Source organism: Parasphingorhabdus sp., from assembly GCF_036963805.1.
GTDB lineage: Bacteria > Pseudomonadota > Alphaproteobacteria > Sphingomonadales > Sphingomonadaceae > Parasphingorhabdus.
Window position 1 is genome coordinate 457,134 of the sequence record NZ_JBALUN010000001.1, and the last position, 55,655, is coordinate 512,788.

The 55,655-nt window shown below is 51.6% G+C and carries 61 protein-coding genes and 1 tRNA gene (1 of these 62 only partly in view); 43 read left to right on the forward strand and 19 right to left on the reverse strand.

The annotated features are described in order from the left end of the window. The 4 genes in view from V7676_RS02230 to V7676_RS02245 are tightly spaced (at most 33 nt apart) and all read right to left on the reverse strand, a layout consistent with a single transcriptional unit that may run on beyond the window. On the reverse strand, positions 1–184 hold the 5' portion of the coding sequence (locus tag V7676_RS02230) for a 5-oxoprolinase subunit B family protein (RefSeq protein WP_335658029.1). 473 nt of this gene lie to the left of the window's left edge; 184 of the gene's 657 nt are visible here — the first part of the coding sequence; the start codon lies at positions 182–184; its stop codon lies off the left edge, out of view. Continuing rightward, the gene (gene pxpA / locus V7676_RS02235) at positions 181–939 is read right to left on the reverse strand and encodes a 5-oxoprolinase subunit PxpA (RefSeq protein ID WP_335658030.1); all 759 of its coding nucleotides are present in this window, start codon (positions 937–939) and stop codon (positions 181–183) included. Before pxpA ends, V7676_RS02230 begins: the two co-directional genes overlap by 4 nt. Next, positions 936–2,156 carry an Nramp family divalent metal transporter gene (locus V7676_RS02240; protein ID WP_335658031.1) on the reverse strand — a complete coding sequence of 407 codons (1,221 nt, stop codon included), beginning with the start codon at positions 2,154–2,156 and terminating at the stop codon, positions 936–938. Before V7676_RS02240 ends, pxpA begins: the two co-directional genes overlap by 4 nt. A 33-nt stretch (positions 2,157–2,189) precedes the next feature. Beyond that, positions 2,190–2,831, reverse strand: a complete 642-nt coding sequence (locus V7676_RS02245; RefSeq protein ID WP_335658032.1) for a prolyl hydroxylase family protein — start codon at positions 2,829–2,831, stop codon at positions 2,190–2,192. Positions 2,832–2,939: 108 nt separating this feature from the next. Between V7676_RS02245 and gspJ the strand changes: the two genes are divergently transcribed. The 4 genes from gspJ to V7676_RS02265 all read left to right on the forward strand — a co-directional run bounded on the left by gspJ (position 2,940) and on the right by V7676_RS02265 (position 5,918). Then, on the forward strand, positions 2,940–3,566 hold the full coding sequence (gene gspJ / locus V7676_RS02250; RefSeq protein ID WP_335658033.1) for a type II secretion system minor pseudopilin GspJ: 627 nt from the start codon (positions 2,940–2,942) through the stop codon (positions 3,564–3,566). After that, a complete protein-coding gene (gene gspK, locus V7676_RS02255; RefSeq protein WP_335658034.1) occupies positions 3,563–4,552 on the forward strand; it encodes a type II secretion system minor pseudopilin GspK in 990 nt (329 codons plus the stop codon). Before gspJ ends, gspK begins: the two co-directional genes overlap by 4 nt. A gap of 107 nt (positions 4,553–4,659) precedes the next feature. Next, positions 4,660–4,736 (forward strand) — tRNA-His (locus V7676_RS02260). A gap of 132 nt (positions 4,737–4,868) precedes the next feature. Beyond that, positions 4,869–5,918: a Glu/Leu/Phe/Val family dehydrogenase gene (locus V7676_RS02265; protein ID WP_335658035.1), complete on the forward strand. Its 1,050-nt coding sequence runs from the start codon at positions 4,869–4,871 to the stop codon at positions 5,916–5,918. Positions 5,919–5,953: 35 nt separating this feature from the next. Here V7676_RS02265 and V7676_RS02270 read toward each other — a convergent pair whose 3' ends face one another. Continuing rightward, complete coding sequence (locus tag V7676_RS02270) at positions 5,954–8,155, reverse strand: putative bifunctional diguanylate cyclase/phosphodiesterase (protein ID WP_335658036.1); 2,202 nt, start codon at positions 8,153–8,155, stop codon at positions 5,954–5,956. Positions 8,156–8,259: 104 nt separating this feature from the next. On the opposite strand from V7676_RS02270, the gene V7676_RS02275 reads away from it, so the two are divergent. From V7676_RS02275 to V7676_RS02335, 13 genes are all read left to right on the forward strand, one after another. Then, the gene (locus tag V7676_RS02275; protein WP_335658037.1) at positions 8,260–8,469 is read left to right on the forward strand and encodes a hypothetical protein; all 210 of its coding nucleotides are present in this window, start codon (positions 8,260–8,262) and stop codon (positions 8,467–8,469) included. Between the two features lie 11 nt (positions 8,470–8,480). Further along, positions 8,481–9,197 carry a heme ABC transporter permease CcmC gene (gene ccmC, locus V7676_RS02280; protein WP_335658038.1) on the forward strand — a complete coding sequence of 239 codons (717 nt, stop codon included), beginning with the start codon at positions 8,481–8,483 and terminating at the stop codon, positions 9,195–9,197. Then, positions 9,194–9,328: a hypothetical protein gene (locus tag V7676_RS02285; protein WP_335658039.1), complete on the forward strand. Its 135-nt coding sequence runs from the start codon at positions 9,194–9,196 to the stop codon at positions 9,326–9,328. Before ccmC ends, V7676_RS02285 begins: the two co-directional genes overlap by 4 nt. A 25-nt stretch (positions 9,329–9,353) precedes the next feature. Next, on the forward strand, positions 9,354–9,803 hold the full coding sequence (gene ccmE, locus V7676_RS02290) for a cytochrome c maturation protein CcmE (RefSeq protein WP_335658040.1): 450 nt from the start codon (positions 9,354–9,356) through the stop codon (positions 9,801–9,803). Further along, positions 9,800–11,737 carry a heme lyase CcmF/NrfE family subunit gene (locus tag V7676_RS02295; protein ID WP_335658041.1) on the forward strand — a complete coding sequence of 646 codons (1,938 nt, stop codon included), beginning with the start codon at positions 9,800–9,802 and terminating at the stop codon, positions 11,735–11,737. The genes ccmE and V7676_RS02295 overlap by 4 nt, the downstream gene beginning before the upstream one ends. Beyond that, on the forward strand, positions 11,734–12,261 hold the full coding sequence (locus tag V7676_RS02300; RefSeq protein WP_335658042.1) for a DsbE family thiol:disulfide interchange protein: 528 nt from the start codon (positions 11,734–11,736) through the stop codon (positions 12,259–12,261). Before V7676_RS02295 ends, V7676_RS02300 begins: the two co-directional genes overlap by 4 nt. Next, positions 12,258–12,671, forward strand: coding sequence for a cytochrome c-type biogenesis protein (locus tag V7676_RS02305; RefSeq protein ID WP_335658043.1), 414 nt, complete (start codon positions 12,258–12,260; stop codon positions 12,669–12,671). The genes V7676_RS02300 and V7676_RS02305 overlap by 4 nt, the downstream gene beginning before the upstream one ends. Next, positions 12,671–13,324 carry a tetratricopeptide repeat protein gene (locus V7676_RS02310; protein WP_335658044.1) on the forward strand — a complete coding sequence of 218 codons (654 nt, stop codon included), beginning with the start codon at positions 12,671–12,673 and terminating at the stop codon, positions 13,322–13,324. Before V7676_RS02305 ends, V7676_RS02310 begins: the two co-directional genes overlap by 1 nt. 151 nt (positions 13,325–13,475) lie before the next feature. Next, positions 13,476–15,416 (forward strand): potassium transporter Kup, encoded by a 1,941-nt coding sequence (locus V7676_RS02315; protein ID WP_335658045.1) that lies wholly within the window; start codon positions 13,476–13,478, stop codon positions 15,414–15,416. Between the two features lie 178 nt (positions 15,417–15,594). Beyond that, on the forward strand, positions 15,595–16,032 hold the full coding sequence (rpiB, locus tag V7676_RS02320) for a ribose 5-phosphate isomerase B (protein WP_335658046.1): 438 nt from the start codon (positions 15,595–15,597) through the stop codon (positions 16,030–16,032). 8 nt (positions 16,033–16,040) lie between these two features. Further along, positions 16,041–17,351 (forward strand): serine hydroxymethyltransferase, encoded by a 1,311-nt coding sequence (gene glyA, locus V7676_RS02325; RefSeq protein WP_335658047.1) that lies wholly within the window; start codon positions 16,041–16,043, stop codon positions 17,349–17,351. Positions 17,352–17,366: 15 nt separating this feature from the next. Continuing rightward, on the forward strand, positions 17,367–17,843 hold the full coding sequence (gene nrdR / locus V7676_RS02330) for a transcriptional regulator NrdR (RefSeq protein WP_335658048.1): 477 nt from the start codon (positions 17,367–17,369) through the stop codon (positions 17,841–17,843). Next, positions 17,840–18,571, forward strand: coding sequence for an RNA methyltransferase (locus tag V7676_RS02335; protein ID WP_335658049.1), 732 nt, complete (start codon positions 17,840–17,842; stop codon positions 18,569–18,571). Before nrdR ends, V7676_RS02335 begins: the two co-directional genes overlap by 4 nt. Before the next feature lie 27 nt (positions 18,572–18,598). On the opposite strand, the gene V7676_RS02340 is transcribed toward V7676_RS02335, so the two are convergent. Further along, complete coding sequence (locus V7676_RS02340) at positions 18,599–18,874, reverse strand: chorismate mutase (protein WP_335658050.1); 276 nt, start codon at positions 18,872–18,874, stop codon at positions 18,599–18,601. A 148-nt stretch (positions 18,875–19,022) separates the two neighbouring features. Between V7676_RS02340 and V7676_RS02345 the strand changes: the two genes are divergently transcribed. From V7676_RS02345 to aguB, 7 genes are all read left to right on the forward strand, one after another. After that, complete coding sequence (locus V7676_RS02345; protein WP_335658051.1) at positions 19,023–19,262, forward strand: hypothetical protein; 240 nt, start codon at positions 19,023–19,025, stop codon at positions 19,260–19,262. A gap of 207 nt (positions 19,263–19,469) precedes the next feature. Further along, the gene (gene rpsD, locus V7676_RS02350) at positions 19,470–20,084 is read left to right on the forward strand and encodes a 30S ribosomal protein S4 (protein WP_335658052.1); all 615 of its coding nucleotides are present in this window, start codon (positions 19,470–19,472) and stop codon (positions 20,082–20,084) included. A 152-nt stretch (positions 20,085–20,236) separates the two neighbouring features. Next, complete coding sequence (locus tag V7676_RS02355) at positions 20,237–21,913, forward strand: M28 family metallopeptidase (RefSeq protein WP_335658053.1); 1,677 nt, start codon at positions 20,237–20,239, stop codon at positions 21,911–21,913. Between the two features lie 17 nt (positions 21,914–21,930). After that, positions 21,931–22,911, forward strand: a complete 981-nt coding sequence (locus tag V7676_RS02360) for an agmatine deiminase family protein (protein WP_335658054.1) — start codon at positions 21,931–21,933, stop codon at positions 22,909–22,911. Positions 22,912–22,972: 61 nt separating this feature from the next. Further along, a complete protein-coding gene (locus V7676_RS02365; protein ID WP_335658055.1) occupies positions 22,973–23,833 on the forward strand; it encodes a class I SAM-dependent methyltransferase in 861 nt (286 codons plus the stop codon). Between the two features lie 14 nt (positions 23,834–23,847). Continuing rightward, on the forward strand, positions 23,848–24,198 hold the full coding sequence (locus V7676_RS02370; RefSeq protein WP_335658056.1) for a DUF3147 family protein: 351 nt from the start codon (positions 23,848–23,850) through the stop codon (positions 24,196–24,198). Positions 24,199–24,205: 7 nt separating this feature from the next. Beyond that, positions 24,206–25,057, forward strand: a complete 852-nt coding sequence (aguB, locus tag V7676_RS02375; RefSeq protein WP_335658057.1) for an N-carbamoylputrescine amidase — start codon at positions 24,206–24,208, stop codon at positions 25,055–25,057. On the opposite strand, the gene V7676_RS02380 is transcribed toward aguB, so the two are convergent. The 3 genes from V7676_RS02380 to V7676_RS02390 are packed head-to-tail and all read right to left on the reverse strand — an operon-like array spanning position 25,054 to position 26,698. Then, positions 25,054–25,632 (reverse strand): hypothetical protein, encoded by a 579-nt coding sequence (locus tag V7676_RS02380; protein WP_335658058.1) that lies wholly within the window; start codon positions 25,630–25,632, stop codon positions 25,054–25,056. The genes aguB and V7676_RS02380 overlap by 4 nt on opposite strands. After that, complete coding sequence (locus V7676_RS02385; RefSeq protein ID WP_335658059.1) at positions 25,625–26,275, reverse strand: uracil-DNA glycosylase; 651 nt, start codon at positions 26,273–26,275, stop codon at positions 25,625–25,627. The genes V7676_RS02380 and V7676_RS02385 overlap by 8 nt, the downstream gene beginning before the upstream one ends. Before the next feature lie 51 nt (positions 26,276–26,326). Next, a complete protein-coding gene (locus V7676_RS02390; protein ID WP_335658060.1) occupies positions 26,327–26,698 on the reverse strand; it encodes a DUF3597 domain-containing protein in 372 nt (123 codons plus the stop codon). A 236-nt stretch (positions 26,699–26,934) separates the two neighbouring features. Here V7676_RS02390 and V7676_RS02395 point away from each other — a divergent pair, with 236 nt between their 5' ends. Then, positions 26,935–27,513, forward strand: coding sequence for a DUF937 domain-containing protein (locus tag V7676_RS02395; protein WP_335658061.1), 579 nt, complete (start codon positions 26,935–26,937; stop codon positions 27,511–27,513). A gap of 27 nt (positions 27,514–27,540) precedes the next feature. Then, positions 27,541–27,921 (forward strand): hypothetical protein, encoded by a 381-nt coding sequence (locus V7676_RS02400; RefSeq protein WP_335658062.1) that lies wholly within the window; start codon positions 27,541–27,543, stop codon positions 27,919–27,921. A 42-nt stretch (positions 27,922–27,963) separates the two neighbouring features. Here V7676_RS02400 and V7676_RS02405 read toward each other — a convergent pair whose 3' ends face one another. Together V7676_RS02405 and V7676_RS02410 are read right to left on the reverse strand one after the other, a co-directional pair. Further along, entirely contained in the window at positions 27,964–28,422 is a 459-nt protein-coding gene (locus V7676_RS02405; protein WP_335658063.1) for an NfeD family protein, read from the reverse strand. A gap of 2 nt (positions 28,423–28,424) precedes the next feature. After that, positions 28,425–29,396, reverse strand: coding sequence for an SPFH domain-containing protein (locus V7676_RS02410; RefSeq protein WP_335658064.1), 972 nt, complete (start codon positions 29,394–29,396; stop codon positions 28,425–28,427). A 102-nt stretch (positions 29,397–29,498) separates the two neighbouring features. Here V7676_RS02410 and V7676_RS02415 point away from each other — a divergent pair, with 102 nt between their 5' ends. The 5 genes from V7676_RS02415 to V7676_RS02435 all read left to right on the forward strand — a co-directional run bounded on the left by V7676_RS02415 (position 29,499) and on the right by V7676_RS02435 (position 34,603). Beyond that, a complete protein-coding gene (locus V7676_RS02415; protein ID WP_335658065.1) occupies positions 29,499–30,986 on the forward strand; it encodes a M28 family peptidase in 1,488 nt (495 codons plus the stop codon). Positions 30,987–31,049: 63 nt separating this feature from the next. Then, positions 31,050–32,516, forward strand: coding sequence for an IMP dehydrogenase (gene guaB, locus V7676_RS02420; protein ID WP_335658066.1), 1,467 nt, complete (start codon positions 31,050–31,052; stop codon positions 32,514–32,516). Between the two features lie 30 nt (positions 32,517–32,546). After that, positions 32,547–32,819: a hypothetical protein gene (locus V7676_RS02425; RefSeq protein WP_335658067.1), complete on the forward strand. Its 273-nt coding sequence runs from the start codon at positions 32,547–32,549 to the stop codon at positions 32,817–32,819. Further along, positions 32,816–33,994, forward strand: coding sequence for an RsmB/NOP family class I SAM-dependent RNA methyltransferase (locus tag V7676_RS02430; protein WP_335658068.1), 1,179 nt, complete (start codon positions 32,816–32,818; stop codon positions 33,992–33,994). The genes V7676_RS02425 and V7676_RS02430 overlap by 4 nt, the downstream gene beginning before the upstream one ends. A gap of 84 nt (positions 33,995–34,078) precedes the next feature. Then, the gene (locus V7676_RS02435) at positions 34,079–34,603 is read left to right on the forward strand and encodes a tetratricopeptide repeat protein (RefSeq protein WP_335658069.1); all 525 of its coding nucleotides are present in this window, start codon (positions 34,079–34,081) and stop codon (positions 34,601–34,603) included. A 23-nt stretch (positions 34,604–34,626) separates the two neighbouring features. Here the strand turns inward: V7676_RS02435 and V7676_RS02440 are convergent, their stop codons facing one another. From V7676_RS02440 to V7676_RS02450, 3 genes are read right to left on the reverse strand one after another with little or no spacing between them, the layout of a single operon-like run. After that, on the reverse strand, positions 34,627–35,607 hold the full coding sequence (locus V7676_RS02440; RefSeq protein ID WP_335658070.1) for a DUF481 domain-containing protein: 981 nt from the start codon (positions 35,605–35,607) through the stop codon (positions 34,627–34,629). Positions 35,608–35,626: 19 nt separating this feature from the next. Next, entirely contained in the window at positions 35,627–36,115 is a 489-nt protein-coding gene (locus tag V7676_RS02445) for an RNA pyrophosphohydrolase (RefSeq protein ID WP_335658071.1), read from the reverse strand. Next, entirely contained in the window at positions 36,112–37,056 is a 945-nt protein-coding gene (locus V7676_RS02450) for an alpha/beta hydrolase (protein WP_335658072.1), read from the reverse strand. Before V7676_RS02450 ends, V7676_RS02445 begins: the two co-directional genes overlap by 4 nt. A 215-nt stretch (positions 37,057–37,271) precedes the next feature. Between V7676_RS02450 and V7676_RS02455 the strand changes: the two genes are divergently transcribed. From V7676_RS02455 to V7676_RS02485, 7 genes are all read left to right on the forward strand, one after another. Then, a complete protein-coding gene (locus V7676_RS02455) occupies positions 37,272–39,161 on the forward strand; it encodes a 2-oxoacid:acceptor oxidoreductase subunit alpha (protein WP_335658073.1) in 1,890 nt (629 codons plus the stop codon). Positions 39,162–39,235: 74 nt separating this feature from the next. Next, a complete protein-coding gene (locus V7676_RS02460; protein WP_335658074.1) occupies positions 39,236–40,264 on the forward strand; it encodes a 2-oxoacid:ferredoxin oxidoreductase subunit beta in 1,029 nt (342 codons plus the stop codon). 199 nt (positions 40,265–40,463) lie between these two features. After that, positions 40,464–41,444 (forward strand): metal-dependent hydrolase, encoded by a 981-nt coding sequence (locus tag V7676_RS02465; RefSeq protein ID WP_335658075.1) that lies wholly within the window; start codon positions 40,464–40,466, stop codon positions 41,442–41,444. Beyond that, positions 41,441–42,844: a cryptochrome/photolyase family protein gene (locus V7676_RS02470; protein WP_335658076.1), complete on the forward strand. Its 1,404-nt coding sequence runs from the start codon at positions 41,441–41,443 to the stop codon at positions 42,842–42,844. Before V7676_RS02465 ends, V7676_RS02470 begins: the two co-directional genes overlap by 4 nt. Before the next feature lie 148 nt (positions 42,845–42,992). Continuing rightward, entirely contained in the window at positions 42,993–43,775 is a 783-nt protein-coding gene (locus tag V7676_RS02475) for an SDR family oxidoreductase (protein WP_335658077.1), read from the forward strand. Between the two features lie 78 nt (positions 43,776–43,853). Next, positions 43,854–45,125, forward strand: coding sequence for a cyclopropane-fatty-acyl-phospholipid synthase family protein (locus V7676_RS02480; RefSeq protein WP_335658078.1), 1,272 nt, complete (start codon positions 43,854–43,856; stop codon positions 45,123–45,125). A 19-nt stretch (positions 45,126–45,144) separates the two neighbouring features. Continuing rightward, positions 45,145–46,362 (forward strand): serine hydrolase domain-containing protein, encoded by a 1,218-nt coding sequence (locus V7676_RS02485; protein ID WP_335658079.1) that lies wholly within the window; start codon positions 45,145–45,147, stop codon positions 46,360–46,362. 21 nt (positions 46,363–46,383) lie between these two features. Here V7676_RS02485 and V7676_RS02490 read toward each other — a convergent pair whose 3' ends face one another. Both V7676_RS02490 and purF read right to left on the reverse strand, forming a co-directional pair. Continuing rightward, positions 46,384–47,085 carry an SDR family NAD(P)-dependent oxidoreductase gene (locus tag V7676_RS02490; RefSeq protein ID WP_335658080.1) on the reverse strand — a complete coding sequence of 234 codons (702 nt, stop codon included), beginning with the start codon at positions 47,083–47,085 and terminating at the stop codon, positions 46,384–46,386. Between the two features lie 40 nt (positions 47,086–47,125). Beyond that, positions 47,126–48,607, reverse strand: coding sequence for an amidophosphoribosyltransferase (purF, locus tag V7676_RS02495; RefSeq protein ID WP_335658081.1), 1,482 nt, complete (start codon positions 48,605–48,607; stop codon positions 47,126–47,128). Between the two features lie 208 nt (positions 48,608–48,815). Here purF and hisI point away from each other — a divergent pair, with 208 nt between their 5' ends. From hisI to V7676_RS02520, 5 genes are all read left to right on the forward strand, one after another. Then, positions 48,816–49,190, forward strand: a complete 375-nt coding sequence (gene hisI, locus V7676_RS02500) for a phosphoribosyl-AMP cyclohydrolase (RefSeq protein ID WP_335658082.1) — start codon at positions 48,816–48,818, stop codon at positions 49,188–49,190. Further along, on the forward strand, positions 49,187–49,723 hold the full coding sequence (locus V7676_RS02505; RefSeq protein WP_335658083.1) for a hypothetical protein: 537 nt from the start codon (positions 49,187–49,189) through the stop codon (positions 49,721–49,723). The genes hisI and V7676_RS02505 overlap by 4 nt, the downstream gene beginning before the upstream one ends. A gap of 37 nt (positions 49,724–49,760) precedes the next feature. Next, entirely contained in the window at positions 49,761–50,192 is a 432-nt protein-coding gene (locus tag V7676_RS02510) for a MerR family transcriptional regulator (RefSeq protein ID WP_335658084.1), read from the forward strand. A gap of 60 nt (positions 50,193–50,252) precedes the next feature. After that, positions 50,253–52,055 carry an acyl-CoA dehydrogenase C-terminal domain-containing protein gene (locus V7676_RS02515; protein WP_335658085.1) on the forward strand — a complete coding sequence of 601 codons (1,803 nt, stop codon included), beginning with the start codon at positions 50,253–50,255 and terminating at the stop codon, positions 52,053–52,055. A gap of 166 nt (positions 52,056–52,221) precedes the next feature. Next, positions 52,222–52,401: a hypothetical protein gene (locus V7676_RS02520; protein WP_335658086.1), complete on the forward strand. Its 180-nt coding sequence runs from the start codon at positions 52,222–52,224 to the stop codon at positions 52,399–52,401. A 21-nt stretch (positions 52,402–52,422) separates the two neighbouring features. Here V7676_RS02520 and V7676_RS02525 read toward each other — a convergent pair whose 3' ends face one another. From V7676_RS02525 to V7676_RS02535, 3 genes are read right to left on the reverse strand one after another with little or no spacing between them, the layout of a single operon-like run. Further along, positions 52,423–53,136 carry a dienelactone hydrolase family protein gene (locus tag V7676_RS02525; RefSeq protein ID WP_335658087.1) on the reverse strand — a complete coding sequence of 238 codons (714 nt, stop codon included), beginning with the start codon at positions 53,134–53,136 and terminating at the stop codon, positions 52,423–52,425. Further along, a complete protein-coding gene (gene cysK, locus V7676_RS02530; RefSeq protein WP_335658088.1) occupies positions 53,133–54,053 on the reverse strand; it encodes a cysteine synthase A in 921 nt (306 codons plus the stop codon). The genes V7676_RS02525 and cysK overlap by 4 nt, the downstream gene beginning before the upstream one ends. A gap of 22 nt (positions 54,054–54,075) precedes the next feature. Further along, positions 54,076–55,359, reverse strand: a complete 1,284-nt coding sequence (locus V7676_RS02535; RefSeq protein ID WP_335658089.1) for an MFS transporter — start codon at positions 55,357–55,359, stop codon at positions 54,076–54,078. Positions 55,360–55,655 lie beyond the last annotated feature (296 nt).

Consider the following 55,655-nt stretch of genomic DNA (forward strand, 5'->3'; position numbering starts at 1 on the left):
GGAATAATATTATAGCTTCAAAGGGCGTAATTCGGGCCGGATCAAATTGGACAGCGATACTATCGAGTCCCGACACGACTTCTTGCCAAATCGATTGGCTTCTAATCGCGGCGCTCGCTACAGTGGAATTTTCCAACGGGCATGAGAGCCAGTCATCACAGGCATGTATATCTGGAATTTTCATGCGGTCGGTGCTGCAATGGATATATTCTCACGCTCTAACGCACGTCGTATGACCTTTGCCGTTGCCAGTGCTCCATCGCTATCCGAATGAAGGCACAGCGTTTCTGCATGGATGATGACCGATTGCTCGCCTGCCGTAGCAATGGCTTTTCCTTGTGCCAGAGAGAGACCCTGCTCTATTCTGTCTGCATCATCGGCGATGACGGCTCCATTCTCCGTACGCGATTGGAGGCGGGAGCGATCGGTATATCGGCGATCGATAAAAGCTTCGGCGATAAAGCGCACACCGCTTTTATTCGCTTTCTGGTGAATGACTGATCCAGCCATTCCGACCAACGCGAGCTTTTCTGTTCGCGCAATTTCTACCAGAATATCCGCCAGAGCTTCCTTGTCCTGCGCGTCATTATAGAGCGCGCCATGCGGTTTTAGGTGGGTGAGGTTTATGGCCGTTTCTGCCGCTATTGCTTTGATCGTTGCCAATTGCTCCCATAAGCTCGCCGTCAGGGCGGTGGGATGGATATCCATGCTCCTACGTCCGAAATTGGCGCGATCAGGATAAGAAGGATGGGCTCCGGCTGAAATATTTTTTTCTTTCGCCGCTGTAAGCATCGCCCGCATGGTCTTTATAGACCCTGCATGTCCGCCACATGCAATGTTACAGCTCGAGACAATATCCATAATGGCGATGTCACGCGCCATGCCGGCGACGCTCTCGTCCTCGCCTAGATCGGCGTTAAGGTCGACCATGTGGTTCATGGCCACCACCCCAAAGCACGGGTAATAAGCCGGATGCCTAGCATGAGGGTAATAGCCAATATAATCGCTCCAGCCATATTGCCTTTCCAGCCATTTACATGGCGGCCAAGCAGCGTGCTGTCATTGGCGAGCTTGATGAGGAAAAAGGCAATGATTGGCAGGAGCAATCCATTGGCAATCTGAGCCACAAAGATAATCTCCACCGGTTTATAATCCAGCAATGCGCCAAAAGTCCCTGACAATATGACGAATAGTGCGCCTAACTTAAATGGCGTGCGCGATAAGTTGCCGCCTTCGCTGCCGAAAATTTCTTGCACAATATATCCTGTCGCCAGTGGCGCGGTAATAGCAGAAGTCAGGCCTGCGGCAAACAGGCCGGCGCCCAGTGTCGCGCTAGCAAAGCTGCCAAAAAGCGGGCTGAGCTGCTCGGCCATATCCACCGCATTGGTAATTTCTTTTCCGCTGCCGAACAGGCTCGCTGCGGCAGTGGCCAATATAGTAATTGAAACGAGCCCGCCGAGCCCGATTGAAAAAGCGCTGTCTGTCTGTGCCTCGGACAAGTCGCTCTCGTCTTTCCAACGCTCTCTGACGCTCGCGGCGTGAAGGAACAGATTATAGGGAACGATAGTCGTCCCGATCAGCGCAATGGCGGTCAAAAGGCCGCCATCGGGAATAGTCGGCACGAACCCAGCCAAAATTGCACCAATATCCGGCTTGGTGAGCAGGAAGGTCAGCAGGAACGACAGGCACATGAATAGCACCATTACAATCAATATCCGTTCGACCCAGCGCGGTTTTGAAAACAGGATCGCCGCACCGGCCAGCACAGCTATCGCTCCAATGGCCCAGTTCCGATTATCTGACAGATCACCATTAAGCGCCTCCAAACCCAATAAGGCACCAGAAATATTACCGGCTTCATAGGCCGCATTGCCAAGCGCCAATGCAGTTATCAGTAGTAAGGCGGCGAGCCAGCGCAGCGGCGGATAGGCAACCGAATGCATCATCGCTTGTGCAAGGCCCATGCGCGAAACCAGAGACACCCGGACTGCAATGGACTGCAAGATGATGGTCGTTATTGTCGCAAATGCCAGTGCCCATATTAGCGCGAAGCCAAAATTCGCGCCAGCTAACGTGCACGCTGTCACGGTGCCCGGGCCAATGAAGGCCGCTGAAACCATCATGCCCGGGCCAGGGCGATAGCTGGTTATTTTCATAAAATTTGGCGCAATATTGTCATGCTTTCATGCTTATTCTGTCCATGGCCAAGGACGTTCTCTAAACCATTTTGTGATTACATATTTGGTTCCGCTGCGGACCTTCATTCCATGATGGAGCGTGAGGTCATTGGTCGTTCCGTCCGGGAGAATATTATTCCAGCATAATATGTTACCGGTTTTCGGAACAAATTTCTTGTTTAGCTTAACGAAGCGGGTTGCACCGCCAGCGCTAGGCTCATTTAAATAGATCATGAATGTCCAAGTGCGCTGACCGGATACGGAACAGAATTTTTTATAATCCTCACCTTTGGGGTCAAAAAAATCCGTATGGGCTTTAAACTCTTGCCCCTCGGCATAGCGCTGTCCTTGAAGGGGTTCTCCATATTTGGGATCAATATTGGCGAAATTGCATATTTTTGCATCTATTTCTGCAACAAAAGCATCGGTATGGTCCAGATCGCAGGTTTCGCTGGTACGAAAATAATCATCGCCGTTGGCATCTGCTATGGTTGATGGTCGCCGTTTGTCATCAATACGCTGGACCAGACGCTGGCATTCGTCTTTCTTTAAAAAGCTTTTTAACATGCACAGTTCCACGCTCCGGCTCGGGAACCGTTGGACTTGTCCCAGAGCGACAAGATAGTCAGCGGATGTGGTGTTTTGATATGTCATCAAATAGTCCGAAAAGGCTCCTATTGCCGGTTGCTCAGACTAATTGATATTTTGCCCACTGCAACCGCTCTTTGCTGTCCGGCACAATGTAGATATAGAAAACTAATCATGGCAGGTGCAAATTTCGATCGCGGCGATAGCAGCAATTCGCAATGCGGTTTTACGCTGGTCGAGATGATGGTTGCTCTATTCATTTTTTCGCTGTTGTCCGTGGCTGGCGTGGCGCTTTTGCGCGGCGCGGTGAATAGCAATGAGGTTACGGACGCTAAATTGAGCGATATGGCAAAGATGCAACGTTTGGTATCTTTGATGGAATCAGATCTCAGTCAAGCGCTCCCACGGTCTTACCGTGACGAAAATGGTGACCGAGTCGCAGCCTTCATCAGTGAAACGGGCAGCAGTGGGCAAGGGGTTCTATCCTTCACTCGAGGGGGGCAAAGCAATCTCAACAATAAACCGCGCTCCAATATGCAGCGGGTATCCTATCAGTTGAATGACGGGCGGCTGGAGCGGTTGCAATATGAAACAACCGATGGCGGCGAGATTAGCGAACCGGCTTTATTGATTGAGGGTATTAGCGACGTTGCACTGCGCTTTCGCGACAAAAGAGGGCAGTGGGTCCGTATGTGGCAGACGGAACGACTCAGTGATTTACCGCGTGCGGTGGAAATCCGCTTTGACCAGAACGGACGAAATTATCGCCAAGTATTTCTGGTCGGGACGGGTTATTTATGAAGCCTTTTGCATTGCCGAAAAAAGGCGAGCGCGGGGCCGCCTTGCTGACTGTTTTATTATTGGTGGCTGTGATCGCAGTGCTGGCTGCTCACGGGATCGACCGGTTAGCCGGCGCAACCAAGCTGGCGTCCAACGCCCGCGAACTCAGTCAGGCCAAGGCTTATCTGATCGCAGCCGAATCAATTGGCATGCAATCGGCCGAACAAATTGTCAGCCTGTCCCCCGGACGTACAACCAATCTGGGGGGGTGGAACGGCAAAGAACGCCGCTTTCCGGTCCCCGGAGGCATGATTACCGCAGCGCTTACCGATGGCGGGAACTGCTTTAATATTAATAGTCTGGTGAGCCAGAAGGATGATATTTTATTGGCGCGACCAGATGGTCAAAATCAATTTGTCCGCTTGATGACGTTGCTAGAGGTGCCGCCCGGAGATGCCACAGATATTACGGAATCGATCACGGATTGGATGGATAGTGATACCGTTCCATCGCGCCGTGGAGCCGAGGATGATTATTATACGCGGCTGGAGACGCCCTATCGAACCGCCAATGCGGTGATGGTGGATATTAGCGAACTGCGCACTGTAAAAGGCGTCACCAGCGATATTTACGCACGGATTGCCCCGTGGCTCTGTGCGTTGCCGACCACCGATTTGTCGCCGATCAATATCAACACGTTGCGCCCGGAGCAGGCGGTCTTGCTTGCCATGCTTTCTGAAAGTCCTGATATTGCCCAGTCCCGTCAATTTTTGGGGCGCCGGGTGGAATCGGGATATGGCAGTCTCAACGATTTTTGGGCGGAACCTTTTCTAGCCAGTTTTGCCGCGCCAACCGAAGTGCAAGGGCAGGTCAAATTAAAGACAAGCTGGTTCCGACTGGATTTGGCAGTGGAAATGCAAAGTGCTTTGGTTGAGGAACGTGCTTTGGTCGATGCCGCGCGGCAACCGGCGCGATTGGTCCAGCGTCAGCGCGGCGATGCCTTGTGATTATTGCCTCATGCAATTTTGCTGTGCTAAATGCTTGACGTCTGCCCCCATGCGTCCCTATGCAGCGCGGCGCAGTAGGCATTTTTGTTTTTCGCTGCACGATTATGGCGATCGTAGCTCAGTTGGTTAGAGCGCCGGTTTGTGGTACCGGAGGTCGGGGGTTCGAGACCCCTCGGTCGCCCCATTTTTTAAACCACATGTTGAGCATATTCAAATGGTTGGCACATCCAAAGCTATTTGGGGTGACAAAATCACATTATAATATTATTGCGTTCATGCAACATTATATTACTCATCAAGCGAGGAGCTTTTCCAAATGTCAGTCATGTGGGATTTACCAGATTTTGACGGCCATGAAGCTGTCCACTTTTTTCACGATGTTGAGACAGGACTAAGCGCGATTATTGCGCTTCATTCCACCCATTTGGGCCCCGGTGCTGGTGGTACAAGATTTTGGCATTATGAGAATCGCGAAACGGCTGTAACCGATGCGCTGCGTCTCTCGCGCGGGATGAGTTTTAAAAACGCTATGGCCGGACTTCCTCTAGGTGGCGGCAAAGCGGTTATATTGGCAGACCGCAACCGGACAAAAACTCCTGAAATATTGGCTGCTTTTGGCCGGATGATCGATTCGCTTGGCGGACAATATATCACGGCTGAAGATGTTGGCATTAGCACGGCGGATATGGTCGAAGTATCCAAACAGACTAAATTTGTTTCCGGTTTGCCGGTCAGCGATCACGGCGACGCAGGCGGCGATCCGGGACCTTTTACGGCCATGGGCGTCTATCTGGGTGTAAAAGCTGCCGTCAAACACAAGCTGGGCCGTGATAGCATGGAAGATGTCCATGTCGCTATTCAGGGCGTCGGTAGTGTCGGCGGCGGACTGGCGCGGTTGCTGGCAAAAGACGGCGCGCGGCTGAGTATTGCCGATATCAATAAAGAACATGCCGGCAATTTGGCCGGAGAAATCGGGGCCGATGTTGTCGGCCTGGACGAAGTGATGCGTCTGGAAGCAGATGTGTTTAGTCCGAATGCTTTAGGCGCTATCCTTGATAAGGTTTCCATTGCCCATCTCAATGTTCCGATCGTCGCGGGCGGCGCTAATAACCAGCTTGCAACGCCGGAAGATGGTCAGCGGATTTTTGATCGCGATATCCTGTTCGCTCCGGATTATGTTATAAACTCTGGCGGCATTATTAATGTCGGTTTGGAATATTTGGGTGATAGCAATGTCGAAGAGGTTAATCGCAGGATCACGAAAATTCCGGATCGCCTGACGGAAATCTGGAAAGAAAGCGCGTCGAGGAAATTGCCGTCCGCAGAGGTGGCCGATAATATGGCGCGGGCACTTATTGGTCGTTAAGATCGTTGTGCCCCATCGCAAAACAGTCCGCAGGTTTAGATAGCGACTTGCATGAACTGTGGCTTACCCGCCTGACCGGATATATTATGTGACAGCGGATAATTTCCGGGCGGCAAAGCTGCTAGCGGCATGCCTGCCGAGGCCAGATCATAAGGTGAGACTCGATGACGCGTGCACAGGCCACCAGCGCCATCGTTTACCAATGGTGTTTCAAACTCTGTTGCCAGCATCGATTCATTAGCTCGTATTACGGTGCTGATAACCAATTGCCCGCCGCCAAGATCGAGAACTAGCTTTGTACCCACCGGAACGCCTAGCATCCCTTCAAATCTGGCCCCAGTCTTGGACAGATCGCGCATGACAACGTCATATCGGTGATCTTCGTGAATAGCGCCGATGCGGCGGAATACGGTGCGCCGGTCTGGCCGGTATAATTCTGGTCCATCGGGTTCAATCCGGAATTCGCCGCTGCCCATTTTTTCTTCAATTTCGCTGAGTTTGAGGGCCTTTGAATAGATATAGCCTTGAATATATCGTGCGCCTTTTGAACAAACGAGGCTGAACTGATCAAAGGCCTCTACTCCTTCGACCGTGGTTTCCATGCCTAGCGCGTCGGACAGGCTGACGATGGCCGCGATGATCTTTGCGCTATTCTTGTCTTTCTGTGTGCAGGAATCGACAAAGCTCTTATCAACCTTAATCTTGTCAAACGGGGCAGATCGGAGATAGCTAAGTGATGAATAGCCGGTGCCGAAATCATCCAGTGCTAGTCTGATGCCCTGTTCTTTCAATGTTTTGAACATATTGTCGGTGGTTTCGCTGTCGCCCAAAAAGACGCTTTCGGTCAGTTCCAGTTCGAGCCGGTCGGGTTCCAGGCCGCTATCAGCCAGTGCTTTCCTTACGATTTCCGGAAAATCCCTGTTTGCAAATTGCACGGCCGACACATTGACCGCGATGCGCACAGACTTTGGCCAATGCATGGCATCGACACAAGCGCGGCGAAGCGCCCATTCACCGAGTTGGTTAATAAGATTGAGTTCCTCGGCAATGGGGATGAACACATCCGGACTAACGGCTCCTCGTTCGGGGTGAACCCAGCGCATTAGCGCTTCAAAGCCCACTACCATATGATCATCCGTGCGGACAACCGGCTGATAGTGAAGATCAAGTTGGTCATTTTCCAGCGCATCGCGCAAGTCTTCTACCAACAGTCGGCGTTTTTCCTCTTCATCCTTCAAGTCTGCAGAATAAAAGCGGAATTGGCCCCTCCCTGAATTTTTGGCGGCATATAGAGCAAGGTCAGAACTGCGAACGAGTTCATCCTTTTCAACACCGTCATAGGGTGCGACCGCAATGCCAATGGATGTTCCAATCACAGCGCTTTTTTCGCCAATCGGATAGGGTTGAGATATAATTTTAACGATCTTATCAGCGAGCTCGCCTAATTTTCCACGATCATCAATATCGGGCAAAATAATCTGAAACTCATCGCCGCCCAGCCGTCCGATCTCGCCGCGGTCGCCGATAATCTTGCGCATGCGCGTCGCCACTTGTTTCAGCAACTCATCGCCGGCGGGATGGCCCATGGTGTCATTGACCTGTTTGAACCGGTCGAGATCAAGCATCATGATGGCGCAGCTGCGGCTGGCGGCCTTAAAGGCTCCGAGTATTCCATTGAGTTGGCTGTCCATGCGGTGGCGGTTCGCCAGTCCGGTTAGCGAGTCGAATTCGGCGAGGCGGGAGTCTTCCAGCTTTCGCTGATATTCGAGAGTAACGTCCTTGGCATTGCCGCGATATCCATGAAATTGGCCAGCATCATCGAATTTCGGGTGCGCAGCAATCATCCACCATGTCGGACGATCTCCCTGAGTCAACGTCGCGGGAATGCGCCGAACAACAAGATCATTGATCTTGCTTCGTTTTCTAAATTTATAATGCAGCGGACGATCGGACTTTTCATCGGGATTGTCGGGATCATTCTCGAACAACGCGGTGAGCGGTACAGAGAGTAGCTCGCCAATCGGCTTGTTGAGATTTTCGGCCGCTTTTTCCGAGAGATATATCAACCGGCCTTCCTCATCGGTGGCCCATAGCCAACTTATCCCGGCCTGTTCAAAGTCATCGAGTACTTCGATACGCCGTGCATAATCATCTGATGTAATGACAGAAATAGATTCTGTTTTGGAATCACCCGACGATCCGCCGGAAAATGCTTTGAATAAGCCTTTGACTGCCATAAGTATTTTTTTGACCTCAGCCCGCCCGGCCAATATAATATTGGTCGAAATTTTGCTCTCTAACCGTCAGATTTAGTGGCACTTGGTTTACAGAGGACTAATAAATGGCCGCCCGTCGTCGCTTCAACGGTAGTTTTTCAAGCTATGGCGCAGTTCCAATGGCTTATATCCCAAATATTTTTTATTATATGACCGACATAGCTCCTCAAATCGTCACAAGTGGCTGCAAGTTCAGAAAAACACTTGTCGCCTTGCGCCAGTTCTGCCATCAAAAAACCAGATTTTACTGGTCGCACAGTAGCCAGAGGCAATGACCGTTTTTTACATGCACGCATACGCAAATCCCACACGCTTTCTATCGCTTGCCAGGCCGTTAACGCTTTGGTTCATGGCGATTGGAATAGTGCTGATTACCTTCGGTTCGGTTTATGGATTATTCTATGCCCCTGCCGACCGGTTAATGGGCGATAGTGTCCGTATTCTTTATATCCATGTGCCGACGGTGTGGTTAGCGATGGGCGGTTGGACGGCCATTGCCATTTCTAGCATTGTGCAAATTGCGTGGAGGCATCCCTTGGCAGCGGTTGCAGCGCGCGCAGTTGCAATTCCGGGCGCTTTATTTACAGCCTTGGGGCTGATCACTGGATCAATCTGGGCACGTCCAACTTGGGGAACCTGGTGGGTCTGGGATGGACGGGTCACGTCCGTGCTAATTTTGTTTTTCCTGTACCTTGCCTATATTGCGCTTGCCAATGCGAGTGGTGGTAAGGGCGGAGTGTCTCGTGTTACCGCTATTTTTGGTATCGTCGGGGCGATTAATATTCCGATTATCAACCGCTCGGTGGTGTGGTGGAACAGCCTACATCAAAAGGCCAGCATCACGGTCAGCGGGTCGTCGATTGATGCCTCTTTTCTATGGCCGCTGGCGATAAATGTCATTGGCTTTAGCTTTATATTCAGCGCAATCGTTTTAATGCGGATGCGGGGAATATTGGCAGAGACCAAAGTCGAAGCGCGATTGAAACGGATGGCAGCAGAATGAATCACTGGCCTTTTGTAATCGCATCCTATGCGATAGTGCTGCTCGGCACGCTGGCGGTGATTGTCGTTAGCTATACCGGAATGCGCACATCTGAAGCCAAGGCGGATCGGCTTAAAGCTAAGCGAAAATGAGTGTAATGATAAGTGAGAGCGACGCGTGAAAGCGAAACACCAACGACTGACATTGGCCGTGCTGGCATTGGTCGCTTTGATCGGTGCTGGATTGCTGGCGGCGTTTGCGTTGCAGGATCAGGCCAGTTATTTCTACACGCCAACTGACATTGCCGAAAAAAAACCGGCATTCGGTGAAGCCATCCGTTTAGGCGGTATGGTCGAAAAAGGGTCGATCCACCATGAGGCAGATGGCGTGACGGTTAATTTTATCGTGCAGGACGGAAAGTCGCGGCAGGCAGTTATATACACGGGGATCACTCCGGACCTGTTCGTCGAAGGGTCCGGTGTCGTTGCAGATGGCAAGCTGACCGCTGATGGCATATTTGTGGCAGATAGCCTGCTCGCCAAACATGATGAGAATTATATTCCCCGCGAACTTGAAGGAATCGATATGACTGGCGATATGAAAAAAGCGGATACGCTGGTCGAATGATTGCAGAAGCAGGTCTGATCGCCTTATGGCTGGCTGCCGGATTGGCGCTATTGCAATTTGCATTGGGCGCGATTGGTGTACGTGCAGGACGCGAAGATTTTTACGCCGCGATCCGCCCTGTGGCGATTGCGCAAGGCGTGCTGGTGACTTTATCCTTTCTATTGCTTATCTGGCTTTTTTTGCGGTCGGACATGTCGGTTGCGCTGGTGGTGAAAAACAGCGCGTCGGTTAAACCGCTGCTTTATAAATTTGCCGGAACCTGGGGCAATCATGAAGGGTCTATGCTGCTGTGGGTCACGGTCATGGGCTTGGCGGGGGCGTGTATTGCGCTGTTTGAGCGCAGTTTGCAGGTGAAAACGCTGGTCACAACATTGGCTGCACAGGCGTTTATCAGCCTTGGTTTCTATGCCTTTTTGCTAATTTCCTCCAATCCGTTTGAGCGGATGTATCCGGTCCCAGCCGATGGGCAGGGGCTAAATCCTTTGCTTCAAGACCCGGGCTTGGCCTTTCATCCTCCTACTTTATATTTTGGCTATGTCGGTCTGTCGGTTGCTTTCTCTTTCGCGGTTGGCGCGATGATTACCCGTGACGTTGGTCCGGCGTTTGCGCGGGCGATGCGGCCTTGGGTATTGGGCGCTTGGATATTCCTAACGCTTGGTATCACGGCGGGCAGCTATTGGGCTTATTATGAATTGGGCTGGGGCGGTTGGTGGTTTTGGGACCCGGTTGAAAATGCGTCCTTAATGCCGTGGTTAGCGGCGACGGCGTTGCTCCATTCCGTTTCGGTATTGGCAACGCGTGACGGGCTGAGAGCATGGACAGTAATGCTGGCTGTTGTGGCTTTTTCCATGTCGATGATCGGTACATTTCTGGTGCGCTCCGGTATTTTGACGAGCGTCCATGCATTTGCGGTTGATCCCGAACGCGGTAGCTTCATTCTTGCGCTTCTGGCCATATATATTGGCGGCGCAATGGCCCTGTTTGCGCTCAGGGTTGGCACTGTAAAAGAGGGAGCGCGCTTTGAACCGATTAGCCGCGAAGGCGCGTTGGTTGCCAATAACCTGTTGCTTTCAGCGATTTTGGGCATCGTCTTTGTCGGGACGCTCTATCCGTTGGTGGTAGAGGCGTTGACCGATGAAAAACTGTCCGTTGGCCCGCCTTATTTTAATCTGGCAACTGGACCGCTAGCGCTCATTTTGGTGGCGGTTATGGCCATGGGGCCCTTACTGCGTTGGCGGCGGGATAGCGCAAAGGCTTTGCTCAACCGGATATCACTTCCCATAGTAATTTCCGCCGGAGCGCTATTTTTGCTGGTTTTGCTGACATCCGGCATGTCGGTCTTGCCTTTGCTTGCGCTGGCACTGGCTGCGGGTATTTCAGTGGCCAGCTTTGCACCCTTGTGGAAGCGGAATTTACGCCGAACACCGCTGCACACATATGGCATGGTTCTGGCCCATTTCGGTATCGCGGTGGCATTGGTCGGGATGGCGTCGGAAAGCAGCTTTACCGAAGAAAAACTAATTGCTGCGAAGCCCGGTGACGAGATTATAGTAAACAAATGGAAGCTCAAGTTCGAAGCGATTGAACCCCTTGCTGGCCCTAATTGGACGGCTTTGGAAGCAAGAATGACCGCGCAATATGATGGCGGAAACATAATAGAAATTACACCGCAAAACCGCATGTTTCCATCCGCGCAAACACAGACCAGCGAGGCGGCATTGCTGACCCGCTGGAATGGGCAGCTCTATGTGGTGCTAGGTGACGGGGATGAGGAAGGGCGCTGGCAAATTCGTGCTTGGTGGAAGCCATTTGTCACGCTGATCTGGTTCGGCGGAATTTTAGTTGCACTAGGAGGCGCGCTGGCAGTTATCGGACGTTTGCGGCGCGGCTATTTGCAGCGCAAGCAGAAAGAATATGCGGAACTGGCGCTATGAATCGTTGGTTGCTGTGGTTGCCCTTGGGGCTATTCGGATTATTTTTCGTCGCTGTCGCGGCGGGTTTGATTATGCCGAAGGACAATGTGATTGAATCGAAAATGGTTGGCAAAATGATGCCGACCTTTTCGCTTCCTGCGGCGGTTGAACAACGGCCAGCATTGAGCAGCACCGATTTGGTGGATGGTAAACCCAAGCTGCTCAATATTTTCGCGAGCTGGTGCCTGCCTTGTATTGCCGAAGCACCGCAGCTGTTGGAACTTCAGAAAGCGGGAGTGGAAATCCAAGCCATCGCTAGCCGGGATACGCCGCAAGACATTGCAAATTTTCTAAACCGCTGGGGTAACCCCTATAGCCGGATTGGTTCCGACGCGACGAGTTCGGTACAATTGGAATTGGGCTCGTCCGGTGTACCGGAAACCTTCGTCATTGATGGCAAAGGTATGATCGTCCACCAGCATATTGGCGATATCCGCAAAGAGGATGTCCCAAAATTGCTTAAAATGTTGCGGGAGGCCCAATGAGACATTGTCTTACTTTGGCCGCATTTCTTTTTGCGATTCCAGCGGTGGCACAGACAGGATTGCCGCCCGCTCCTTATGCAGATCAACAATTGGCTGATCCTGCCAAAGAGGCGGCGGCGCGGGACCTGATGGACGAACTGCGTTGCCTGAAATGTCAGAGCCAGTCGATTGCTGACAGCAACGCCCCGATGGCCGGGGATATGCGCAGTCAGGTCCGCGAACGTATCGCCGCAGGGGAAAGTCCGGAACAAATTCGGGCTTGGCTGGTGGAGCGCTATGGCAATTGGGTGTCTTATGACCCGCCGATGTCTCCGCTGACGTGGCCTTTGTGGATCGCTCCGATCTTTCTGTTACTCGCGGCTCTATGGTTGGCGCGCGGGCGTTTCCGCCGCAAAAAGGACAAAAGCTAATGGGTTGGTTGATCCTCTTGGGGTTTCTGTTGCTGCTGTTTGGTAGTCTGGTCTGGTTCGGGAAATTGCCGCGCGGGGCCTATGAAATTACGGGTGCGGCGCTGTTGCTCGGTGTGGCGGGCTATGCATGGCAGGGTCATCCGGGCATGGCAGGCGTATCGATTGAGCCGTTGGAAAAGCCCAATAGTTTTGACGATAGTAATATCGAATCCCGCGAAGAAATGGGTGAGCGTTTTGGTACCGCACGCGAATGGCTGGTGTTTTCAGATGCGCTTAATCGCAGCGGAAAACACGGTGCTGCGGCTAATTATCTACGTAATGGTGTCAAAGAACATCCGAATAACCCTGACTTGTGGGTCGGGCTGGGTAACGCGCTAGTCGTCCACGCAGATGGTATTATCACGCCAGCCGCCCAATTTGCGTTTCAAAGAGCTGCTGATATTTCGCCGGAACATCCTGGCCCGCCATTTTTTCTTGGCATGGCCTATGCTCAATCCGGAAAAATTGATCAGGCGCGCGCAATCTGGACAGAATTGCTGGAGCGGAGCCCGAAAGACGCTCCGTGGCGAGATGATCTCGAGTCGCGTTTAGCTGCTATGGAACAAATGCAGCCATCACTTCCATCCCCTGAAATCCCCAATGTTGATAAGTAAAGCATAGGTTTGTCAATAGTTTAAGTGATGTATCTGTCACCCTCATTGCGTGCTATAAATGCTCGTGCTAGTCGCGCGCGCTTGTCGAATCAGATGTATCGCAATCGCATAGCTGCTTTGACCCAATCGGGGGACCGCCACGTCGGCAATCATGTCTGAATCGTCGTCACAACCGAACCGGACGCGCAATCGCGCCATCCAACCCCATGGTTCACGCCAAGAGGGTAGCGCTGTTGCAAAACTGGTTGCCGGTGCGATTGGCATCGTCTTTGGCGATATTGGTACTAGTCCGCTCTATGCCTTTCGCGAAACATTTGTCGGTGCCCATCCGCTGGAATTGGACCGTATCCACGTTTTAGGCGTTGTGAGCTTGATTTTCTGGTCGATGACATTGGTTGTGTCGATCCAATATGTGACGATCCTGATGCGCGCCGATAATAAAGGCGAGGGCGGGAGCCTTGCGCTGGTGGCTTTGCTTTCAGGTGCATTGCGAAAGTCGAAATTCGGCTGGGTGGCGGTTCTGTTGGGTGTATTTGCGACATCTTTATTTTACGGCGACAGTATGATTACCCCGGCTATTTCGGTCCTCTCCGCGGTCGAGGGTCTGACGGTGGTCCAGTCCGGTCTCGCTCCATTGGTATTGCCAATTGCGGTTACTCTTCTGGTCCTTTTGTTCATGATACAGTCCCGAGGGACGGCCAAAATCGGGGCGTGGTTTGCGCCTATCATGCTGGTATATTTTACCGTGATCGCGGTGCTGGGGATCATCCAGATAATCGCGCACCCCTCCATATTAATGGCGCTTAATCCTTGGTACGCCGTTCAGTTTTTCATGACCGACGGTATTAAGGCGTTTCTTGCGCTTGGTTCGGTTGTATTGGCTGTAACGGGATCGGAAGCCTTGTTTGCCGATATGGGGCATTTTGGTAAAAAACCGATGCGCATTGCGTGGTTTGGCTTTGCTATGCCTGCGTTGCTCTGCAATTATTTCGGGCAGGGCGCGATGATTTTGGCGCTTGATACCGCTGGTGCCGCCGAAGCTATCCAAAATCCATTCTTCATTCTTGCTCCAGAATATCTGCGGCTGCCATTGGTAATATTGGCGACAATGGCGACATTTATTGCCAGCCAAGCTGTAATCTCCGGCGCGTTTTCGGTCACCCATCAGGCGATCCAGCTGGGCTTTATCCCGCGCCTTACTATCAAGCATACCAGTGCTTCAGAAGCGGGGCAAATCTACATTCCGATTGTCAATTGGGCGCTCATGATCGCTGTCATATTGCTCGTATTGACCTTTCAGACGTCGAGTAATCTGGCTTCGGCCTATGGGATTGCCGTCACGGGGGCGATGTTCATTGATACCTGCTTGTTGGCAATTGTCGTCTTGACCTTGTGGAAATGGAAATGGTGGTATGCAATGCCGCTGGTGGGCATATTCTTCATCGTCGATGGAGCCTATTTTGCCGCTAATCTGACCAAGGTTCCACAAGGGGGCTGGTTCCCGCTATTAGTAGGCGCATTTGCATATCTTTTGCTCACAACCTGGGCCAAAGGACGCAAACTCATGCGGGAAAACATGGCAGAGGCTGCTATGCCGATCGAGGTTTTTACCAAATCCGCTAAAAACAGTGCGACGCGGGTTTCTGGCACCGCCATATTTATGGCATCATCTTCTATGGGCATACCAGCGGCCCTGTTACATAATATCAAGCATAATAAGGTTATTCATGATCGCGTCGTAATCTTGACAGTGAATATCAAGGATGTGCCAAGTATACCCCTGTCAGAGCGTGTTGAAGTGACGGATATTGGTGACGGCTTTTATCGCCTCATCCTCAACTTTGGCTTCATGCAGGAAACGAACATTCCACTGGCGCTCACCAAGGTCAAAAACTGCGGCATGCCGTTTGATATGATGACGACGAGCTTCTTCCTGTCGCGACAAACATTATTGCCATCCAAAAAACCGAAAATGTCGATTTGGCGGGAAAAAATATTCGCATGGATGCTGCGTAATGCGGCCACAGCCATGGAGTTTTTCAAACTTCCGAGCAACCGTGTGGTCGAACTCGGCAGCCAGATGGAAATTTGACAGGCGGCAAATGCTTGAGCATCCGGCTGCATTGACTTCAGTCTGAGCAATGGCTCGATGCTTGGAAGCCGGAAGTCATTTTATTGTTAGAAAAGCGCAATATTTTGTGGCCTAAGCCTATTTGCTCTACTAGATACTGGACCAATGATTCTCACCTCGATCGAAGGATAATCCACCTATGCGCGTCGCCATTGCATCTGATCACGCAGCTTTAGAAATGAAAGCCGCTTTGGTAGAGTGGCTGCAACAGGCCGGGCATGACGTGAATGACCTCGGTCCGATGACAGCGGATAGCGTCGATTATCCTGATTATGGGTATAAGCTGGCACATGCCGTTGCGTCGGGTGAAGCAGAACGCGGTGTTGCTCTTTGCGGTTCCGGGATTGGTATTTCCATTGCGGTTAATCGCAATTCAGCATGCCGCTGCGCTTTGGTATCCGAAGGCCTTTCGGCCAAGCTAGCCCGCGAACATAATGATGCGAATGTCATCGCTATGGGCGCGCGTTTGGTCGGGATTGAGATCGCGAAAGATTGCTTGAATATTTTCTTGAACACAGAATTTGGCGGCGACCGGCACCAGCGCCGCGTTGATAAACTTTCCGCCCCAATAGCCTAAGGAGCAGCATGATGAGTAACGTCGCAGATATGCAGGATATCCGCCAAACCGGATTTTTTGACTTTTCGGTAGATGAGAGTGATCCAGCGGTAGCGGGAGCGATTAATGCTGAATTGTCGCGTCAGCAAAATCAGATCGAGCTGATAGCCTCCGAAAATATTGTGTCCAAAGCGGTGCTACAGGCCCAAGGGTCGGTCTTTACCAATAAATATGCCGAAGGTTATCCCGGCCGCCGCTATTATCAGGGCTGCGGACCATCGGATGATGTAGAAACCCTCGCCATTGAACGCGCGAAACAGCTTTTCAACTGCGGCTTTGCCAATGTTCAGCCACATTCGGGTGCACAAGCCAATGGCGCGGTGATGTTGGCGCTGACCAAGCCGGGTGATACCATCCTCGGTATGTCGCTGGATGCCGGTGGGCATTTGACCCACGGCGCGAAACCGGCGCAATCGGGCAAATGGTTTAACGCAATTCAATATGGCGTGAACGAGGATGACCATCTGATCAATTATGAGGAAGTCGAGGCGCTTGCCAAAGAGCATCAGCCGAAACTGATTATTGCCGGTGGTTCAGCCTATCCGCGTCACATTGATTTTGTGAAGTTCCGTGGGATTGCTGATGCGGTCGGCGCGCTGTTCATGGTCGATATGGCCCATTTCGCTGGCTTGGTGGCCGCTGGCTATCACCCTAGTCCGCTGGAATATGCCGATGTAGTGACAACAACAACACATAAGACCCTGCGCGGTCCACGCGGCGGCATGGTGCTGACCAATGATGAAGCTATTGCCAAGAAGATAAATTCGGCAGTTTTTCCAGGCTTGCAGGGCGGTCCCCTGATGCACGTCATCGCCGCTAAAGCGGTGGCCTTTGGTGAAGCCTTGCGGCCCGAATTCAAAAGTTATTCCGCAGCTGTCATCGAGAATGCCAAAGTTTTGGCCGCTCGGCTTAAAGAACGCGGCGCCAATCTGGTCGCTGGCGGAACCGATACCCATCTTGCTCTTGTTGACCTTTCTCCTTTGGGGATTACAGGCCGTGATGCGGATGAAGCGCTCGAACGTGCTGGCATTACTTGCAACAAGAACAGCATTCCCAATGACCCACAGCCGCCGATGAAGACGAGCGGCATTCGTGTGGGTTCTCCTGCCGGTACCACACGCGGCTTTGGTCCAGCGGAATTCCAGATGATTGGTGATATGGTTGCCGACGTTCTCGACGGGCTGCGCGAAAAAGGTGAGGGCGGTGACCCTGCCGTGGAAGCCGATGTCCGTGAGCGCGTTCAAACATTATGTGCCCGCTTTCCCATTTACCCAGAATAAGCGAACTCAGCCCTTATGCGTTGCCCATTTTGTGCCCATGACGATAGCCAGGTTAAAGATAGCCGACCGACGGAAGATGGCACAACCATCCGGCGGCGGCGGCAATGCGAAGGTTGCGGTGCTCGGTTCACGACATTTGAACGGATCCAGCTGCGCGAGATAATCGTGGTGAAGAGTGAAGACCGGCGGGAAACATTTGATCGTTCCAAGATTGATCTGTCCGTTTCTTTGGCTTGCCGGAAGCGCGGAATTGCGCAGGAACAAATGGATCAGCTGGTCTCCGGCATCCAACGCCAACTGGAAACGAGCGGCGAAACGGAAATTCCCTCCAAACGTATTGGCGAGATGGTAATGGATGGCCTGAAAGGGCTTGATAGTGTCGCCTATATCCGGTTTGCATCGGTCTATAAGGATTTTACCGAAGCAAGGGATTTTGAAGAATTTGCCGGTAGCGTGAAGGATGTTGGCATCAGCGATGGCAGCGACCAATGAGCACCGGTAAACCGATAATTGTTCTGGTAAAGCCGCAGCTTGGTGAGAATATTGGCAAAGCGGCGCGTGCGATGCTCAATTTTGGCCTGACCGAAATGCGGATTGTTGACCCTCGTGATGGTTGGCCTAATCCTTCGGCGGGCCCGACCGCGGCTGGCGCTGATAATGTTCTTGAGGAAGCACAGGTTTTTGCAACAACGGCAGAAGCGGTCGCGGATTGCGCACATGTCTATGCGACCACGGTTCGCAAACGCGGGATGACCAAAGACGTGCTAACACCGGTTGAGGCTGCGGAGGATATGGCCGCGGCTAGCGGCAAATGCGCGATCTTATTTGGACCAGAGCGATCCGGGCTTGAAGTTGTTGATGTTGAATTAGCACGTAAGATAATCACCGTGCCGATAAACCCCGAATTTGCGTCGCTCAATCTCGCGCAAGCAGTCATATTAGTGGCTTATGAGCTATCCAAGATGGACAAGGCCGGAACCGTTCAGCCGACGATCGAGAAAAAGAAGAAAGAACCGGCTCCGCAAATCGAGCTAGATCGATTTTACGAGCATCTGGAACGGGCATTGGATGGGACGGGATATTTTTTTCCACCGGACCGGGTGCCTGCAACAAAGGTCACGCTGCGTAACATGATAACCAAGCCTGCATGGACCAATGAAGAAGTGCAGACGTGGCGCGGTATACTTAGCTCGCTTGAAAATCCATTTGTCAAAAAATAGCGGCCAGAAAAACTAGGGCCAGAGCGCTTATTTGTCTCTCAACTGGTCCCATTTTTCCAGTTCATAGCTAATCGAGGTTTCGATTAACATTTCCCAGATTGCGGCCATGATGGGCACTGGAATAGCTGCTTCGCTGGCAAAGCGCTTTATATTTTCAAGAACCTCCGCTTTACGCGTTTCGTCACGTACGGCGGATCTTTCAGACTTTATTCTGGCTGCGGCTTCCATGCATTGAAAGCGCAGTTTGAATAGTGAAATGAGATCAGAATCAAGTTCATCGATCGTTTCACGCAGTTGCGACATGTCTTGAATATTTGATATAGAATCGATAGTATAAGGCATGACTGCGGCGTTAGTTGAGCTTGGATCGATTGTCGAGTGCAGGATCATTTTACATCAAAAATTTGCGCTATTGTGCCAAATTTAGAACATTAGATTATAAGGATATATTGTGCTTTCATATTTTATCGCCCTCGCAATCGCAGGTGAACTTTCTGGCAGTTCTGCCGATAAGGAACCGATTAAGGAGGATAAAATTGTGTGCCGGTCGGTAATGACTGTCGGTTCGCGCATTCCGGACCGTGTTTGTCGGACCAAGAAAGAATGGGCTAATATTGCACGCGAGAATGAAGAGCAGCTACAGAACCGATCCAATTATAGTCGCGGTACGCAGAATCGTAATACAGAGTAGCAATTCAGCGCAGCCCCGATGACATGCGGCGGCGATCATTTTTATCCGGTTTAGCGCTGTAGTGCGCGCTTGACAGCGGTTTGGAATTTCGTCATAGGTCGCGACTTGCAATTGGCTCCGCACCCCGGTGAAGCGGTAGCCGCGTTAATCCCATAGGATTTTCGGTGCATTCCGGGACGAATATAAATAGCAAATTAGGAGTCATTTATGACGAAACGTACCAGTTCGAAATATAAACTTGATCGCCGTATGGGCGAAAATATTTGGGGTCGCCCCAAATCGCCCGTCAATCGCCGCGATTATGGTCCCGGTCAGCATGGTCAGCGCCGCAAAGGCAAAATTTCCGATTACGGTATTCAGCTACGTGCCAAGCAAAAGCTTAAAGGCTATTATGGCGACGTGACCGAAAAACAATTCAAACGCGCCTATAAAGAAGCATCGAGCATGAAAGGCGATACTAGCCAGAACTTGATCGGTTTGCTGGAGCAGCGTTTGGATATGGTCGTATATCGCGCCAAATTCACACCAACGATTTTCTCCGCTCGTCAGCTTGTGAGCCACGGCCACATTCGCGTGAACGGCGTAAAATGTAATGTTGCTTCACGTAAAGTGCAGCCCGGTGATGTTGTGTCGCTGAGCGACAAGGCGCAGGAAATGCTGCTGGTTATCGAAGCACAGAGCCTGCCTGAGCGTGATGTTCCAGAATATGTCACACCAGACGGCACAGACAAAGTTACTTATGTTCGCGTTCCTACGCTTGACGAAGTACCTTATCCGGTGACGATGGAACCTAACCTCGTCGTCGAGTTCTACTCACGTTAATCGGTTCAACGATATTTAGAAAAAAGGGCGGCCCGTTGGAGCCGCCCTTTTTTGTTGCGCGTTTCAGGCAAGGGCTTGCGTCTAAGGCCAGTGGATGTAATTAGTGTCGTCTGAAATCAAATTTGAACGATAAATTATCTTGAGGATCTGAAATGCAAAAGAAATGGTTTGCCCTCGCGCTGGTACCGGCACTGGCTCTTACAGCATGTAAGAAAATAGACGACCCGAATGTTAGCACGGCGTTGCCAGAGGTCGCTGCACCGGAACTGTCGCTTGATACCATGCGCGATATTACGCAGGAGCTTTCCTCAGATGCATATGAAGGCCGCGCACCCGGCACCGCAGGCGAAGAAAAAACCCTTGCTCTCCTGACCAAGAAATTTGCAGAGGTCGGCGTTGAGCCTGGAAATGGCGGCAGCTGGTTTCAGGATGTGCCGTTGGTCGAAATTAATGCTAAAAATGTTTCCGCTTTGACCGTCAAGGGCGGCAAGGGCGAGATGAGCTTTAAATATGGTCCCGAAATGGTCATCTCAACCTATCAGGAACAACCAAAAATCAATATCGCTGATAGTGAGATGGTTTTTGTCGGATATGGCATCAACGCGCCTGAGCGCGGTTGGAATGACTATGAAGGTGTCGATGTTAAAGGGAAAACGGTCGTCATATTGGTGAACGATCCCGATTTTGGTACGGAAAGCCTCGAAGGTGATTTTGGTGGCCGGGCGATGACCTATTATGGCCGCTGGACCTATAAATATGAGGAAGCTGCGCGGCAGGGCGCAGCCGCAGCATTGATCATCCATGATACGGCCCCGGCGGCCTATGGATGGAATGTGGTAGAATCCAGTTGGAGCGGACCTCAATTTTTCCCGCAGTCCGCCGATGGCGGCGCCGATCAAACCCAAGCCAATGGTTGGGTCCAGAAAGATGTTGCGGCAAAGATTTTTACCAGTGTCGGCAAGAATCTAGACAAGTTGATGGTCGCGGCGAAAGGCAAAACGTTCAAAGCGGTGCCGCTGGGCGTGACCGCTTCACTGTCATTTGAAAATGACATCAGCAAAATGAACAGCAAAAATGTCGTCGGGATTATCAAAGGCAAGACCCGTCCCGATGAATATGTCCTCTACACCGCGCATTGGGATCATTTGGGACGGTGCAAACCGGCACCGGATGGTGATGATATTTGTAACGGCGCAGTAGATAATGCTACTGGAACCGCAGCGTTGGTCGCCCTTGCAGAAGCGCATGTTAAAGCCGGTGCGCCGGATCGCAGCATTGTGTTTCTGGCGGTAACGGCTGAAGAATCCGGATTGCTGGGTTCTAAATATTATGCGCAAAACCCTGTGTATCCGCTCAGCAAGACCGTTGGCGGCGTAAATATGGATGCTTTTGGCATGGCCGGACCTGCAAAAAATGTCATTGTGGTCGGCAAGGGTAAGTCCCAACTGGATCGCTATCTGGAAGGGGCGTTGAAGGTTGATGGCCGCGTAGCGGAAGCCGAACCGACACCGGAAAAAGGCTATTATTATCGCTCTGATCATTTCAGCTTTGCAAAATTGGGCGTGCCGATGATCTATTTTGAAGGCGGCGAAGACTTGATCGACGGAGGCAAAGCCGCGGGTGAAGCGAGTAGCAAAGACTATACCGATAATCGCTACCATGGACCAAAGGATGAGTTTAATCCTGACTGGAATTGGGACGGCGTTATGGGTGATCTGAAAGTCTATTATACCGTTGGCCGGATGCTAGCGATGACCGATGATTGGCCAAACTGGAATGAAGGCGATGAGTTTCGCGGTATCCGCGACCAAAGCCGTTCCGCGAACTAGGCGCTGGTTGTAAATATATGGTGAGATGGCCTGCCGAGTGGGAGCCGCATGAAGCGGTATGGATCGGCTTTCCCGGTAATGTTGAAGAATGGCCGGATGGCTTGGCAGAGGCGCAGCAGGAAGTTGCGGCTTTTGTCAATGCGATTTGCGACAATGGTGATGGGGAGCGGGTCATACTCGTTTGCCGCGATCAAAAGGATGCTGATCGGGCAAATTCGCTGGCTGATGATCTGGTCGAGGTCATAATAGAGCCTTTCGGTGATATATGGCTGCGCGATACCGGTCCGATTATCACCGTCGATGGTGACGGCCGCCACGCGAATGACTTTGGCTTTAATGGATGGGGCAGGAAATTTGAGATGCCCGGCGATCAGGATATCGGGTCGCGTCTTGCGCAACCATGGAATCTGCCGGTTCATGGTCATGATTGGGTGCTGGAAGGCGGAGCGATTGACGGCGATGGCGCGGGCAATTTGCTGACCACAGAGCAATGCGTTCTCAACAGCAATCGGAATGAAGGCATAACGCACAAGCGGGTTGAGGCAAATCTCAACGAAGCCCTGTCCATCGACAATATATGCTGGCTGGGCGACGGATTGAAGGCAGATCATACGGATGGGCATGTCGATAATTTGGCCCGTTTTGTCGGGACTGGGATCGTCGCCATTCCAGAGGCCGATGACTCCGAAGATCCGAATATTGATATTTTTGAAGATGCTGCAAAACGGGCAGTTGCCGCCGGTCTGAACGTCGTGCGAATTCCTTCGGCTGGGAAATATCTCATCGACGGGGCCATCGCACCGGCGAGCTATATGAACTTCTATATTGGCAATACGGTCGTTGCTGTTCCGCAATATGGCGCGGAGAATGATGATAGTGCTATCAGGAAAATCGCGTTTTTATTCCCGAAGCACAAGGTTGTCGGCCTATCAAGCGTCGCATTGCTGCGCGGGGGCGGTAGCTTTCACTGCATCTCTCAGCAGATTCCTAAAAGCTAGGTTGTGCGGGTCATTTATACTAATATGCTGATAGAGCACCCCATCGGAAAGGCCTGATTTAATGACCAAGAAACTCATACTCGCTGGTTTGGCGACTGCATTATTGGCAACAACGGCGCTACCTGCGCTTGCAAAACACCACGAAGAAAATGGCGCTATGCATCAGGATGCAGCCCTGACGGCAGCCATTAATCATGAGCGCCGCAGTGATGACAAAGCGCGCGATATATATCGTAATCCTGCAGAGACGTTGGCATTTTTTCAGGTAAAGCCTGATCAAACTATTGCGGAATATGGACCCGGCGGCGGCTGGTACACACGGATATTGCTCCCCTATCTGAGCGGTAGCGGAAAATATGTTGCGATTAACAATGATAGTGGCGGCGCCAGTTTCGCGGACCTGACCCGCGAAGTGCAGATGAAAGCTTGGCAGGAACGGTTCCCGAAATCGGCATCTGAATGGACCGATGTCCCCGCTGATAAAATTGCCGCCTTCGAAAGCGATGAAGTACCGGTAGAACTCAAAGGAAAAATTGATCGGGTGCTGATATTCCGTTCCCTGCACGGAATGCTCAACGGCACGCGTGCGGATTCCGAACTGCGCGCGCTGCGCGAAAGCCTCGCGGATGATGGTATGGTCGGCGTGGTTCAGCACCGCGCAAAAGCAGATGCATCCTATGCGATGTCAAACGGCTCCAAAGGCTATTTGAAACAAGCCTCGGTCATTGCGCTGTTCGAACTCAATGGTTTCGAACTAGTCGGTTCTTCGGAAATAAATGCCAATCCGAAAGATACGTCAGATTATGAAAAAGGCGTATGGACCTTGCCACCGGTCCTGACCAACAAGGAAGATGATAAAGCCAAATATCAGGCTATCGGCGAATCTGATCGAATGACCTTGCTGTTTAAAAAGCGGCCTTGATAGCTTGCTGAACCATGGGTGAGTTTATTGTCCGTGCCATAGTGTCGGGGGTGATCGTCGCCATTGTTGCGATCATTGCCCGGCGTTATCCGGCAATGGGTGCGCTCGTCGCATCGCTGCCGCTTATCTCCATATTGGCGATGATCTGGTTGTGGCGGGATACTGGCGACACGGAATTATTGGCCGGACATGTGCAGGCGACATTTTTCTATGTCATCCCCAGCTTGCCGATGTTCCTTGTGATCCCGATATTGCTGCGACAGGGAATAAATTTCTGGGCATCGCTTTCGGTGGGTGTGTTGCTGACGATAATTTTATATATCGCGACAATTCCGATTGCAGCGCGTTTCGGCATCAAGCTATGATAACGGCATGACACAAGAAATCACCGTTGCAGCGTTGCAAACATCCTTACACGCTAGCGAAGCCGAAAATATAGAAGCCGTCAGCGATCAAGTCGCCGAAGCTGCCGAGCAGGGCGCGCAAATCATATTGCCGCCAGAGCTTTTTGCCGGACCCTATTTTTGCAAAACCGAGGATGAGGCGTTGTTCGCGCTGGCCAAGCCTACGCTGGCAAGTGCGCCGGTTCAGGCCATGCAAAAGCTTGCGAAACAATTGGCTGTGGCGATTCCCGCGAGCTTTTTTGAACGCGACGGGCAGCATTATTATAATAGCATAGCGATGATTGATCCTCAGGGCGAGATCATGGGCGTCTATCGCAAAAGCCATATTCCCGATGGTCCGGGCTATGAGGAAAAATTCTACTTCCGTCCGGGCAATAGCGGTTTCAAGGTATGGGATGTGTTCGGAACGACTATCGGTGTGGGGATATGCTGGGACCAATGGTTTCCCGAAACCGCCAGAGCCATGGCGCTGATGGGCGCGGAAATATTATTCTATCCGACCGCCATCGGTTCAGAACCTTATGACGCTGATCTCGACACCAGCCGCATGTGGCGCCGCGCGATGCAGGGTCATGCGGTAAGCAACTGCATGCCCGTTGTCGCCAGTAACCGGATCGGCGTGGAAGAGGGACAGGCCTTTTACGGCCACAGCTTCATTGCCAATGAATGGGGTGATCTGGCGGCAGAATATGGGGCTAAGGAAAGCGGTGTTTTGGTCGCGACGTTTGACTTGGAACAAGCGCGTAAACACAGGGCAGGTATGGGTTTTTTCCGGGACCGTCGGCCAGAGCTTTACCGGCGGTTAGCAGAGGATGTTTAGTTGACCTTGTCAAATAATATTGGGGTTAATATCCTAGATATGTTTTGCGATAGTTCCGAAGCTCTGTCTAATCGTTGATTTAGTTCATCATTACCGAATGTCTTTTCAACTAAGATTGCTTCATTGCCTTTTAGAACGAGATTCTGGAAAGTCCATTCATGGTCAGTGTATCTCTTTTTTCGAACTCCAAACCCATGAACAATCAAATGGCGATAGTCTCTTTGCTCACCAAGCTCCGTGACCCAATGGAGGATTGAATTTGATACTTCGAACGGTAACCGTTGGTCCTTTGCCACTGTAGCTAAATATTTTATTTTGGCTCCCAAATCAGATGGCAGTTTTTCTTTTAAATTTTGATTAGCATGAGGGTGGTATTGCTGAATGAAGGTATTAAGCATCCGTTCAATTCCTGCCCAGATGGTGATGTACAAACCAATGTTCGCTAAGACTGACTGTTCATAAAGCCACATTGCATCAGCTCGACTTTTGCGGGCTCTTTTGAGATCGAACAAAACTAATCGTCGTAAAGGGCCTATTTTTCTTAAGGCTCTTTGGAAAATGTTGAACTTAGCCAAGTGAAATTCCTTTTTCAAAAACTTCCTCAAACATTTTCGGCGTTAATCGCTTGGTGTTCACATTATACCGGCTACAATGATAGCTGTCGATCAGGGTGCGGCCATCGGGCAATTTATGCGTTGCCCCATGAGCGAACCGATAATCGGCTAGCCGCGCGCCCGTCATACGCACTACGCTATCATGCGCGATTTTTCCGAGCGCCAATATGATTTGCAAATTGGGTAGGCCGTCTAATGCCTTGACCATATAGGGGCGGCAATTGCTAATCTCTGCACCGGTTGGTTTATTCTCTGGCGGCAAGCATTTGACTGCATTGATGATGATCGCGTCGTTCAAGAGTAAGCCGTCATCGGGGCGTGATTGGAACAGGCCGCTGCTTAAACCCATTTTGTTCAGCACTGCAAAAAGCAGATCGCCCGATGCGTCGCCGGTAAAGGGCCGTCCGGTCCGGTTCGCGCCTTCTTTGCCGGGGGCGAGGCCGACAATGGCAAGCCGCGCTTCGGGATCACCAAAAGCAGGGACAGGCGCATTCCACCATGACGGTTGTTCTTTGCGGAGAGTTTTACGCAAATCCACCAAGCGGGGGCAGCGGCGGCAGTTTTTCGGCGCTTCGGCAAAAGGAAGGGGGCTATGATCGCTCACAGCCCCCGCCTAAATTCATTTGGACATGACGTCCAGTAAAGGACTGGTAAATCAGTCTTTCAGTTCAGCCGGTACGATGCCGCCATTGGCTGCAATTTCAGACATGACGCGCTTGTGCAGGGCGATATTATCTTCTGCCGAGCCGCTATAATCAGCGTTACCCAATTCCTGCGCCAGTTCTTTGCGGTTTGCGTAGCTTGCATCAATTTGAACGAGTTTCATCAGATCAACAATCGATGTGCGCCAGTTCAGCTTGTCCGAACCGGGGATATTGTCGAGCCGCGCTGTAACATCTACTTCGGAAATAGCTGCGCGGGGGGCAGGTGCTGCTTCTACCGCCGGGGCTGTCGTGGTTGGCGCCGGTTCAGCTGCTTTTGCTTCGCCGCCGAAAATTGCGTTTTTGATTTTTCCAAATATGCTCATGACATGTTCCTTCTCTATTGCTCTGGGCTTCACCGATATGCCCTTATATTCTTTCTTCGGTGTTACGTGGCGGGGAGTCAAACGGGGGATGACGAATAGCGGCGCTTCTGCGGCCATATCAGTGTAAACTCTCGTAAAGCGCAGTAATTTGCCGTTTTAAGAGTGAAAATCTGTTAGAGTGACTGACAGGGAAGCGGAATCAATCACAGATTTCGCGAGGTTCAAGGAGACAGGTAATGAGCATTTTAGAGATATTGCAGAAATCTGGTGGCATCGAAACGATGGCGCGCGAGTTGGGAGTTAACGAAACTGTTGCGCAAGCGGGCGCCGCCGCTTTGCTGCCCTCCATATTGGGAGGTTTTAAGAAAACAGCACAGTCACAGCCAAGCGGTCTGGACGGACTGGGTGGTTTATTGGGCCAGCTTGGCGGCGGCGGACTGCTTGATAGTGTGCTGGGTACCCAGCCAACGCCGGTCGATAAAGGTAATGACGTACTTGGCCAGATTTTCGGATCGAAAGAAGTGAGCCGTACGGTCGCCGCTGGCGCAGAACAGCAAACGGGGATCAGCAGCGAATTGCTGAAGAAAATGCTACCTGTCGTTGCGATGATGGTCGCTGGCTATATGGCCAAACAAGGCGGTGAAAGCTCCGGTAATGGCGGAGGCGGCTTAGGCGGTTTGATCGGCGGCCTACTTGGCGGCGGTTCGAAAACATCCTCTGGGGGTCTTGGCGGATTGGCGTCCTTGCTTGATCTCGACGGCGACGGAAACCCGTTGGATGATATTATCGGGATGGCCGGTAAGCTCGTCCGCTAAAAAAATAACAATTGAAGGAGATAACTAATGGGACTTTTGGATAGTGCGCTGGGTATGTTGCCTGACAATGTGAATTTGGACTCCATGGCCGAAAAAATCGGCATGACTGCGGATGAACTGAAAACAGGCGGCGAGGCTCTTTTTGCTAAATTAAAGGATGGTAGCGTCGATAAGGCGACTGCGATCAAGGAAGCCGCTGCCGAAGCTGGCGTGGATGCAGAGAAGCTTAAAGGCTTGATACCCGCCATGGCAGAGAAAGCCGGTTTGGACGGCGAAGGCGGCTTGATGGAAAAACTCGGCGGCGAAGACGGAATCTTCGGCAAAGTCACAGGCTTTCTTGACCGTGATGGCGACGGTAATCCCCTCAACGACATCACGAATATGGCTAAAGGCTTCTTCAAGAAATAGGCCCAGTCTCATTGAGGTCTCACTGAGACTGAAATTGCGGTTCTAGTCCTCCAGCGCTTCGAGTTGGAGGACGCCGCCTTCCACAGCTACGATACGCGCCATTGTGCCTTTTTTCATGGCTGGGCCTTTCGCCGGCCATTCGCCATCGGCGACCTTGGCGCGGCCGCTGGTTTCGCTGATTGTCTCTACGACGATGACTGTTTGGCCGATCAAGCGACCGGAGCGATTATTGAGCAACGGGTCGTCGCTTTCCACGACATTGTTAAGATACCAACGGCGACCAAGAAATACCGACGCTAATGAAACTAAACCAAATAATGTGAATTGACCTGCGACATTAATATCGATGAACATGGCGATCAGGCCCGTAATGGCCGCTGCCGTACCCAGCCAGATCAAAAATACGCCCGGGACCATTATTTCCGCTATTGCCAATAGCAGTGCGATAATCAGCCACTGATAATGCGATTCCAGCGTCATGACCTGTTCAATGAAGTCCATGCTTATTCGCCTTGCTGTTCAAACGGTCCTTTGCGGCGTGGCGGGGGCGGTGTGACGGAACCGCCATTATTGCCGAATGCTTCTTTGGCCAATTCACCAATGCCGCCCAATGTGCCGATAAGCTGCGTCGCTTCTACGGGGAACAGGATGGTTTTAGCATTAGGCGACGTAGCGAATTTGGATACCGCTTTGACATAATCCTGAGCGATAAAATAGTTAATCGCCTGGGCATTGCCGCCCGCAATCGCATCGGACACCATTTTCGTCGCTTTTGCTTCGGCCTCTGCTTCGCGTTCACGGGCTTCAGCGTCGCGGAAAGCGGCTTCTTTGCGGCCTTCGGCCTGCAAAATCTGTCCCTGCTTTTCGCCTTCGGAACGAAGGATTTCAGAAGCCCGTGCGCCTTCGGCATCAAGAATATTCGCGCGTTTTTCGCGTTCTGCCTTCATCTGCCGCGCCATAGCGTTAATAATATCCTGTGGCGGCCGGATGTCTTTAATTTCTACGCGGGTGATTTTAATGCCCCACGGGGTGGTGGCATCGTCAATCACGGTTAGCAGGCGCCCGTTAATTTCGTCGCGTTTGGAAAGAGTTTCATCAAGGTCCATCGAACCCATGACCGTCCGTAAATTGGTGGTCACAAGATTTAAGATGGCATTATAAAGATCATTCACTTCATAGGCGGCCTTTGGCGCATCAAGCACCTGAAAAAAGACCACTCCGTCGGTAGAGATCATCGCATTATCTTTGGTGATGATTTCCTGCCCCGGAATGTCGAGAACCTGCTCCATCATATTGACCTTGCGGCCAACGCGATAGAAAAAGGCGGGGAAAAAGTTAAAACCGGGCGTTGCAACAGTGGTAAACCGGCCGAAATATTCGATGGTGTAATGAAATCCTTGGCGGACAATTTTTATGCTTGCGCCAAGATATATGATCACCAAAACGAAAAAGAAAAATGCGGCTGTAAGTTCCATCTGCTAAATCTCCGACTTTAGGGCTTATGACCATTGATTAATCCCGCCATAATGCCAAGAAAAAAGCGAATATTTCATCAAAGAACAGAGTTATCATATTCTATGCGTATCTTTTCATTTTGTTTCACGGTCTTTTTTCTGTCTTGTTCGGCGGCGCATGCAGCAGATATTACGGAGCATGACCTTCTGGGGCATATAAAAATATTGGCCAGCGACGATTTCGGCGGTCGAAAGCCCGGGACAGAGGGTGAAAATAAAACCGTCAACTATATCGCGACCCAATGGAAAAATGCAGGTCTCTTACCGGCGAGTGAGAATGACAATTGGTATGCACCTGTAGCGATGATCGACAGGATTCCGGTTTCTCAGGAAATAGCTTTCATATTGCAGGGAAAGCGGGCGAAGCGGATAAAGGTGGGCAAGGATCAAATAGTGTTGCGCGGCGCGGCTGCAGAAAATCAACTAGCGAACATGCCGATTGTTCACGCAGGATATGGGAGCGCTAATATCGAAGACATGCGTCCTTTTGTCTCTGGCAAGATCGCGTTTCTATTCGCAAGCTCTCCGTCCGGCAGCACCGACTCTCCGGCCTTTCGTGAACGAAAGGCCAACCTTATAGCGGCGGGAGCTTCTGGTGTTATCGCCATCATAAAGGGCGAGTCTCGTTGGAAAAGGGATGCGCGGCGCTTCCGTTCGGTCAGCGCTTCCCTTGCTGACAAAAATTCCCACGCAATTGTGGAAGGCATAATCAGCGCGGATGCCGCCGAGAAAATTTTCCGCAAAGGGGATGTAGATGTCAAAAATCTTGATGAAGACATTGAACACACTGAATTTCAGCCGGTTCTAGTCCCGATATTGGCTAATCTGTCCGTAAAGACGCAGCTACGAAACTATGTTTCCAACAACGTCATAGGAAAAATAGCGGGCCGTAAACCGAAAACTGGCGCTGTTTTGTTTCTGGGGCATTGGGATCATTTCGGGGACTGCGAACCTGAATCTTTGGGGGATCGGATTTGCAATGGAGCCGTTGATAACGCGAGCGGTATCTCTTTGCTCATTGAAACTGCCAAACGATTGGCAAAAATTTCTCTCGACCGCGACATCTATTTCCTCGCGACCACTGCCGAAGAACAGGGGTTGTTGGGTGCATCGGCCTTTGTCGCACATCCGAGCTTTGCATTGAACAGGCTGGTTGCTGTGTTTAATGCCGATACCGTCGCACTGGCCCCCGATGGAAAGTTGATCGCGGTTGTGGGGCACGGTGAAACCGATCTGGACGAGGATTTGGGAAAAGTCGCGAAAGCCGAAGGCCGCGAGATAGATACCACCGGCACATCCGACAAGTTTCTGAAGCGGCAGGATGGCTATATCTTTCTTAAAATGGGCATACCATCCTTCATGATCACCAGCGCCTTTGCCGATCAGGAACGTCTGGATGCCTATATTGCCGGACGATATCATGATGTTAGTGATGAAGCAGATGACGGGTTAATATTGGGCGGGGCGGCGGCTGATGCCAATTTTCACGTCGCGCTGGGCCATTATTTCGGCAACATTGCAACTTACCCGCTTAAAGGCCCTAGCGATTAGTGACAGAACTGATTACATGGGCCGCCACAGAATCACATTAAGCGTATCAGAAAGTGGCCCAGCATGAGCAGCAGAGAAATCCGAACCGGACTAACATTTGATGATGTCCTGTTGCTGCCGGGCGCATCCGACATTGTTCCCAGCCAAGCCAATACCCAGACTTGGCTGACCAAGGAAATACGGCTGGATATTCCGGTCCTGTCCTCGGCCATGGATACGGTGACGGAATCCGATATGGCTATAGTTATGGCCCAATTGGGCGGCATAGGCGTATTGCACCGTAATTTGACGCTGGAACAGCAAATCATCGCCGTACGGCAGGTCAAGCGCTTTGAATCGGGCATGGTCGTCAATCCGATCACCATCGCACCGGATGCGACATTGGCAGATGCCGAAGGTATAATGGCTCTGAACAAGATTTCCGGTATTCCCGTGGTCGAATCCAGCGGCAAGCTGGTGGGCATATTGACCAACCGCGATGTGCGTTTTGCCGAAAATCCGAAGCAGCCGGTGTCGGAACTCATGACCAAAGATAATCTGGTGACCGTTCCCGTTGGTGTCAGTCAGGAAGAAGCCCGCAGAATGCTGCATCAACGTCGCATCGAGAAATTGCTCGTCGTCGATGAAAAATATCATTGCGTTGGCCTGATCACCGTCAAGGATATTGAGAAAGCAGTCACATATCCCAATGCCACAAAAGACAGTACGGGCCGCTTGCGCGTAGCCGCTGCGTCGACCGTTGGGGATGCAGGTTTTGAACGCAGCCTAGCGTTGATCGATGCAGAATGTGACCTGATCGTGATCGACACGGCACACGGCCACAGCAGCATGGTTTCAAAGGCAGTGGCAGAGGTTAAGAAGCGTTCTAGCCACACGCAGATTATTGCAGGTAATGTCGCGACAGCCGCTGCAACCCGTGCGCTAATTGATGCTGGAGCAGATGGCATTAAGGTCGGTATCGGACCGGGTTCGATATGTACAACCCGCGTGGTTGCCGGTGTTGGTGTTCCGCAATTGACGGCCATTATGGATTGCGCCGAAGAAGCTGCGAAATCCGGTATTCCAGTGATTGCTGATGGCGGCCTTCGGACATCAGGCGATGTCGCCAAGGCTTTGGCCGCTGGTGCATCATCGGTGATGGTCGGGTCCTTGCTGGCTGGAACGGAAGAAGCGCCCGGCGATACGTTTCTTTATCAAGGCCGTGCCTATAAAAGCTATCGCGGCATGGGTTCTGTGGGGGCGATGGCACGTGGTTCGGCAGATCGCTATTTTCAGCAGGATATTACAGACCAGCTCAAACTGGTGCCCGAAGGTATTGAGGGGCAAGTGCCGTTCAAGGGCCCAGCTGGCGATGTGGTCCATCAATTGGTCGGCGGTGTGAAGGCCGCTATGGGCTATACAGGCTCGGCGACGCTGAAAGATTTGCGGGAACGGGCGGAATTCGTCCGGATAACCAATGCCGGTTTGCAGGAAAGCCATGTGCATGATGTTTCTATCACGCGGGAAGCACCCAATTATCCAACGCGTTGAGCACCGGATTAAAGGGGTGATGGGAAAGCTATGAACGAAATTTTTATACCCTATTTGCTGATCCTCTTGGGCTGGAATGATCTGGACCCGGACAAGACAATGACGGTTTCGCACGAACTCTTTATTAGTGAAGAAATGTGCAGGCAGGCAGGGACGGAGTGGATGGAAAACATCGACGCTGACCGCGCCGCCCGGTTGGAGAAATTCAACGCTGAACAAATCAAGACGGAAGCGAGCAAGTTTTTCTGCATTCCGCAGCGGGACGATATTCAAAAACACCGCCCTTTGCTGGACGATAATTGACCCCATCCGCGCGCCTGCAAGCGGCCATCGAGTTGCTTGACGACATCATTGTCGCTGCGCGGGACAATGGGGCTTCGGCAGATAATATCGCCAAGAAATTCTTCAAAGTGCGCCGCTATGCCGGTTCAAAAGACCGTCGTGCGGTGCGCGAGCATGTCTATGCGGCTATACGGCGCTTTGGCGAACGGCCGGAAAATGGCCGCGCCGCAATGGTCGGGTTGGCCAAGGAATTGCCCGAGTTGCGGGATTCATTTGATGGTTCAACTTATGGTCCGGCAAAACTGGAAGACAATGAACAGTTTGCTGGCGGAGAAGCGATTGCCGGCTGGCTTCTGAACGAATTCGCGCAGCCGGTTGATGGAAACGAAAAAGCCGCCTTATTTGATCGCGCGCCATTGGACATAAGGCTCAACCCGAAAAAGGCGGATGCCAGCGTCATCGCAACCGCTTGGCCAGAGGTGGAAACTCTACCCCTATCCCACGCTTACCGATTGCCCACCGGAACGAGCGTTGAGAATAGCGAAGCCTATAATATGGGCCAAATCGAAATTCAGGATATGGGCAGTCAGGCGATTATCGCCGCATGTCTGGTCGGCGCGCCAAAACTGGTTCTGGACATGTGTGCGGGTGCTGGCGGAAAAACGCTCGGCCTAGCGGCGCAACTGCCGGATGATGTGCGTATCATTGCGGCTGATACCGACCGCGGGCGTTTGAGCCGCATCGATCCGCGATTGCGCCGGTCGAGTACGCGGAATGTCGAAACCATGCTCTTGTCTCCCAACAAGGAGATCGAAGCACTGGAGCCATTAAGCGGCCAATGTGATTTAGTGCTGGTCGACGCGCCTTGCACCGGTACGGGGACATGGCGCCGAAACCCTGAGCTACGTTGGCGTATGACGCCCAAACGGCTGGAACAAACGACTGAGCTTCAGGCGCGGCTCTTGGATTTGGCCAGTCGCATGGTCGCCCCCGGCGGACGGCTGGTTTATGCAGTATGTTCCTTGCTGGATGCTGAAGGCGGCGATCAAACCGAGGCTTTCCTTAAAGAGCACCCCGGATGGCGGGATATAGAGGTTGATTTGCCGATTGGACGACCATATCGTAAAGGTCTCTTACTCACCCCGTATCAAGACGGAACGGATGGCTTTTATTTCACCTGCCTCGAAAAATTGTGATAGCAGATCATGACGGACGCGCGCATGTTCATTGAACGTGCAGGTGACCCTGCTAAAACGGACGAGTCTTTATTGGAGTTAATTATGCGTTTTTCACCCGCTGCCCTTGCGCTGTCCCTTGTTTTCGCCACGGTTTCGAGTGCTGGTTTTGGCCAGTCAGCAGATGTGGATATCAAGGCCCGTTCGGTTGAATATATGCAAAAGGGTGAGGCTGCACAGCATCAGGGTAATCTTGAGTTGGCGATGGACCTATATGAAACCTCTTTGGCGGTTGATCCGCGTAACGGGTCCGCCTTTATCGCTCTGGCGCAGATCGCACGCGTACAGAAATTGCCGGGCAAGGCCATTCGGCTTTACCGTGAAGCTTTGATCCTTGATCCGAATAATCTGGACGCGTTGGCCGGGCAGGGCGAAGCCCTGGTTCAGCGGGGGGCATTAGAAAAAGCAAAGATTAATCTTTCGCGGATTGAAACCTTATGCCGGACGCGCTGTCCCCAAACGGCTCAGCTATCGTCCGTTATTACGTCGGCTGAAAAACAGCCCGTAATGTCTGCAGAAGCGGTTGCGTTGAAGCCAAAGGTCGGTGATGAGAAGCCTGAGGCTAATTGATAGCTCCGCATTTATTCCAAGTATTAAAACCCGTAAACCAGCGACATTCTGCTAACTGTATCGGTTTTCAAACGGCTGGCTGGCGGGTCTGTTTCATGTTCTACCGAATAGGAAAAACGCGCGGATAGCGAGCCCAAGAGTTTCGCATTTAAAGCTGTGGTGGCATTAAAGCTATTCGAACCGGGTGATATAACAGCAACTGCTGACGTTGAACTGCCTAGTTTAGCGCCGGCATCTTGGGTCAGTTTTAAGTTTTTCGCAATTTGCCAATCAAAATCGAGCCCAAACAAAGCAGCTAATCTTTTATCGGAACCACCGCCGATAAATTCCGTCATGCGATAAGCCGGACCGGCTTTTATATTCAGAGTGATCCCGTCTTTGTTGACAACTGTATAACCTAAGCCGCCTGAAATTGTATAGCGTCCCGCAAACCCCTGAAATCGGTCGCGTTCATATTGGGCAAGTCCATATACATAAAGTCGTTCATTGAACTTATAATTAGGTTCAAGCGTGACATTAAACTGCTCTTTGCTTGTCGCTCCATTTGTGCGTTGATAATCTGCAAGTGCACGGAATGTAGCGCGCCATTTTTCTGCTTCTTTTTTTAGTTTTAGTCCGCCGCTAATGCCCGTATTCCTGGTATTGCCAGTTGAGAGAAGCCCGCCAATCTGCCCCTCTCCCGACCATTTATCAAAAAAGCCGTCATCTTCGTCTTTGGCAGCGACGTCCGCAGCTGCCTTTAAAGCATCTGCTTTTGCCTGTGCTTTGGCTGCTGCCAGTTCAGCCTGTTGCTGATTATAGGCCTCTAACATGGCATCAATCTCGGAAATATCATCCGGATTTGTTACTTTCGCTAGCTTGACGACGGATTGAATATCGGCGTCGTTGCCGGATGTAATTGCCGCATCAAGCATGGCGGTTACCGCGTCAGGCAAGGCTGCCTGTGCTGGCATAGCGGAAATACAAGCTATAACCGAGCCTGCAAGATAAAGTCTGCTGAGCATAGGGCCTTTACTTTTATGCCTAAATGAGAGGTGCGAATTCTTTCAGGATAGCTTTATACAAATCTTTTTTAAACGGAACGATAAGGTCGGGCAAACCGGACGGACTGGTCCATTTCCACTGTGAAAATTCAGGATGCTCCGTAGCAATATCAATGTCGCTATCCGAACCACTGAAACGCATCAGGAACCAGCTTTGTCGTTGGCCGCGATATTTGCCTTTCCAGATTTTCCCCAATAATTCATCTGGCAGGTCATAATAATATTCTTCCGCGCTGCGGGCGATGATCTGCACATGATTAACGGTAATGCCGGTTTCTTCTTCCAGTTCCCTAACCGCGGCAGTTTCACTGTCCTCACCGTCATCAATCCCGCCCTGCGGCATTTGCCAAGCATCGGGATAGTTGCTGTCCTTTGCATCTATTCGCTGCCCGACAAAGACTTTGCCGTTAGTATCGGCCAACATGATTCCCGCACAGGGGCGGTATGGAAGGTTCGTAAAATCGTTCATAAAGTTGCCAAAACTACTTTCAATGAGTTGCAAATGCCATCGACATCCTGCTGAGAAGAGGGAATGCCCTTACGCAGGCAAATCAAACCGTGAATATTGCCTTTGGCTTCCGTGAAGGTCACCGGTACGCCCGCTTCGATCAGTTTTGCGCCATACGCCCGGCCTTGATCCCGCAACGGATCGAGGCTCGCAGTCATCAGGACAGTAGGCGGACTGCTCGCCAAATCACCATGTATGGGATCACAGCGCGGATCACCGGCGACACCGGCATAATGGTTATGGAAATAATCCATCGAGTCCCTGGTCAACAAAAAGCCTTCGGCAAATTCGTCCATGGAGCCGCCTGTTGTGGTGCTATCAACGGCCGGATAGATAGGAACCTGTGCGATGACGGGTACTGCAGCCGGATTTTTGACCAAATCTTGTGCCACAACAATGGCGAGATTGCCGCCAGCGCTGTCACCACAAGGGATAAGACCAGTAATTTCGATACCTAGCGCACTGGCGGCATTTTCTGCGATCCACCGGGTGGCTGCCTCGCAATCATCAGGAGCCGCAGGAAAAGGCGATTCCGGTGCGAGACGATAGTCTACTGCGATTAATGGCAAATCCATCTGTGCGGCCATTTCCGTGCAATAGGGATGATGGCTTTCCAGATTACCGATCACAAAACCGCCGCCATGATAGAAAATAATGGCGGGGCCTTTTTCGCGGCTTTCCCGTTTATCATAGTAACGCAGCTTAATATCGCCGGCAGGTCCGGGGCACGTCAGGTCTTTGATAACAGCCAATTCGGTGGGTTCTACATCGACCAGAAAGCGCATCCCGATATATGCTTCTCGGGCCGCCGCTGGTTCCATTTTATCCATGGGGACGGCCGCCGCCGCTTCCAGCAATGCCAGCATTGCCTGAGTATCGGGTCGCACAAAAGCCGTTGTCATCCGCAAATCTCCGTATCGTTGCTAATTATTTTAACAATGTCCTTGGGCGAGTAGATCAGCCGGGGTTCACAAAGCAAGTTGTATTAGGCCAGAACCAGTCGAAATGCCTCGTTTCAAACAAAATCTTTATCCCTAGTAGTTTTTATGGTTTGAAGCGGGGGCAAGAAGTGCTTTACCGCATCTTCTTATCAGGATGATGGGTACGGAAATTATATATGGCTACGGTGCTTAAGCAAGACGATAACAGCAATAACCAACCAGAGGATGCGGAAAATGTCGTCGTTCGCTTTGCTGGTGATAGCGGTGACGGGATGCAGCTTACGGGCGGGCAATTTACCCTGTCCACTGCATTGGCTGGTAGCGATCTTGCGACTTTCCCGGATTTTCCGGCTGAAATTCGCGCGCCGCAAGGCACATTATTCGGTGTGTCGGCATTCCAGATTAATTTCGGTAGCCGCGCGATTGAAACCGCAGGCGACCAACCGGATGTTCTGATCGCGATGAATCCGGCGGCTCTAAAAACCAATGTGGATGCTTTGCGTGAAGGTGGTTTGATCATCGCGGACTCAGGCGAGTTCGGAAAACGCAATCTCGACAAAGCGAAATATGAGAATAATCCGCTGGACGATGGCTCTTTGGCGAAGTGGCAATTGCTTAAGCTCGATATATCTGCGCTGACCCTTGAAGCCGTTAAGCCCTTTGGACTAGGCAATAAAGAAGCCTTGCGCTGCAAAAACATGTGGACGCTGGGTCTAGCGCTGTGGATGTTCGAGCGTGACCGCCAACCCATTGTTGATTGGTTGAAAGGCAAGTTTGCGAAACTGCCTGATGTAGCAGAGGCTAATATAGCGGCGCTCAATGCTGGCCATGCCTATGGCGAAACGGCCGAATTGTCCGGTGAAGGACTGGGCGGCGGTCATTTGACTACCCGCAAAGTCGGCGCGGCTCCATCAGCTCCGGGCTTATATCGCACCGTAACCGGCGCTGAGGCTTTGTCTCTTGGTCTGGTTGCCGGGGCGCAGTTGGCCAATCTGCCGATATTCTTTGGCGGCTATCCGATTACGCCCGCTTCCGCGATCCTTCACCACCTGTCGCGCCTCAAAGAATTTGGCGTCACGACATTTCAGGCAGAAGATGAAATTGCGGCTATCGCAGCGGCCATTGGTGCAAGCTATGCCGGTAAATTGGGTATTACATCGTCTTCCGGTCCCGGCATTGCGCTGAAAGGCGAGGCCATGGGCTTGGCGATCATGACCGAGCTTCCCTTGGTTATCGTCAATTCACAGCGCGGCGGACCTTCGACAGGTTTGCCTACAAAGACCGAGCAATCGGACCTTTATCAGGCAGTCTATGGCCGCAACGGCGACGCGCCAATGCCGGTCATTGCCGCACGCTCACCTAGCGATGCATTTGAATGCGCTATCGAAGCCGTTCGTATTGCCGTGCAATATATGACGCCGGTTATGCTGTTGACAGACGGTTATATCGCCAATGCAGCCGAGCCGTGGCAGATTCCCGATGTCGATACGCTGGAACCATTTCCCGTGACATTCATGGACAAAATGCCGGAAGGCGGACTGAAGCCTTATTCTCGTGACGAGAAACTGGCGCGGCCTTGGATTAAACCGGGTACGCCGGAATTGATGCACCGTATTGGTGGCATCGAAAAAGGCATTGATACCGGCCATATTGATTATGGTGCTGCCAATCACCAGAAAATGACCGAAATTCGCCGTGACAAGGTCTTGGGGGTTGCCGATAGCATCCCCGATCAGGAAGTCGCATTGGGTAAGGCTGGCGGCAAGTTGGCTGTGGTTGGTTGGGGCTCGACCTTTGGTCCGATCCATCAAGCGGTGCGCCGGGCAGTGGAAGCAGGCAAAGATGTTGCCCATATCCACATCCGGAACATCTGGCCGATGCCGAAAAATCTTGGCGAATTGCTGAAAAGCTATGACCGCATCATTGTCCCTGAGATGAACACGGGTCAGCTGAAGACCGTTTTGCGCGATCAATATCTGGTCGATGCCAAGCCGATTAACAAAGTATCGGGCCAGCCCTTTACTATCGCCGAAATTGAAGCGGCGATTGCAGAGAATTTACTTTAGTTTCTCGTCACCCTGAACTTGTTTCAGGGTCTCGGGAGATGCTGAAACGAGTTCAGCATGACGAAGGACAGAATATGAACGAGATGACAAAAATCACGACGATAAAAGACTGGGAAACGGATCAGGAAGTCCGCTGGTGCCCGGGTTGCGGCGACTATGCGATCCTGAAAGCGGTTCAACGGACCATGCCGGAACTGGGTGTGCGTCCGGAAAATACCTTGTTTATCAGTGGTATCGGCTGCTCTTCTCGCTTCCCTTATTATATGGAAACATATGGTTTCCACACCATTCATGGCCGTGCGCCAGCGGTAGCGACCGGTGCGAAACTGGCCAATCCCGATCTGGATGTGTGGATCATAACGGGCGACGGCGATGCTCTGTCCATCGGCGGCAACCACACGATGCACTTGTTGCGGCGGAATCTGGATTGTCAGATCATGCTGTTTAACAATGAAATTTACGGACTGACCAAAGGGCAATATTCGCCAACATCTCGCGTGGGTACGAATAGTCCTTCCACGCCTTATGGTTCCGTTGATCGTCCGGCCTCTCCATGTGCTTTCGCACTGGGGGCAGGGGCACGTTTTATTGCGCGCGCCATTGATATTCACAAAGACCTAACCAATGTCCTGAAGTCGGCCCACGCCCATAAGGGTGCATCATTTATCGAGATTTTTCAGAACTGTATCGTCTATAATAAAGATGTTTTCGAGGAATTCGCGGCTAAGAAAACTGCCGCTTCTACGCAATTGCTGCTCGCTAATGGTGAACCAATGCTGTTCGAAAAAGGGGCGAAAGGCATCACGCTCGACCGTGATACATTGTCGCTGAAAGTTGTGGATGTCGTCGATGGCGACTGGCAGGCGGCGGATGTGATTGTCCATGATGTGACCAATCGTTCGGTTGCCCATATGTTGATTGAAATGCCTTTCGGTGAATTCCCGATGGCTATCGGTGTGCTCTACGACGATCCGCGCCCGACTTTCGAAGCCGCGGTAGTTGAGCAAAATGCACAGGCTGCTGCTGGTAAAAAACCGGATTTGCAGGCGTTACTGAGCAAAGGCCAGACGTGGACCGTGACAGAGGACGGGCCGGAACTTTAACGGACCGTCCGGTTCATGGTGCGTGCAAGATGCTTGCAATGTAGGAGATGTTTTGCCACAATTAGCGGCGTAAATTGAAGTTCACACTCTCTTATGAATAATAGCATTTGAGGCCATAATTATCGTTATATTACAATGACTTGTATGACTCTCCTGTTTTTGAACGAGGGTGCGTTGTGTGTGATTTTTGGCGGCTCATTTGGATAATCTGACCCACAGCCTTGCGGGCGCTGTTCTGGGGCAGCTTGGTCTCAAGAAGAAAACCGGTCTCGGCATGGCGACATTGATCATCGCCGCCAATATTCCCGATATTGATGCGGTTGCGACTTTATTGGACGGCGTGCAGCATCTTGCGATCAGGCGGGGCATTACCCACGGACCAATCGCGATACTGCTGTTGCCGTTGTTGCTAACCGGGATCATGATTGGATTTGATCGCTGGGAAGCAAAGCGCGGGAAACGCCCTGCGGAACGGTTGCCGATCCACAAGGGCTGGCTGCTGACGCTCGCCTATATCGGCTGTCTCAGCCACCCCGCGCTGGACTGGCTCAACAGCTATGGCATCCGCCTGCTGGAGCCTTTTTCCTCGCAGTGGTTTTATGGCGATAGCATTTTTATCATCGACATCTGGATTTGGGCCGCGCTGATCGCAGGCCTCTGGATTTCGCGGCGGCGGGAGAAAAAGGGCAGGGACGATTGGCAACGGCCCGCGTGGATCAGCTTTGCTGCTGTTTGCGCTTATATTTTTGCTAATGGCCTGATTACCGGAAAGGCGGAGTCGGACACCGCTTTGGCAGTCGAGCATCGCATGGGACAAAGCCCTGAACAGGTCGTGGCTAATCCCATGCCGGTCACATTCTGGCGACGCGATATGATTTGGCAAATGGCCGGAACCAATGGCACGGAATATGGCGAAGCGCAGTTTGATCTTTTTGATCCGGAACCTGTCTACTGGAAAGGTGAACTGGTGCAAAATAATGCCTCATCGAAGATGATCGAAGAAGCTAGAAAGACCGATCAATACGCCCGCGCTTTTCTACTCTGGTCGCGCATGCCGGTATTTCAGCAAGAGGAAAAACCGGGCGGGATATCCCTCCATATATCCGATATGCGCTTTCGAGGTCCGATGGTGGAAGACCGCTTCTCTGTGACAGCGATCTTACCGCAAGACGGCAAATGAGTTCTCCAGCCATCATCTGGTTCCGCCGCGACCTTCGTCTGTCTGATCAGGACGCTGTTCTGGCGGCTGCATCGCGTGGAGCCGTTCTTCCGGTCTATATACTGGATGATGAAACGCCCAAGCATCGCAAAATGGGCGGCGCATCGCGCTGGTGGCTGCACCATAGTCTGAAATCTCTGGATGCCGACTTGCGGGAGAAGGGATCGCGGCTAATATTGCGTCGTGGCAAGGCGGCTGATGTTCTGGTGGATTTAGCGCAGACGAGCGGCGCGACTGAAATTCATGCGCTGCACCATTATGAACCGTGGTGGCTGAACGCGCAGAAGGATTTGAGTACCAAGCTGAAAGATGGGGCCGAGTTGCTATTGCATCACGGCAATTACCTGTTGCCGCCCGGTACGTTGAAAACAGGCAGCGGCACCCCGTATAAAATCTACACCCCTTTCTGGAAATCGCTGCGCGAACGAATGCCGCCGCCTGATGCGGTGGCTGCACCAGACCATCTGGAGGCACCGAATGCTTGGCCGGAAAGCGACAAACTTGATGACTGGGCATTGCTGCCGGGTAAACCCGATTGGGCGGAGGGTTTCACTGACGATTGGGATCCCGGCGAGGCAGGAGCGCATGAGAATCTTGAAGAATTTGCGGAGAACGCCGGTCAATATGACAAAGGCCGTAACCTGCCTTCCGAGCAACTGGTGTCGCGTATGTCCCCGCATCTCCATTTCGGGGAAATTAGCCCCGCCGCCATCTGGAACCGGATCGCCGGGCAGGGCGCTCAAGTTGAAACCTACCTGAAAGAGCTGGTGTGGCGCGATTATGCGCAGAACATCATCCAGCAATTTCCGCAATATGGCAGCGACAGCTATCGTGAGAAATTCCACCTTTTTGAATGGCGTGATATGCAGGACGCAAATGTCCGCAAAGATTTTAAGGCATGGTGTGAGGGCAACACAGGCTATCCGATTGTTGACGCAGGCATGCGCGAACTATGGACCACTGGCTGGATGCACAATCGCGTACGGATGATCACGGCGAGCTTCCTCATCAAACATTTGCTGATCGACTGGCGTGAGGGCGAGCAATGGTTTTGGGATTGCTTGGTGGATGCCGATTTTGCTTCGAACAGCGTCAATTGGCAATGGGTCTCCGGTTCCGGAGTGGACAGTAATATGTTCGTTCGGATCATGGCACCGCTGGTGCAGTCGGAAAAGTTCAACGCGGGTGATTATATCCGCCAATGGGTGCCGGAACTTGCCGATGTCAGCGACCCCTATATTCATGACCCCGAAGAAACTGGTGTAAAACCTGCCGCCTATCCATCAAAAATTATCACCCATAAAGCCGCCCGCACCCGTGCCTTAGAGGCTTATGCAAAGGCTAAGGCGCAGATGGATTGAAACTCTGGCAGAGGATTGTTATAAATAGATTCAATCTGAAACAGGATATCAGGTCGATGAATAAATAGGTCGCCGACAGGCAATTTCAAAATGACACTATTCCGGTCTGTCAGGCCGGATATTTTGACACCTATTGTTCAGGATTTTTATGCAGAGATTATCAGGAAAATTTTGCGTCATCACCGGCGCTGCACGCGGTATTGGCAAGGCGATTGCCAAGGCTTTTATCGATGAAGGCGCGGCTGTCCTTCTCACCGACAGTAATGCCGAAACATTGGCGGAGGTTGGACAGGAATTGAACAGTCCAACCTTTGCCCTTAATGTTGAAATAGAAGCGGATTGGGAACGTTTGGCAGTGCAACATCCCACTGCCGATATTGTCGTAAACAATGCCGGGATTACCGGTTTTGAATCGGGCGCTGGGCCACATGATCCGGAAAACGTATCTCTGGACAACTGGCGTGCCGTGCACCGGGTTAATCTCGATGGCACGTTCATGGGCTGCCGCTATGCCATCCGCGCAATGAAGGAAAAGGGTGCGGGCTCTATTATCAATATTTCTTCGCGATCCGGAATGGTTGGTATTCCGGGCGCTGCGGCCTATGCGTCATCCAAGGCCGCGATCCGTAACCATAGCAAATCCGTGGCGCTATATTGTGCGCAACAGGGGTGGGATATTCGTTGTAACTCCATTCATCCCGCGGCGATTTTGACGCCGATGTGGGAACCTATGCTGGGCGAAGGGGCGGATCGTGCGCAAGCGATGGCGGCAATGGTGAAGGATACCCCGCTCAGGCGTTTTGGCGAAGTGGAGGAAGTGGCTGCGGTTGCGGTGCTGCTGGCGTCGGATGAAGCGCGCTATATTACCGGTACAGAGGTGACGATCGATGGCGGGATATTGGCCGGTTCTGCGGCGGCTCCGGGTTCTTAAGCCGATGGCCAGACTTAGGGCCACAGATAAGGATAGTAACGCATTGCCAAGCAGTTACCACTGGTCCATATTTGCGCCATGAATGTTGAAGCACCCAAACGTGGCAAACACCTGCTCAACGCGCGCAAGCGCTTTGCAACCGGCGGCGGATTACTTGCGCGACTAATCGCTCCGGGTTTTCACCGTATATTAGACCGCATCGATGCAGGCATGGATTACGGTACATTTGAAGGAAAATTGCCCGACGGCACCACGCGCATAGTCGGCGGTCGCGGCGATGGCCCAATGGCAGAAATTACCATCCACAGCTGGAACGCCTTGCTGCGGCTGGTGAATAGCGGCTCTGTTGGCTGGTACCGCGCATGGGAATTGGGCGAGTGGGAAAGTCCTGACCTGGTTCCGGTATTTGATCTGTTCACCCGCAACCGCTCTGGCTTGAAAGATACGGGGCGTGCAGGCGGAATATTCCGGTTAATCGCTAAATTGCGTCACTCCCGCCGTCATAATGACAAGGTACGCGCGCGCGAAAACATTCAATATCACTATGATCTCGGCAATGATTTCTATCGCCTGTGGCTGGATCAAAGCATGAGCTATTCGAGCGCATTATTTGAAGATGCCTCTGGCAAAACAGAGAATCTGGAAGAGGCGCAGGCGAAAAAGGTCGCAGCTATTGCACGTCGTTTGGATATAAAACCGGGCCAGAAGATATTGGAAATAGGCTGCGGCTGGGGATATTTGTCCGGCTCTTTGGCGCGAGAATATGGATTGGACGTGACAGGAATCTCCCTGTCGGACGAGCAAACCCAATGGGCGCGGGCGCATCATCCAGAGGCGAATTTTCTCATTCAGGATTACCGCGATGTTGCCGGAAATAATGGGATCGGCCAATATGACGCGATTGCCAGTGTTGAAATGGTCGAAGCCGTCGGTCAAAAATATTGGCCGGACTTCTTAGATTGCGTCGCGCTCAACTTAAAACCCGGAGGACGAGCGGCCATTCAATATATCAGCATAGCCGACGATATTTTTGAACAATATGCTTCCAGTGCTGACTTCATCCAGACATATATTTTTCCCGGCGGGATGCTGCTTTCCGAAAGCCGCTTTCGCGCGTTGGCAGAAGAACGCGGCCTAAGCTGGTCGGATCAACATGATTTTGGAGCGGATTACGGTAATACGCTTCGGCTCTGGCGTCAGAAATTCGACACGGCGGTGGACGAAGGAAAATTGCCGGTCGGATTTGACGAGCATTTCGTGCGGCTGTGGCGCTACTATCTGACCTATTGTGAAGGCGGCTTCGCAGGTGGTGGCATAAATGTGTCGCAAGTGACTTTGATAAAAGAATAAAACAAAGCAGGAGCGGATCATGGGTTTAGGGAAAAAGCTGACGCTTGCGATGACGGGCGTGGGCCTGTGTCTCGGACTGGCTGGATGTGAAAAGGCCAAAGAGATCGCAGCCAGTGCGGCCGGATTGCCCACGGACAAAAACATACTCTTTTGGACGGATGACCAGCGCAACAAAGCCTTTCGGATGATGGATACGCTTGTCCCGTCGAACACGATAGCGGCTGGCGCAGAGCCCAAAATACTCGAAAAAGGTGAGGCTCTTCCTAAAGAATTTGATGTGGGCGGCAAGATGCTGTCGATTGACCAATATATGAAAGACCAGCGGGCTGCCGGTATCGTGATATTGCAGGATGGCAAAATCCGGCTGGAAGAATATCGGATGGATTTCGGGAAGGATGATCGCTGGACGTCTTTCTCAGTCGCCAAATCACTAGTCTCTACTATGGTCGGTGCAGCCATTAAAGACGGTTTGATAAAGTCGATCGATGATCCGCTAACCGACTATATCCCTGAGCTGAAAGGCAGCGGATACGAGGATGTGACCGTTGAGCAGCTTTTAACGATGACGTCAGGCGTTAAGTGGAATGAGGATTATGCTGATCCCAAATCCGATGTGGCACTTTTCAATAATACCAAGCCGGTTGATGGTGTCGATCCGATCATCGTCTATATGAAGACATTAAAAAACGAGGCAAAGCCCGGAACGCGCTGGCAATATAATACGGGCGAAACCAACTTAATCGGAGTTCTGGTGGCCAAAGCCACTGGCAAGACGATTTCCCAATATCTCTCGGAAAAAATCTGGGCACCCTATGGCATGTCACAGGATGCCGAATGGTTGCTGAATGAAGGCGGCAAGGAAATTGGCGGCTGCTGTATCTCTGCTACTGTCAGGGATTATGCATTATTTGGTCAGTTCGCGATGAATGGCGGAAAAATTAGTGGCAAGAGCATAGTACCTGACGGTTGGTTCACTAAGGCCGGAACGAAACAGGCCGATATCGGGATTCCGGGCCGTGGCTATGGCTATCAATGGTGGACCTTTGATGACGGCAGCTTTGCTGGTCAGGGAATCTTCGGGCAAGGGATATTTATCGATCCAGCACGCAAACTGGTCATAGCGAGCAACGGCAATTGGCCCAGTGCATCTCCTGATGCCCAAAAGGACCAACGCATCGCATTTTATAATGCAGTTCAAACATATCTGGATAGTGAGAAGGGGAAAGCAGCTGAATAGCGCACCGCTAACTTATATCGACTAGCTAATATCGAAGCGTTCGCCCGTTTCAAAATCGCTAGCAAGAATTTCGACCATGCGATTGGCCACAACTTCTGGTGATTTCACCGATTGTGGATCTTCGCCGGGATAGGCTTTCGCACGCATATCGGTGCGCGTACGCCCCGGATTGATGATAGCGGTACGGAGCTTCCCAAGATTGCGCATCTCTTCTCCATAGCTGATGACCAATGTTTCCAGCGCCGCTTTCGACGCGCCATAAGCACCCCAAAATGGCCGGGGGGATCGGCCGACGCTGCTGGTGATAGCCAGCAACCGTGCGTTGTCGCTTTTTCGCATCATTGGGTCGAAACCGGCAATTAAAGCCTGCTGCGCCAAGAGATTGAGGGTCAGAACGCTGTTAAATTCCTTGCCATCTATAGTCGGAACGGGACCTAAAGTACCCAGCATACCGGCATTCAAAACCATGATATCGAGAGCCTCCCAGCGTTCGGAAATGGCTTGCGCCAATCGCCCGATGCTGTCGCCATCGGTCAGGTCCAGCGGAGCGATGGTCGCATTGCCACCAGCTTGATGGATCTTATCTTCAATCTCTTCGAGATCTTTGGCCGTGCGTGCGGTCAAGATAACATGCGCGCCTTTTTCAGCAAGCGCTATTGCTGTCGCTGCGCCAATTCCCCGGCTTGCACCCGTCACCAATGCCAGTTGGTTTTCAAAGATCATTGGTAATATTCACCCGTATCTAATTTACTGAACTAATTTATTATACCAGTATCGGCGTTTCTTTAGACGCCACTTTTTCATTCAACATCGTGAGTTGATCCGGCTGCTTCTCGCCTTCTTGGTCGGTGAGAGATGTGGGATAGTCACCGGTAAAGCAAGCATCGCAATATTGTGGCTCTGCATCCGATCGTGCGTTCTCGCCTACGGCGCGATACAGCCCATCAATCGAGATAAAGGATAGGCTGTCGGCCTGAATATATTCACACATTTGCTCAACGGATTTCATCGCTGCGAGCAATTTTTCCCGTCTTGGCGTATTCACGCCATAGAAACAGCTATGCATTGTCGGAGGGCTGGCGATACGCATATGCACTTCTGCTGCGCCTGCCTCACGCATCATTTGAACGATTTTCAAGCTGGTAGTTCCACGCACGATGCTGTCATCGATCAGAACGATCTTTTTGCCATTAACCAGTGGTCGGTTGGCATTATGTTTCAGCTTTACACCAAGATGCCGAACGCCGTCGCCTGGTTGAATGAATGTTCTTCCCACATAATGAGAGCGAATAATCCCGAGTTCGAACGGAATGCCCGATTGCTCTGCATAGCCAATTGCTGCGGGAGTTCCGCTGTCCGGAACCGGAATAACATAATCAGCATCGACCGGGTTTTCGATAGCAAGTTGGGCCCCGATGGCCTTTCTTACACTGTAAACCGAAGACCCATCGACGATTGAATCGGGCCGCGAGAAATAAACATGTTCAAAAATGCAAGGGCGAGCGGTGGTATCGCCAAATGGCCTATGTGAACGCATTTCACCGTTGGATACGACGATCAACTCGCCTGCCTCCACGCTGCGGACATATTCTGCGCCGACTAGATCAAGCGCAACTGTTTCGGATGCAAAAATATAGGCATCACCAATTTTGCCAATGACCAAAGGCCTGATACCAAGCGGATCACGGCATGCGATCATTCCATCAGGTGTCATACAAATAAGCGAATACGCGCCTTCTACCTTCCGCAGTGCATCGATGAACTTATCAAGAAGTGTGCGATATTTTGACGTTGCGACAAGATGAATAATAACTTCAGTATCGCTGGTGGATTGAAATATCGAACCGCTTTGAACCAACTCGTGCCGGATCTTCAGGGCGTTTGATATATTGCCATTGTGGGCAATAGCAAAACCGCCAGAGGCAAGCTCCGCTTCCAGTGGTTGAACGTTTCTAAGCGTCCCTCCACCCGTGGTGGAATAGCGTACATGACCGCAGGCATAATCTCCGCGCAGCATGCCCATTACTTCCTGGCTATCGAAATTACCGGCTACCGGACCAAGAGCACGATGGCTGTAGAATTCGTGACCGTTGCGACAAGTGATTCCGGCAGCTTCCTGCCCACGATGTTGCAGGGCATGAAGCCCGAGTGCCACCATTGCTGCTGCATCCTCTGCGCCAGCGACGCCGAAAACCCCGCATTCTTCGCGTAGCTTGTCATCGTCAAACGGGTGAGTTGTAAGCATGTTGAACCTTAATACGCGCCAATATGCGCCCAAAAAATATGCGCCGCCAAAGCGTGCGCTAGGGATTGGCAGGGATATAGGTTCGATTCCACCGTTTGTCTTCCCCCTTGGACATAAAAACTTCATATTTGTCTGTGTTGGACTGGCTTAGTTGATGAAAGGCTGGTTTTGCGTTGCGCAGTTAAGTTCGTGAAGGTAATTCAAGCAAATGACAGATAATGAGAAACAAGACCGGGAGTCCGGATTAACCTTAAATCCAAAATATGATTCGAACGGTTTGATAACAGCCGTCGTGACGGATGTTTCGTCGGGTGATGTTCTGATGGTCGCATTTATGAATGCGGAGGCACTGGATCTGACACTGAAAACTGATGTTGCCCATTTTTATTCGCGAAGCCGCCAAGCGCTTTGGAAGAAGGGCGAGACTTCGGGTAATATCTTGGATGTTGTCGAGGTACGGATTGATTGTGACCAAGACGCCTTATGGGTAAAGGCAAAGCCAGCCGGCCCCACTTGTCATACCGGAACAACGAGCTGTTTTTATCGAAAAGTAAAGAATGGTCAGTTAGAGTCTATCGCGTGAAGTGGGGCTTCACGTTGTTCAGTGCTGTCGCGCTCGTTGCGTGTGATCCGATAAATAAGGGGCAGGGCGAAATAGCGTCGAAATCAGGCGAGCAATTGTCGCCATTGGAGCAAGCCGCTATTGACGCTGGTGTTATACCTGATGTCCGTAATGTCAGCCTGTCAGGGGCATTTGAGAGGCAAAGCGATCTTGGAGAGGATCGCTTTTGCGCTGTCGGTAATGACGAACGGGGTTATCAAGTAGGACTGCTGGCGGTGTTTGGGCCGGATAGCAAATGCGAAGCTTTAGGGGCTGCCGAACGCGTTGGGGAAGATGTCCGGATAACGTTGGACAGCGAACAAGAATGTAGTTTTACGGCAAGCTTTGACGGCGTCGCTTTGAAATTTCCAGGTAATTTACCGAGTTCTTGTGCAAGCTATTGCACTCCACGCGCGCTGTTAGATGGTGTAAGCTTTTCCTTGGTAGGGGAAGGCGATGCGGTTGCGCGATCTACTCGCGGCCGCGAAATAGAAGATCTCTGCCCTGGTAGTTAGTATTGACGTTTACGTTAGCGGAAGCTATGGTATTTGAATGTCAAAACCACTCAATCATGCCGAGATTGATACACCCGACCTGCAAAATCGCGAAACCTTTACGATTTCGCATTTGTCGGAAGAATTTGGTGTCACCGCTCGAGCGCTGCGCTTTTATGAAGATGAAGGCCTCATAGCGCCGCATCGCAAAGGCCTGTCGCGTGTCTATACGAAGAGAGATCGGGCGCGGCTTGCATGGATAATGCGTGCAAAAAATGTCGGTTTTAGTCTGACAGAAATCCGCGAAATGATCGATTTATATGATCTTGGCGACGGACGAGCTACGCAAATGAAAGTGACCATCGACCGATGCCAGGAAAAGGTTGACCTCCTCAAACAGCAGCGGAGCGACATTGATAGCTCCATCATGGAGCTTACCGAATTTATCAAAATTGTGCAGGGCGCGGTAACCGACGCCAAAGTGCAATAATATTTGACGATAAGCAGCCAAAATATTTGGCCAACATCCTATGGAAGAGAGTTTTAGATAATGCCCAATTATCAAGCCCCAGTTCGCGACACCCAATTCATCCTAAACAATGTGCTGGATGTTAAGCGTTATTCTAATCTACCCGGTTTTGAAAATGCGACACCGGAAATGATTGATGCCATCCTGACCGAAGGCGCGAAATTCATCGAAAATATTCTGTTCCCGCTCAACCAAGTTGGTGACCGGGAAGGTTGCACGCGCCATGAAGATGGCAGTGTTACGACGCCGACCGGCTTCAAGGACGCCTACCGGCAATATTGCGAAGGGGGCTGGGGTACATTGTCCGGCCCAGAGGAATTTGGCGGACAAGATCTGCCGCATATCGTCTCAATGGCTTTTGAGGAATATATGGCCAGCGGCAATATGGCCTTTGCCATGTATCCGGGGCTGACCCACGGTGCTATTTCAGCTATCCTCGCGAAAGGCAGTGACGAAAAGAAGGCTATATTTGTACCCAAAATGCTATCGGGTGAGTGGACAGGCACAATGAATCTGACCGAGCCGCATTGTGGTACAGATCTGGGGCTGATTAGGACCAAGGCTGAACCGAACGCGGATGGTTCTTATGCGGTAACAGGCACGAAGATTTTTATCTCGTCTGGTGAGCATGATATGGCCGAGAATATTATCCACCTCGTCCTTGCGAAAACGCCCGACGCGCCGGATAGCGTGAAAGGCATCTCTCTGTTCATCGTGCCCAAATTTATCGTCAAGGAAGACGGATCACTCGGTGACCGCAACGCGGTTTCCTGTGGTTCGATAGAACATAAAATGGGGATTCACGGCAACAGCACCTGTGTGATGAACTATGACGGCGCGATTGGTTATTTGGTCGGTGAAGAGAATAAAGGACTGGCGGCGATGTTCATCATGATGAACGTTGCTCGATTGGGCGTTGGGCAGCAGGGGCTGGGTATTGCCGAAGTCGCTTATCAAAATGCGGTTCACTATGCCAATGACCGCCGTCAGGGCAGAGCGCTGACTGGTCCGCAAGATCTCGACGAGAAGGCCGATCCACTATTTGTGCACCCAGACGTTCGCCGTATGCTGCTGGACGCGAAAGCATTTACTGAATCTATGCGCGCTTTGTGTCTGTGGGGGGCTTTACAAGCGGATTTGATCCACAAGGCAGAGAGCGAAGAAGAGCGTCAGATGTCAGACGACCTGCTGTCGCTATTGACGCCGGTGATCAAAGGCTATGGTACCGACAAGGGCTATGAAATCGCAACAAATGCACAGCAAGTCTATGGTGGGCATGGCTATATAAGCGAATGGGGCATGGAACAATATGTCCGTGATGCTCGCATCGCTATGATCTATGAGGGTGCCAATGGTATTCAGGCGATGGATCTCGTTGGCCGTAAATTGGCTCAAAATGGCGGCCGCGGTGTTCAAGCATTATTTGCTCTAATCACCCAGGAAGTGGAAGCAGCCAAAAGCGACGACAAGTTGAAAGCCTTTGCCGAGTCTCTTGAAAAGGCAAACGGCGAACTGCAAAAAGCCACCATGTGGTTCATGCAAAACGGGATGACCAATCCTAACAATGTCGGAGCAGGTGCTCACCATTATATGCATATCATGGGAATTGTTGCGCTCGGGCTGATGTGGTTGCGGATGGCTAAAGCTGCGTCTGAGGCACTCGCATCTGGCGAAGAAAATGCAAAATTTTATGAAGCTAAGCTGGTCACGGCGCGATATTTTTCGGAACGCTTTTTTCCGGATGCTGGATCGCTCCGTCGGAAAATTGAGGGTGGCAGCGAGGCTATAATGGCGCTTGAACCGGATATGTTTGCGGTAGCCTAAACCCACTTTTCATAATGGCAGATTTTAGCTTGAGATAGGCCATGCGACCAAATAAGGCGGGAAGACTTGTTTTTGCCTCAACCAGTCGCTGCGCGCTTGATTTGTGCATGGCGGTGGTTGAACGCTATTGAAGACAGGGGAATGATCTGCATTAGGAGAAGATGCGATGCATTCCGAAAAGACTATCCCATCCATGCGGAGGATGACGCCATATCTCGTAACTGTTGGTGTCGGCTTTCCATCGGCCACTGCTCCGATTTCGACCGAAGATATAAAAGAAAAATCGGTCGAATTTGATACGCCCGTGCGCATTTTTGATACGGATGATGATAACCCGAGTGTCTAAATTCCTGCAGGTGTTTGAACTTTAGAAAAGTTCTTCAAACATACTCAGCATTGCAGCTTTGCTTTGCCGGTCGGCGGACTTGTTATAGGCTACCGCATCTAGCGGCTTGCCGTCACTTGCTGGATCAGTAAAACCATGGACTACGCCGGTGTAGGTATGCATATGGCAGTCTGCTCCGGCGAAATCCATTTCTTCCAAAAATGCTCGCACCTGTTTAGGGGGAACCAAGGGGTCTGCCCGTCCATGGCAAACTAATATCCGCGATTTAATCGCCCCTCTTTTCGCCGGAAGGGGAGTTGCCAGAAGGCCGTGAAAACTGACAACCAATGCCAAATCTTCTCCGCCGCGCGCCATTTCCAATACAATTTCCCCGCCCATGCAATATCCGATTGCCGCAATACGGTGATTGGCAAGTTTAGATCGTTCACGCAATTCGTTCAATGCGCAGCGAAAGCGTTCCCGATAATATTCGGGATCGGTTCTCAGCGCATTTGCTAATGATTGGCCCATCCGGTGGTCGGTAACTTCGCCCTGACCATATAGATCGCAGACCATGGCTGAATAGCCCAGCGAGGCAAGCCATCGTGCACGGTCAAACATGATCTTATTCGGGCCGGAAATGGTTGGCACGATCAAGATTCCGGCACGCGGGTAGCGACTCGGTTGGGCCATATAGCCTGCGAGTTTTAGATCACCGTGTAGATAGGTGAATGTGTTGACTTCGATGGAACTCATTCTTCGGGCAAAAACTCGGGCACGGATAGATAGCGTTCCCCGGTGTCATAGTTGAAACCAAGAATATTGACTCCTTCACCCAATTCGGGGATTTTTTGAGCAATCGCTGCCAATGTTGCGCCAGAACTAATCCCAACCAACATGCCTTCTTCTTTCGCGGCACGTAGTGCCATAGCCTTGGCAGCGTCCGGTTCAACTTGAATGGCTCCATCAATGCTTTGCGTATGCAAGTTGCCCGGAATGAAACCCGCACCAATGCCCTGAATAGGGTGGGGCCCAGGTTGGCCGCCACTGATCACTGGTGAACCAGTCGGTTCGACCGCATAGACTTTCAACCCACTCCATTCCTGTTTCAACACTTCGGCAACACCGGTAATATGGCCACCAGTGCCGACGCCTGTGATAATCACATCCAGCGGATTATCTTTGAAATCGGCCAGTATTTCTTGAGCCGTGGTCCGTTTGTGAATCTCAAAATTGGCAGGATTCTCAAATTGCTGCGGCATCCATGCGCCCGGCGTAGAATCAATCAACTCCTGCGCACGTTCAATAGCGCCCTTCATGCCTTTTTCTTTGGGGCTGAGATCAAAGCTTGCGCCATAGGCGAGCATTAATCGGCGGCGTTCCAGCGACATGGATTCCGGCATGACGAGTATCAGTTCATAACCTTTGACGGCGGCAACCATGGCAAGGCCCACGCCAGTATTACCGGATGTCGGCTCGATAATCGTGCCACCGGGTTTCAGCGCGCCAGATTTTTCAGCATCTTCGATCATAGCCAAAGCAATACGATCCTTGATCGAACCACCGGGGTTGGAGCGCTCTGACTTGATCCAGACGTTAGCATCACCAAATAGCCGCTGCATCTTGATATGCGGCGTATTTCCGATGGTTTCGAGAATATTATCGGCGATCATTGGTCTGTTCTCCTAGACATGTTCATGTGGCGCTAGCCGTCTGTTTTTCGTCTTTTTCCAAATCCTCTGGAGGATCAAAAGTCTTGGCCGCGCCCAGTTGCGGGAACAGGCGGGACCAGATTCCTGTTACCACTATAGCACCTGCACCGCCCGCGACAATGGCCGCGATGGGACCAAATAATACGGCGAGGCCGCCTGATAGCGCATCACCCAGTTCATTGGAGGCGCTGATGGTCATCTGACTGACCGCATTAACCCGTCCTCGCCGGTCATCAGGAGTGTGCAGCTGGATCAGCGAACTGCGAACATAGACCCCAAACATATCCGCTGCGCCGCACAGTGCCAAACAGGCCATGGACAAGGGCAGGGACGTACTAAGACCAAAGCCGATGGTCCCGACGCCGAAAATAGCCATGGCAATGAGCATCATATTGCCAACATTGCGCGACAGCGGCGCAAAGGAAAATATACCGGCCACAATAACCGCGCCAACGGCAGGCGAAGCCGCCAGCAACGACAGGCCGATTTCACCGGCGCCCAATATATCTTTTGCAAAAACCGGAATCATTGCGGTGGCACCGGCAAGGAACATCACCAGCAGGTCCAGCGTTATTGCTCCCAGTACCAGTTTGTTTGTCCAGACGTAGGACATGCCGTCCATCACCTGACGCAATGGGCCTTTGGTGCGATCAATCGCGCTGCGCTGCACCGGTCCGATCATGAAGATGGACAGCATCGCCAATGTGTAAAGCGCGGCACAGACGAAATAGGGCAGGGCTGGAGCGACCTTGTAAAGCGGTCCCGCCATGCCCGGACCGGCGATAACGCCGACTTGCCAAGCGATGGTGGACAGCGCGATGGCGCGGGGCAGCGACTCTCTTGGCACCAGATTGGGGGCGAGCGAAGTCATTGCGGGGCCCAGAAAAGCCCGGCAGATGCCCAGCAACATGGAGATGATATAAATCGACCAGAGGGTGATTTGGCCGGTGACGGTAAGCAGCCCCAAGACCAGTGCGATGGCAGCCTGTGCGCCTAATGTGATACGGGCGATCCAGCGCCGGTCCATATGATCGGCTACCCATCCAACAACCGGAGTTAGGATGAACAAAGGCACAAATTGCAATAATCCGAGTAATCCCAATATGCCAGCTGAGGCGCTGACGCCCATATCCTCACGCGCCAGATTATATGCCTGCCAACCAAGAATGAGCATCATCGCGTAAAGCGCAAACATGGCAGCGAGTCGCGAGAACCACAAATAGCGGTAATTGGCGATTGTGAACGGATGGGGGGCGGTTTGCGTCATTGCGATTAACTACCTGATAATTTCACAAGGACACCAAAAGTCTCTGATTTTGGATAGATAGCAGCTTGTCTGATGGCATTTGAATTTCTCTATTAATCAGTCCCATTATGCAGTCCTAACTCAGCTGGGCATAGGTGGGACAGCAATTTTTTATTTACATGGATATTGTTTGGTTAATGTCATTAACGATGCCCATTAATTTTTGATCAACCTGCGTCTCTCCGCGGTACAGGTCGAAGTCCGCGATAGCTGCCCGCTTTTGATTTTGGTAAACAAAATCTTAAGTTTTGAGGAGC

What these genes read in the sequence shown, in the direction of transcription:
- pxpA (WP_335658030.1), bottom strand. Translation starts at nt 939, where the DNA reads ATGAACCACATGGTCGACCTTAACGCCGATCTAGGCGAGGACGAGAGC.
- V7676_RS02240 (WP_335658031.1), bottom strand. Translation starts at nt 2,156, where the DNA reads ATGAAAATAACCAGCTATCGCCCTGGCCCGGGCATGATGGTTTCAGCG.
- V7676_RS02245 (WP_335658032.1), bottom strand. Translation starts at nt 2,831, where the DNA reads ATGACATATCAAAACACCACATCCGCTGACTATCTTGTCGCTCTGGGA.
- gspJ (WP_335658033.1), top strand. Translation starts at nt 2,940, where the DNA reads ATGGCAGGTGCAAATTTCGATCGCGGCGATAGCAGCAATTCGCAATGC.
- gspK (WP_335658034.1), top strand. Translation starts at nt 3,563, where the DNA reads ATGAAGCCTTTTGCATTGCCGAAAAAAGGCGAGCGCGGGGCCGCCTTG.
- V7676_RS02265 (WP_335658035.1), top strand. Translation starts at nt 4,869, where the DNA reads ATGTCAGTCATGTGGGATTTACCAGATTTTGACGGCCATGAAGCTGTC.
- V7676_RS02270 (WP_335658036.1), bottom strand. Translation starts at nt 8,155, where the DNA reads ATGGCAGTCAAAGGCTTATTCAAAGCATTTTCCGGCGGATCGTCGGGT.
- V7676_RS02275 (WP_335658037.1), top strand. Translation starts at nt 8,260, where the DNA reads ATGGCCGCCCGTCGTCGCTTCAACGGTAGTTTTTCAAGCTATGGCGCA.
- ccmC (WP_335658038.1), top strand. Translation starts at nt 8,481, where the DNA reads ATGCACGCATACGCAAATCCCACACGCTTTCTATCGCTTGCCAGGCCG.
- V7676_RS02285 (WP_335658039.1), top strand. Translation starts at nt 9,194, where the DNA reads ATGAATCACTGGCCTTTTGTAATCGCATCCTATGCGATAGTGCTGCTC.
- V7676_RS02295 (WP_335658041.1), top strand. Translation starts at nt 9,800, where the DNA reads ATGATTGCAGAAGCAGGTCTGATCGCCTTATGGCTGGCTGCCGGATTG.
- V7676_RS02300 (WP_335658042.1), top strand. Translation starts at nt 11,734, where the DNA reads ATGAATCGTTGGTTGCTGTGGTTGCCCTTGGGGCTATTCGGATTATTT.
- V7676_RS02305 (WP_335658043.1), top strand. Translation starts at nt 12,258, where the DNA reads ATGAGACATTGTCTTACTTTGGCCGCATTTCTTTTTGCGATTCCAGCG.
- V7676_RS02310 (WP_335658044.1), top strand. Translation starts at nt 12,671, where the DNA reads ATGGGTTGGTTGATCCTCTTGGGGTTTCTGTTGCTGCTGTTTGGTAGT.
- V7676_RS02315 (WP_335658045.1), top strand. Translation starts at nt 13,476, where the DNA reads ATGTCTGAATCGTCGTCACAACCGAACCGGACGCGCAATCGCGCCATC.
- rpiB (WP_335658046.1), top strand. Translation starts at nt 15,595, where the DNA reads ATGCGCGTCGCCATTGCATCTGATCACGCAGCTTTAGAAATGAAAGCC.
- glyA (WP_335658047.1), top strand. Translation starts at nt 16,041, where the DNA reads ATGATGAGTAACGTCGCAGATATGCAGGATATCCGCCAAACCGGATTT.
- nrdR (WP_335658048.1), top strand. Translation starts at nt 17,367, where the DNA reads ATGCGTTGCCCATTTTGTGCCCATGACGATAGCCAGGTTAAAGATAGC.
- V7676_RS02335 (WP_335658049.1), top strand. Translation starts at nt 17,840, where the DNA reads ATGAGCACCGGTAAACCGATAATTGTTCTGGTAAAGCCGCAGCTTGGT.
- V7676_RS02340 (WP_335658050.1), bottom strand. Translation starts at nt 18,874, where the DNA reads ATGTCGCAACTGCGTGAAACGATCGATGAACTTGATTCTGATCTCATT.
- rpsD (WP_335658052.1), top strand. Translation starts at nt 19,470, where the DNA reads ATGACGAAACGTACCAGTTCGAAATATAAACTTGATCGCCGTATGGGC.
- V7676_RS02355 (WP_335658053.1), top strand. Translation starts at nt 20,237, where the DNA reads ATGCAAAAGAAATGGTTTGCCCTCGCGCTGGTACCGGCACTGGCTCTT.
- V7676_RS02360 (WP_335658054.1), top strand. Translation starts at nt 21,931, where the DNA reads ATGGTGAGATGGCCTGCCGAGTGGGAGCCGCATGAAGCGGTATGGATC.
- V7676_RS02365 (WP_335658055.1), top strand. Translation starts at nt 22,973, where the DNA reads ATGACCAAGAAACTCATACTCGCTGGTTTGGCGACTGCATTATTGGCA.
- V7676_RS02370 (WP_335658056.1), top strand. Translation starts at nt 23,848, where the DNA reads ATGGGTGAGTTTATTGTCCGTGCCATAGTGTCGGGGGTGATCGTCGCC.
- aguB (WP_335658057.1), top strand. Translation starts at nt 24,206, where the DNA reads ATGACACAAGAAATCACCGTTGCAGCGTTGCAAACATCCTTACACGCT.
- V7676_RS02390 (WP_335658060.1), bottom strand. Translation starts at nt 26,698, where the DNA reads ATGAGCATATTTGGAAAAATCAAAAACGCAATTTTCGGCGGCGAAGCA.
- V7676_RS02395 (WP_335658061.1), top strand. Translation starts at nt 26,935, where the DNA reads ATGAGCATTTTAGAGATATTGCAGAAATCTGGTGGCATCGAAACGATG.
- V7676_RS02400 (WP_335658062.1), top strand. Translation starts at nt 27,541, where the DNA reads ATGGGACTTTTGGATAGTGCGCTGGGTATGTTGCCTGACAATGTGAAT.
- V7676_RS02405 (WP_335658063.1), bottom strand. Translation starts at nt 28,422, where the DNA reads ATGGACTTCATTGAACAGGTCATGACGCTGGAATCGCATTATCAGTGG.
- V7676_RS02410 (WP_335658064.1), bottom strand. Translation starts at nt 29,396, where the DNA reads ATGGAACTTACAGCCGCATTTTTCTTTTTCGTTTTGGTGATCATATAT.
- V7676_RS02415 (WP_335658065.1), top strand. Translation starts at nt 29,499, where the DNA reads ATGCGTATCTTTTCATTTTGTTTCACGGTCTTTTTTCTGTCTTGTTCG.
- guaB (WP_335658066.1), top strand. Translation starts at nt 31,050, where the DNA reads ATGAGCAGCAGAGAAATCCGAACCGGACTAACATTTGATGATGTCCTG.
- V7676_RS02425 (WP_335658067.1), top strand. Translation starts at nt 32,547, where the DNA reads ATGAACGAAATTTTTATACCCTATTTGCTGATCCTCTTGGGCTGGAAT.
- V7676_RS02435 (WP_335658069.1), top strand. Translation starts at nt 34,079, where the DNA reads ATGCGTTTTTCACCCGCTGCCCTTGCGCTGTCCCTTGTTTTCGCCACG.
- V7676_RS02440 (WP_335658070.1), bottom strand. Translation starts at nt 35,607, where the DNA reads ATGCTCAGCAGACTTTATCTTGCAGGCTCGGTTATAGCTTGTATTTCC.
- V7676_RS02445 (WP_335658071.1), bottom strand. Translation starts at nt 36,115, where the DNA reads ATGAACGATTTTACGAACCTTCCATACCGCCCCTGTGCGGGAATCATG.
- V7676_RS02450 (WP_335658072.1), bottom strand. Translation starts at nt 37,056, where the DNA reads ATGACAACGGCTTTTGTGCGACCCGATACTCAGGCAATGCTGGCATTG.
- V7676_RS02455 (WP_335658073.1), top strand. Translation starts at nt 37,272, where the DNA reads ATGGCTACGGTGCTTAAGCAAGACGATAACAGCAATAACCAACCAGAG.
- V7676_RS02460 (WP_335658074.1), top strand. Translation starts at nt 39,236, where the DNA reads ATGAACGAGATGACAAAAATCACGACGATAAAAGACTGGGAAACGGAT.
- V7676_RS02470 (WP_335658076.1), top strand. Translation starts at nt 41,441, where the DNA reads ATGAGTTCTCCAGCCATCATCTGGTTCCGCCGCGACCTTCGTCTGTCT.
- V7676_RS02475 (WP_335658077.1), top strand. Translation starts at nt 42,993, where the DNA reads ATGCAGAGATTATCAGGAAAATTTTGCGTCATCACCGGCGCTGCACGC.
- V7676_RS02480 (WP_335658078.1), top strand. Translation starts at nt 43,854, where the DNA reads ATGAATGTTGAAGCACCCAAACGTGGCAAACACCTGCTCAACGCGCGC.
- V7676_RS02485 (WP_335658079.1), top strand. Translation starts at nt 45,145, where the DNA reads ATGGGTTTAGGGAAAAAGCTGACGCTTGCGATGACGGGCGTGGGCCTG.
- V7676_RS02490 (WP_335658080.1), bottom strand. Translation starts at nt 47,085, where the DNA reads ATGATCTTTGAAAACCAACTGGCATTGGTGACGGGTGCAAGCCGGGGA.
- purF (WP_335658081.1), bottom strand. Translation starts at nt 48,607, where the DNA reads ATGCTTACAACTCACCCGTTTGACGATGACAAGCTACGCGAAGAATGC.
- hisI (WP_335658082.1), top strand. Translation starts at nt 48,816, where the DNA reads ATGACAGATAATGAGAAACAAGACCGGGAGTCCGGATTAACCTTAAAT.
- V7676_RS02510 (WP_335658084.1), top strand. Translation starts at nt 49,761, where the DNA reads ATGTCAAAACCACTCAATCATGCCGAGATTGATACACCCGACCTGCAA.
- V7676_RS02515 (WP_335658085.1), top strand. Translation starts at nt 50,253, where the DNA reads ATGCCCAATTATCAAGCCCCAGTTCGCGACACCCAATTCATCCTAAAC.
- V7676_RS02520 (WP_335658086.1), top strand. Translation starts at nt 52,222, where the DNA reads ATGCATTCCGAAAAGACTATCCCATCCATGCGGAGGATGACGCCATAT.
- V7676_RS02525 (WP_335658087.1), bottom strand. Translation starts at nt 53,136, where the DNA reads ATGAGTTCCATCGAAGTCAACACATTCACCTATCTACACGGTGATCTA.
- cysK (WP_335658088.1), bottom strand. Translation starts at nt 54,053, where the DNA reads ATGATCGCCGATAATATTCTCGAAACCATCGGAAATACGCCGCATATC.
- V7676_RS02535 (WP_335658089.1), bottom strand. Translation starts at nt 55,359, where the DNA reads ATGACGCAAACCGCCCCCCATCCGTTCACAATCGCCAATTACCGCTAT.